The 56,031-nt window shown below is 56.1% G+C and carries 60 protein-coding genes (2 of these 60 only partly in view); 8 read left to right on the top strand and 52 right to left on the bottom strand.

What is annotated here, in order from left to right; all coding sequences use genetic code 11:
• From ACSQ3N_RS27110 to ACSQ3N_RS27055, 12 genes are all read right to left on the bottom strand, one after another.
• Positions 1-614 carry the 5' portion of a hypothetical protein gene (locus ACSQ3N_RS27110; protein ID WP_436137240.1) on the bottom strand. It extends 508 nt beyond the left edge of the window, so the window shows 614 of its 1,122 coding nt (coding positions 1-614); its start codon is at positions 612-614; the stop codon falls past the left edge of the window.
• Positions 615-875: 261 nt separating this feature from the next.
• Positions 876-1,076: a hypothetical protein gene (locus ACSQ3N_RS27105; RefSeq protein WP_436137239.1), complete on the bottom strand. Its 201-nt coding sequence runs from the start codon at positions 1,074-1,076 to the stop codon at positions 876-878.
• A 12-nt stretch (positions 1,077-1,088) separates the two neighbouring features.
• Positions 1,089-1,298, bottom strand: coding sequence for a hypothetical protein (locus ACSQ3N_RS27100; RefSeq protein WP_436137238.1), 210 nt, complete (start codon positions 1,296-1,298; stop codon positions 1,089-1,091).
• A gap of 13 nt (positions 1,299-1,311) precedes the next feature.
• The gene (locus ACSQ3N_RS27095) at positions 1,312-1,557 is read right to left on the bottom strand and encodes a hypothetical protein (protein WP_436137237.1); all 246 of its coding nucleotides are present in this window, start codon (positions 1,555-1,557) and stop codon (positions 1,312-1,314) included.
• Positions 1,558-1,570: 13 nt separating this feature from the next.
• Positions 1,571-1,774 (bottom strand): hypothetical protein, encoded by a 204-nt coding sequence (locus tag ACSQ3N_RS27090; protein WP_436137236.1) that lies wholly within the window; start codon positions 1,772-1,774, stop codon positions 1,571-1,573.
• A gap of 11 nt (positions 1,775-1,785) precedes the next feature.
• A complete protein-coding gene (locus ACSQ3N_RS27085; RefSeq protein ID WP_436137235.1) occupies positions 1,786-2,007 on the bottom strand; it encodes a hypothetical protein in 222 nt (73 codons plus the stop codon).
• A gap of 12 nt (positions 2,008-2,019) precedes the next feature.
• Entirely contained in the window at positions 2,020-2,355 is a 336-nt protein-coding gene (locus ACSQ3N_RS27080) for a hypothetical protein (RefSeq protein ID WP_436137234.1), read from the bottom strand.
• Positions 2,356-2,369: 14 nt separating this feature from the next.
• Positions 2,370-2,579 (bottom strand): hypothetical protein, encoded by a 210-nt coding sequence (locus ACSQ3N_RS27075; RefSeq protein WP_436148031.1) that lies wholly within the window; start codon positions 2,577-2,579, stop codon positions 2,370-2,372.
• Complete coding sequence (locus ACSQ3N_RS27070) at positions 2,576-2,770, bottom strand: hypothetical protein (RefSeq protein WP_436148030.1); 195 nt, start codon at positions 2,768-2,770, stop codon at positions 2,576-2,578. Before ACSQ3N_RS27070 ends, ACSQ3N_RS27075 begins: the two co-directional genes overlap by 4 nt.
• Before the next feature lie 209 nt (positions 2,771-2,979).
• Entirely contained in the window at positions 2,980-3,222 is a 243-nt protein-coding gene (locus ACSQ3N_RS27065) for a hypothetical protein (RefSeq protein WP_436137231.1), read from the bottom strand.
• A gap of 20 nt (positions 3,223-3,242) precedes the next feature.
• Complete coding sequence (locus ACSQ3N_RS27060; RefSeq protein ID WP_436137230.1) at positions 3,243-3,716, bottom strand: tyrosine-type recombinase/integrase; 474 nt, start codon at positions 3,714-3,716, stop codon at positions 3,243-3,245.
• A gap of 330 nt (positions 3,717-4,046) precedes the next feature.
• Positions 4,047-4,547: a hypothetical protein gene (locus tag ACSQ3N_RS27055; protein ID WP_436137229.1), complete on the bottom strand. Its 501-nt coding sequence runs from the start codon at positions 4,545-4,547 to the stop codon at positions 4,047-4,049.
• 316 nt (positions 4,548-4,863) lie between these two features.
• Between ACSQ3N_RS27055 and ACSQ3N_RS27050 the strand changes: the two genes are divergently transcribed.
• Positions 4,864-5,862, top strand: coding sequence for a hypothetical protein (locus ACSQ3N_RS27050; protein WP_436137228.1), 999 nt, complete (start codon positions 4,864-4,866; stop codon positions 5,860-5,862).
• A gap of 41 nt (positions 5,863-5,903) precedes the next feature.
• Positions 5,904-6,695 carry a competence protein CoiA family protein gene (locus tag ACSQ3N_RS27045; RefSeq protein WP_436137227.1) on the top strand — a complete coding sequence of 264 codons (792 nt, stop codon included), beginning with the start codon at positions 5,904-5,906 and terminating at the stop codon, positions 6,693-6,695.
• 128 nt (positions 6,696-6,823) lie between these two features.
• On the opposite strand, the gene ACSQ3N_RS27040 is transcribed toward ACSQ3N_RS27045, so the two are convergent.
• From ACSQ3N_RS27040 to ACSQ3N_RS26895, 30 genes are all read right to left on the bottom strand, one after another.
• Positions 6,824-7,240: a hypothetical protein gene (locus tag ACSQ3N_RS27040; RefSeq protein ID WP_436137226.1), complete on the bottom strand. Its 417-nt coding sequence runs from the start codon at positions 7,238-7,240 to the stop codon at positions 6,824-6,826.
• Entirely contained in the window at positions 7,237-8,187 is a 951-nt protein-coding gene (locus ACSQ3N_RS27035) for a hypothetical protein (protein WP_436137225.1), read from the bottom strand. The genes ACSQ3N_RS27040 and ACSQ3N_RS27035 overlap by 4 nt, the downstream gene beginning before the upstream one ends.
• A gap of 529 nt (positions 8,188-8,716) precedes the next feature.
• On the bottom strand, positions 8,717-9,037 hold the full coding sequence (locus ACSQ3N_RS27030; protein WP_436137224.1) for a hypothetical protein: 321 nt from the start codon (positions 9,035-9,037) through the stop codon (positions 8,717-8,719).
• A gap of 3 nt (positions 9,038-9,040) precedes the next feature.
• Entirely contained in the window at positions 9,041-9,340 is a 300-nt protein-coding gene (locus ACSQ3N_RS27025) for a hypothetical protein (RefSeq protein WP_436137223.1), read from the bottom strand.
• Between the two features lie 86 nt (positions 9,341-9,426).
• Positions 9,427-9,774 (bottom strand): hypothetical protein, encoded by a 348-nt coding sequence (locus ACSQ3N_RS27020; RefSeq protein WP_436137222.1) that lies wholly within the window; start codon positions 9,772-9,774, stop codon positions 9,427-9,429.
• 222 nt (positions 9,775-9,996) lie between these two features.
• The gene (locus tag ACSQ3N_RS27015) at positions 9,997-10,743 is read right to left on the bottom strand and encodes a hypothetical protein (protein WP_436137221.1); all 747 of its coding nucleotides are present in this window, start codon (positions 10,741-10,743) and stop codon (positions 9,997-9,999) included.
• 59 nt (positions 10,744-10,802) lie between these two features.
• Entirely contained in the window at positions 10,803-11,390 is a 588-nt protein-coding gene (locus ACSQ3N_RS27010) for a thymidine kinase (RefSeq protein WP_436137220.1), read from the bottom strand.
• The gene (locus ACSQ3N_RS27005; RefSeq protein WP_436137219.1) at positions 11,383-11,718 is read right to left on the bottom strand and encodes a hypothetical protein; all 336 of its coding nucleotides are present in this window, start codon (positions 11,716-11,718) and stop codon (positions 11,383-11,385) included. Before ACSQ3N_RS27005 ends, ACSQ3N_RS27010 begins: the two co-directional genes overlap by 8 nt.
• A gap of 223 nt (positions 11,719-11,941) precedes the next feature.
• Positions 11,942-12,898, bottom strand: coding sequence for a ParB/RepB/Spo0J family partition protein (locus ACSQ3N_RS27000; RefSeq protein ID WP_436137218.1), 957 nt, complete (start codon positions 12,896-12,898; stop codon positions 11,942-11,944).
• 578 nt (positions 12,899-13,476) lie between these two features.
• Positions 13,477-13,872 (bottom strand): hypothetical protein, encoded by a 396-nt coding sequence (locus tag ACSQ3N_RS26995; protein WP_436137217.1) that lies wholly within the window; start codon positions 13,870-13,872, stop codon positions 13,477-13,479.
• An 81-nt stretch (positions 13,873-13,953) separates the two neighbouring features.
• Positions 13,954-15,360 carry a DNA cytosine methyltransferase gene (locus ACSQ3N_RS26990; RefSeq protein ID WP_436137216.1) on the bottom strand — a complete coding sequence of 469 codons (1,407 nt, stop codon included), beginning with the start codon at positions 15,358-15,360 and terminating at the stop codon, positions 13,954-13,956.
• Positions 15,361-15,977: 617 nt separating this feature from the next.
• A complete protein-coding gene (locus tag ACSQ3N_RS26985; RefSeq protein ID WP_436137215.1) occupies positions 15,978-16,466 on the bottom strand; it encodes a hypothetical protein in 489 nt (162 codons plus the stop codon).
• Between the two features lie 11 nt (positions 16,467-16,477).
• On the bottom strand, positions 16,478-17,068 hold the full coding sequence (locus ACSQ3N_RS26980) for a hypothetical protein (protein WP_436137214.1): 591 nt from the start codon (positions 17,066-17,068) through the stop codon (positions 16,478-16,480).
• Between the two features lie 273 nt (positions 17,069-17,341).
• Complete coding sequence (locus ACSQ3N_RS26975; RefSeq protein ID WP_436137213.1) at positions 17,342-18,442, bottom strand: phosphoadenosine phosphosulfate reductase family protein; 1,101 nt, start codon at positions 18,440-18,442, stop codon at positions 17,342-17,344.
• Positions 18,443-18,504: 62 nt separating this feature from the next.
• Positions 18,505-18,966 (bottom strand): hypothetical protein, encoded by a 462-nt coding sequence (locus ACSQ3N_RS26970; RefSeq protein WP_436137212.1) that lies wholly within the window; start codon positions 18,964-18,966, stop codon positions 18,505-18,507.
• Between the two features lie 61 nt (positions 18,967-19,027).
• Positions 19,028-23,914, bottom strand: coding sequence for a DEAD/DEAH box helicase family protein (locus tag ACSQ3N_RS26965; RefSeq protein WP_436137211.1), 4,887 nt, complete (start codon positions 23,912-23,914; stop codon positions 19,028-19,030).
• Positions 23,915-24,143: 229 nt separating this feature from the next.
• On the bottom strand, positions 24,144-24,452 hold the full coding sequence (locus ACSQ3N_RS26960; protein ID WP_436137210.1) for a hypothetical protein: 309 nt from the start codon (positions 24,450-24,452) through the stop codon (positions 24,144-24,146).
• Positions 24,445-24,972, bottom strand: a complete 528-nt coding sequence (locus ACSQ3N_RS26955; RefSeq protein WP_436137209.1) for a hypothetical protein — start codon at positions 24,970-24,972, stop codon at positions 24,445-24,447. Before ACSQ3N_RS26955 ends, ACSQ3N_RS26960 begins: the two co-directional genes overlap by 8 nt.
• Positions 24,973-25,045: 73 nt before the next feature.
• A complete protein-coding gene (locus ACSQ3N_RS26950) occupies positions 25,046-25,366 on the bottom strand; it encodes a hypothetical protein (RefSeq protein WP_436137208.1) in 321 nt (106 codons plus the stop codon).
• A gap of 402 nt (positions 25,367-25,768) precedes the next feature.
• Positions 25,769-26,380, bottom strand: coding sequence for a hypothetical protein (locus tag ACSQ3N_RS26945; RefSeq protein ID WP_436137207.1), 612 nt, complete (start codon positions 26,378-26,380; stop codon positions 25,769-25,771).
• Between the two features lie 197 nt (positions 26,381-26,577).
• The gene (locus ACSQ3N_RS26940) at positions 26,578-26,736 is read right to left on the bottom strand and encodes a hypothetical protein (protein ID WP_436137206.1); all 159 of its coding nucleotides are present in this window, start codon (positions 26,734-26,736) and stop codon (positions 26,578-26,580) included.
• 102 nt (positions 26,737-26,838) lie between these two features.
• A complete protein-coding gene (locus ACSQ3N_RS26935) occupies positions 26,839-27,708 on the bottom strand; it encodes a hypothetical protein (RefSeq protein WP_436137205.1) in 870 nt (289 codons plus the stop codon).
• 272 nt (positions 27,709-27,980) lie between these two features.
• Entirely contained in the window at positions 27,981-28,403 is a 423-nt protein-coding gene (locus ACSQ3N_RS26930) for a hypothetical protein (RefSeq protein WP_436137204.1), read from the bottom strand.
• 240 nt (positions 28,404-28,643) lie between these two features.
• Positions 28,644-31,547, bottom strand: a complete 2,904-nt coding sequence (locus tag ACSQ3N_RS26925) for an adenosylcobalamin-dependent ribonucleoside-diphosphate reductase (protein WP_436137203.1) — start codon at positions 31,545-31,547, stop codon at positions 28,644-28,646.
• 294 nt (positions 31,548-31,841) lie between these two features.
• The gene (locus tag ACSQ3N_RS26920) at positions 31,842-32,123 is read right to left on the bottom strand and encodes a hypothetical protein (protein ID WP_436137202.1); all 282 of its coding nucleotides are present in this window, start codon (positions 32,121-32,123) and stop codon (positions 31,842-31,844) included.
• Positions 32,124-32,133: 10 nt separating this feature from the next.
• Positions 32,134-33,270 (bottom strand): DUF7146 domain-containing protein, encoded by a 1,137-nt coding sequence (locus ACSQ3N_RS26915; protein ID WP_436137201.1) that lies wholly within the window; start codon positions 33,268-33,270, stop codon positions 32,134-32,136.
• Positions 33,271-33,426: 156 nt separating this feature from the next.
• Positions 33,427-34,005: a single-stranded DNA-binding protein gene (ssb, locus tag ACSQ3N_RS26910; protein WP_436137200.1), complete on the bottom strand. Its 579-nt coding sequence runs from the start codon at positions 34,003-34,005 to the stop codon at positions 33,427-33,429.
• A 109-nt stretch (positions 34,006-34,114) separates the two neighbouring features.
• Complete coding sequence (locus tag ACSQ3N_RS26905; RefSeq protein WP_436137199.1) at positions 34,115-34,774, bottom strand: hypothetical protein; 660 nt, start codon at positions 34,772-34,774, stop codon at positions 34,115-34,117.
• A 204-nt stretch (positions 34,775-34,978) separates the two neighbouring features.
• Positions 34,979-36,238, bottom strand: coding sequence for a recombinase RecT (locus tag ACSQ3N_RS26900; protein ID WP_436137198.1), 1,260 nt, complete (start codon positions 36,236-36,238; stop codon positions 34,979-34,981).
• Positions 36,239-36,328: 90 nt separating this feature from the next.
• Entirely contained in the window at positions 36,329-37,234 is a 906-nt protein-coding gene (locus tag ACSQ3N_RS26895; RefSeq protein ID WP_436137197.1) for a PD-(D/E)XK nuclease-like domain-containing protein, read from the bottom strand.
• Positions 37,235-38,658: 1,424 nt separating this feature from the next.
• Between ACSQ3N_RS26895 and ACSQ3N_RS26890 the strand changes: the two genes are divergently transcribed.
• A complete protein-coding gene (locus tag ACSQ3N_RS26890; protein ID WP_436148029.1) occupies positions 38,659-39,663 on the top strand; it encodes a hypothetical protein in 1,005 nt (334 codons plus the stop codon).
• A 15-nt stretch (positions 39,664-39,678) separates the two neighbouring features.
• Positions 39,679-41,391, top strand: a complete 1,713-nt coding sequence (locus ACSQ3N_RS26885) for an ATP-dependent helicase (protein ID WP_436137195.1) — start codon at positions 39,679-39,681, stop codon at positions 41,389-41,391.
• 33 nt (positions 41,392-41,424) lie between these two features.
• On the opposite strand, the gene mobH is transcribed toward ACSQ3N_RS26885, so the two are convergent.
• Genes mobH through ACSQ3N_RS26870 form a run of 3 tightly spaced genes read right to left on the bottom strand, consistent with a single transcriptional unit; the run spans position 41,425 to position 44,811 of the window.
• Positions 41,425-44,082 (bottom strand): MobH family relaxase, encoded by a 2,658-nt coding sequence (mobH, locus tag ACSQ3N_RS26880; RefSeq protein WP_436137194.1) that lies wholly within the window; start codon positions 44,080-44,082, stop codon positions 41,425-41,427.
• Positions 44,083-44,088: 6 nt separating this feature from the next.
• Positions 44,089-44,547, bottom strand: a complete 459-nt coding sequence (locus tag ACSQ3N_RS26875) for a FlhC family transcriptional regulator (RefSeq protein WP_436148028.1) — start codon at positions 44,545-44,547, stop codon at positions 44,089-44,091.
• A 15-nt stretch (positions 44,548-44,562) separates the two neighbouring features.
• Positions 44,563-44,811, bottom strand: a complete 249-nt coding sequence (locus ACSQ3N_RS26870; RefSeq protein ID WP_436148027.1) for a hypothetical protein — start codon at positions 44,809-44,811, stop codon at positions 44,563-44,565.
• A 158-nt stretch (positions 44,812-44,969) separates the two neighbouring features.
• On the opposite strand from ACSQ3N_RS26870, the gene ACSQ3N_RS26865 reads away from it, so the two are divergent.
• Complete coding sequence (locus tag ACSQ3N_RS26865) at positions 44,970-45,488, top strand: helix-turn-helix domain-containing protein (protein WP_436137191.1); 519 nt, start codon at positions 44,970-44,972, stop codon at positions 45,486-45,488.
• Here ACSQ3N_RS26865 and ACSQ3N_RS26860 read toward each other — a convergent pair.
• From ACSQ3N_RS26860 to ACSQ3N_RS26850, 3 genes are read right to left on the bottom strand one after another with little or no spacing between them, the layout of a single operon-like run.
• A complete protein-coding gene (locus ACSQ3N_RS26860) occupies positions 45,485-48,685 on the bottom strand; it encodes a DEAD/DEAH box helicase (protein ID WP_436137190.1) in 3,201 nt (1,066 codons plus the stop codon). The genes ACSQ3N_RS26865 and ACSQ3N_RS26860 overlap by 4 nt on opposite strands.
• Position 48,686: 1 nt before the next feature.
• Entirely contained in the window at positions 48,687-49,580 is an 894-nt protein-coding gene (locus tag ACSQ3N_RS26855; protein WP_436137189.1) for a hypothetical protein, read from the bottom strand.
• A 3-nt stretch (positions 49,581-49,583) separates the two neighbouring features.
• Positions 49,584-50,036 carry a hypothetical protein gene (locus ACSQ3N_RS26850; RefSeq protein ID WP_436137188.1) on the bottom strand — a complete coding sequence of 151 codons (453 nt, stop codon included), beginning with the start codon at positions 50,034-50,036 and terminating at the stop codon, positions 49,584-49,586.
• Between the two features lie 195 nt (positions 50,037-50,231).
• On the opposite strand from ACSQ3N_RS26850, the gene ACSQ3N_RS26845 reads away from it, so the two are divergent.
• From ACSQ3N_RS26845 to ACSQ3N_RS26835, 3 genes are read left to right on the top strand one after another with little or no spacing between them, the layout of a single operon-like run.
• A complete protein-coding gene (locus tag ACSQ3N_RS26845) occupies positions 50,232-51,548 on the top strand; it encodes a GspE/PulE family protein (RefSeq protein ID WP_436137187.1) in 1,317 nt (438 codons plus the stop codon).
• Complete coding sequence (locus ACSQ3N_RS26840; protein WP_436137186.1) at positions 51,545-52,234, top strand: hypothetical protein; 690 nt, start codon at positions 51,545-51,547, stop codon at positions 52,232-52,234. The genes ACSQ3N_RS26845 and ACSQ3N_RS26840 overlap by 4 nt, the downstream gene beginning before the upstream one ends.
• Positions 52,224-53,195 (top strand): hypothetical protein, encoded by a 972-nt coding sequence (locus ACSQ3N_RS26835; protein WP_436137185.1) that lies wholly within the window; start codon positions 52,224-52,226, stop codon positions 53,193-53,195. The genes ACSQ3N_RS26840 and ACSQ3N_RS26835 overlap by 11 nt, the downstream gene beginning before the upstream one ends.
• Positions 53,196-53,255: 60 nt before the next feature.
• Here ACSQ3N_RS26835 and ACSQ3N_RS26830 read toward each other — a convergent pair whose 3' ends face one another.
• From ACSQ3N_RS26830 to ACSQ3N_RS26815, 4 genes are all read right to left on the bottom strand, one after another.
• A complete protein-coding gene (locus ACSQ3N_RS26830) occupies positions 53,256-53,597 on the bottom strand; it encodes a hypothetical protein (RefSeq protein WP_436148026.1) in 342 nt (113 codons plus the stop codon).
• Positions 53,598-53,738: 141 nt separating this feature from the next.
• Positions 53,739-54,548: a DsbC family protein gene (locus ACSQ3N_RS26825; RefSeq protein ID WP_436137183.1), complete on the bottom strand. Its 810-nt coding sequence runs from the start codon at positions 54,546-54,548 to the stop codon at positions 53,739-53,741.
• Positions 54,549-54,627: 79 nt separating this feature from the next.
• A complete protein-coding gene (locus ACSQ3N_RS26820; RefSeq protein WP_436137182.1) occupies positions 54,628-55,302 on the bottom strand; it encodes a hypothetical protein in 675 nt (224 codons plus the stop codon).
• A gap of 20 nt (positions 55,303-55,322) precedes the next feature.
• Positions 55,323-56,031 carry the end of a hypothetical protein gene (locus ACSQ3N_RS26815; protein ID WP_436137181.1) on the bottom strand. The gene runs 2,228 nt beyond the window's last position, so only the last 709 of its 2,937 coding nucleotides appear in the window; its start codon lies off the right edge, out of view — the gene reads right to left on this strand; it ends in the stop codon at positions 55,323-55,325.

Below are 56,031 nucleotides of genomic sequence, written 5' to 3'. Positions count from 1 at the left end.
AGCATCTGGTGGTTCTTCTCCAGAATGTCAGCAATCGCCTCATCCAAAGCCTGGGCGACGGACTTCTCGGGATCGTCGAGCATCACGTGTGCGCCTGTCATGCTCTCTCCCATCGGAAGCGACAGGAAATGAGACTGCCCGTACCCATGCGCCACCAAGTCCACCATCATCCTATCCCCGTGGCGCGCGATGTAAGCACCTTCGATGTTGAAACCATCGTCTACCAAGCCGGTGTCGGCTCCGAAGTGAAGGTAAAAGCTGCTGGCGGGAAAGACCAACTCCCCGCAAGGTATGTCCTCCGCGTCCGTATGCATAAGGGTCTGCGTGAGAACTTTGCTCACGTCAAAAATGACTTTGCCACCGCTGTAGTAGGAGCCAAACACTTGAACGTTGACGATTTCGGCTTGCAAAGGCCCAGGGCCTCGTTCTTGGCCCATTTTCGACACGCCAGCCTTGAGCAATTGAAGGAGCTTGCCGCCAACGAATTGCGTGCGTGCTGCATCGCCTTTCTGATATTCGGCCAGGTAAGCCTTGCCCAGTGAAACGGCATAGGGGCGAGTAGCCTCGTAACGGATTGGAGCGTAAGCGCTGCGCTTGTTGATCTTGACCTGCATGATTTCCTTTGACTCAACGAACAGGCACCTTGGAGCACTTCGCTTGAGGCTTGTACTCGCCGCCAAAAGGGCTGGAGACTAGTTCATTGATCTTCTTGGCCCCTTCAAGCTGCTGAGCTGATGGCTCAACGCACGTTTCTTCGTAAATCGGACCCCACGTCCCATACAAAGTTGTCGCAGCGACTCCCACCACGAAGATGACTAGCAAAGCACTCATGAGTCCAATACCCTTTTGAAACTTCAGTCGCATTGTTTGGCTTCCTACGTCATCAAGTAGTACACGGCAATGGCAGGGAACATCGCCGTTGCGCTTGCAAAGAAGATCCCGAACAGGCTCTGCATATCATTGTTCGCTATTCCAAATGCAAGTCCGGCGCAAGCTGCCAGTCCAGAGACGACCAAGCGCTTGACCCGAGCCTTGCGCTCGGTAGCGAGTTTCAGTTTTGTGAATTCGTATGCCACAGTGGTTCCCGATCAGTTCGTAGCTGTATCAGCGTAGGACACGTTATGCCCCTCGCGATGCAGTACGTGGAGGGTGTGAGCCACTGCGCGATAGAACTCGGCGGCGTCTGAGTTGAAACGCAGTGGCGCTTCGCAGTCCCGATAATCGCGATCACCTTGATCCTTACGCATCAGGGTGAGATTGCCACTCGGATGACGGGACACCTTCAGATCAATGAGCATGTTTGATTTCCTCTCATATATTCTTCGCTGCCTGGCGGATACGCTGAGCAGCCGCCTTCGACGTGTCGCCAACAGCCGACCAGTCGTGATGCCACCACTCAATCACAGCAGCCCCTGCTTTAACGGACCTGGAAGCGCAAACATCGCGCACTTCTTTGGTGACTGCCATCCACCAGTCGTCGCCCTCAGCGTCGCTCACTTTGGCGTCGATAGCCGCTCGGTAAACCTGCTTCGCCTGGTCAATACTCAGTTCGGCCATAAGTCGCTTTCCTTCAACTGCGGGTGACACCGCCAGGGTGACGCTCACGCACACTGTTTGCCCAAAACTGGATTGCTTCAGTCACCTCTTTCTCTTGGCCCGGCCAACGCATTGCCAAACGCGACTTCAAAGCAGCAAGACTTAGGCATTGAAATTCTCGCGCGACATTCACGGCATCACGCAAGATTTCGTAGGCGGTTTCGCTGAGGTTGATCACGATGCTTCCCTTCAGTTCGCGCTTGGCGGTGCAGACAATTGCACTTCGCGCCGTGCGCAACCCGACCGCGCCTCGGCCACTGTGTCAAAGCCCTTAACGCCACAGCCGCGGTCTTCACTACAAAATTCCCACTCGCGCTTGAGCGTGACGATTATCGAGTTGCCAATTCCACGCTCGTCATCGACTGCAGAAATCCACGACTGCTTGCGGATTGCATCGAGAGTCTTGCTCATCTGTCTTTCCTCTCAGGCCAAACGAACTTCACATACCTGGCTAACCAGATAGCCCAGTCCAGCGATCTTGTGCTCGTGCTTGGGCTCGAATGAGCGCAGGTGAGCCATAACCACCCGATTCAAGAGTGCCGGAGCCTCGGCGTCATCAAACCCCTTCCGGAAGACGATCTCGCCCTCGGGCAAGGCCTGGCCTGCAAACAAGTGATCGAGCAACTTTGTGTAGCTGTTGCCGCTCTTAAATTCATCCGGCACCACCTCGTAAGGCGGTAGCAGCTTGGTTGTTCCGAAGGCCAGCTCAACATCGGTGACGGCATTCAACGATTTCCGGCTCAGATTGAAATCAGGCATGCTTTCCTTTGGCCTCAAAGGCCGACAATTCGCTCAAGGTGACGCGGGATCACAACCGCATTGCCGCCCGTCTCCTTAGGGCGCAGTGTGATGCCCTTGCCGCACACTGGGCAGTTCAGCATGCCATGGTCATTTGGCTGACCACGACGTGGATAGCGTGTGTACTCCTTGCCGCTGGCATCGCAGCGGCTACGTCGGGCAAGTGGGATCGTGAAGCCGCTCATGCAGCACTCACATCGAAATCATCATCAACACGAATGCCGCGCCGACTCGGCTCGGTGTCCTCATCCTCGGGAATGCCAAATTTAGACAGCGCGGCGCAGCGCGCCAACTCTTCGCTTTCTTCACCCACCTGACCCAGATGCACCGAGCCCGTCATGAGGTGCACGCGCACGTTCCATGTCTTCATTGCCATGATTGAGACACCCTTTCAGTAATCGCCAGCGATCAGGCGCGCTGCCAAGCGCTGCGCGCATTCTGAGTGCCTCTGCCGAGCTCTCTTATCCATCTCGGGATTCATGAAAAGCCAGTCGCGTGCCAGGGCGCGCTGCTGGAGGGAAAGGCGGTATGCAAGTTCACTCATGATGGATTTATTGTAGTGTGCATGCACACCATGCGCAAGCCCTATTTTTGCAAAGGCCCAAAGACCTTCTCGGCATGAACTAGGAGTTCGGGCGCAAAGCCCCGGTAGCGAGTTGTGCCCGGTGCGCAGAAGTAACCCTTCCAAGTCGATTCGGAGAGTGGTCGCACCTTGATTTCGCGGTTGAAGAGAGCCAAGGCGGCTGGCTGGGTGAGGCTTGCGCCTGCAACGAGCAACCGCAGGCGCTCATTGTTCGGATTGGCGGAAGGTACATCATCAGTGTTCATGCACACCATTCTATCGAAGCCTAAACGGCGTCAGCAAACATTGCTTGGAGCGTGCCCTGATCCACGTCCACATAGCGCTGGGAACAGTCGATACTCGTGTGCCCAAGGAGATGCGCAACGGTCTCCATGTCCCCCGTGACTGCCAACACCTTGCCCGCGAACGTGCGGCGCCCAGAGTGGCTTGATCCGCCCTTGATGCCTGCGCGTTGGTACAGCTTCGTCACATGGGCCTGCAGGCTGTCGCAGGCTTTGTAGTCGCGCTGCTCACCTGTCTCCAGCACCCGCCTCTTGGTGTTCTGCGACATGCCGTCGCCCCGGCCGCTGTAGATCAGCGGTTGGTGTGGTAATAGCCCCCTGTATGGGCCTGACCCGAGCACGGTGCCGATACTGCGCTCGATCCGGTAATGTAGGTAGCTCTCCAGGGCCTGAATCGCGGGTTTGGATGCAAGGTATGCGCATCGCTGGCGACACCCCTTGGTGATCGCCTCGCGCATACTGATTTCGCTACGTAGCTTGCCCGTTGCATGCACAAAGTCAGCCGAGAAATCTCTGTGATTCGCATGGCGCAGTGATGCCCCAGCATGAGCACCAAGACATCACGATCCGGGTAGCGAGAGGTGGCCTGGGTGATTTTGATGAGGCGGGTAAATTGACCCTGGTGCAGGGTCTTGGCGCGGGTGATCTCGGTCATGTAGCTCTCTGTAATTCGATGGGATTGGCGAAATGCAGAGAGACAGCCACGCGGGCTCTTTTTCGATCATATCCCGCACCATTACTCAACATCAAGGAAAGTCGCATAGTGGGCACGGTCACACCCATAGTGCTCAATACTCGCGTGATACCGGATCAACGAATACGACACGAGTGCCGTGGCCCTTGCGTGCGATCCCCATCCCCTTCTTTGACGGCCAAACTTGCCAGTCCGGTAGTCCTGTCACTTCATTGCGGTGGCGCAGCATCATCAATTCGCCCCCATTGCGCACGGCAAGCCCCAACTCAATGCCGCACATCAGGGCGCACTCGTCAAGCAGCCTTCTCCGATTACCTGGTAGGCGGCAACGCCACGCAACGTAGAGTAACTTGGAACTGGCACTAAGCCTGCCGCCGAATGGCTTGCGTTGGATCGAAAGCAGCATGCAGTCGCCATCCCAGAACTGTATGTCCTTGGCTCCCTGCCCCATCACGTCGAAAACGACTCGCAGCTTTCGAAATGGCGTACACGGGAGCGCAGGTGGCGAAGCGCCCTCGGGCATGTTGACTACCATTGCGTCAACTATTTGGAGCAACTCGTCCGGCCACATCTGGACAATGGGTTCGGACAGCATTCGATGTGCGTTGGCTAAGAGCCCTCTGATGTGCGCCATCGCAACATTTAACCTCAAGACAGCCCCGCCCCAGCAACAACCAAGACACGCATTGAGCGTATGGGTTTGGGTTATATTGCAGCTAACGGTCCCACCACCCGTTGCGCTGGCACTGCACAGCAGACACGCAGAACTGTGAGGTGGATTTGGCGTTTGATGATCGTGGCTTACCTCTCTCAACCCGACCAACGCCCGCTTCGGCTGCAGGTGAACTACGCCAGCATGTTCTCCGCATCCGCAGCAGAAGTGAGCAGTGGTCGATTGGTTTGGAGCAGGCATGTTCGAGCCTTCCCGTTTCGTCCCCGCGTCCATTGACGCATTTCGGCGCGCTGCAAAAGACCTCCAGCGCGCATACGCCCTTCCTCTTCAGCTTAGCCAGGAAGCATTGGCCAGGATCTATGCTTACCCTGATCTCCATGCTGTTCAGGAACATCTCAAGCAAAGACCTGTGCCGGGGCCATTTGACGAGGACATCGACGCCCGAGATGCTGATCGTCGGGACTACATCGCAGACATCACGATTTCAGACTTTATTGGTCCTGGGATCGCCGGTACTGGGCACCTTAGCGCCTCCGATCTGAAGCTGTTCGCAAGGCCAGAAGCCAGACGCGCGCATATGGACTTTGAGCAGCAGCTTGAATCGGTTGTCCAAGGGCTGAGTTCCAAGATCGACGCTAGTCCGGTTACTGACTACATGACTTTCGAGGTCCGCAAGGCTTCTATCCTTTACGGGAGACCTGAAAAGGAGGGAGTGTTCCGGTTGACCCAAAAGGGCCTTGCAATGCGACGCATCGTGACTCACTTGGTCACAAGCGGTGAAGATGGACGCAGCTTTGAGGAACACACGCAAATCCTGATGAGCCTAATAAACCTGTCTTCGGCCTTTGAGAACGACCCTCTCTCAAAAGCTGAGCTGGCGCGGCTCGAACACGAAATGATGTTGGTCTTCGCGGAGCCCTCTAGCGAACCAGACGCCGACCTGGCCAAATCGGCACTGTTGAGGTGCAAGACCGTGAAAACGGCTTTGGAGTCACTGATGCCCAGCCGTTTCGTTGGCCTTATCGAACCCGCACTGGTGGGTGATGGGATTCAGAACGAACCTTACATGACTGTCCTTTCCGTTGGGACTGAATGCGCCTACTTGCTTGAGCAAGATCGGACAGCAAAGGCCTGGGGGCGCAAGTACCTACGGCTGCACCCTCGCGATTCCTTTGGTGTCCGTTTTATCTTTGAAAAAATGGGGATTGAGCATCCTTCCAGACCTTCGGATGAATAGCCCTGGAACGGCCCGGCATGGGCCTGTTGGACAATCCCCGAATGACCCTCATCGCTATCGTGGCGGCCACAGGCCTAGAAGTCGAGTCGTTCACCACGCCCTCAGATGTCTGGGCCCAGTGGCGTAAGCTCCCCATGGGCACGTTTGTCATCGGCCGCGACCGCACACCAGCCGTGCTCAAGCGCAGCGGGCGCGGTCTTCAGTTCTTTGCTGCGGCGCCAGGCATGGCTGGGGTTACAGCCCCTGAATCCATCGAGCACCAAATGGCCAAGATCAAGCTGGTGCTCGGGATGCGGGCCGCTGGCTACCAAGCCAGGGTCGAGCAGCCCGGAGCTGCGCCATCAGGCGAGCAATGGCAGGCAGACGTTTTGGTACAGACGGCACGCGGACCTCTTGCTGTCGAGGTGCAATTGGCCCAACAGCATGGGGACGAGTACCGGAGCAGGACAGCGCGCTACAGGGCCAGTGGCGTTTCAGTCTCGTGGCTGGTGCGCAGTTCTCACCTTATGGCGTTGACGAAAAGCAAGATGCGGCATCTCGCGGAACAAGGCTTGCCCTCAGAAGCCGCAATACACCAGGCCATGGATGACATGCCCTGCAGCCCCCTTGATGGGTCTGTAGGCGATGAGAGCGGACAGAGGGTGATCGTCTACCCCGCTGATCTCTCTAAGCCCTTCCTGAGGCTTCCTCTGGCGATTTTTGGGGCCGGCATTGCCTCTGGCGCTCTGCACATGGGAGAGAACAGGTATCTGGACGGCTCGCGATCATGGTCAGACTGGATGTGGGACACCTCGAAGGTGCCCCGGATACTGCTGCCACCTAGTTGGTCATGAGCTGGTTTGGGGCGGCGATTTCAGCAACCCAGGCCGCATGCCGCCTCGACATCAAGGAATATTGGGATCTACAGCACAAACGAAAAAGCCCCCAATCTTGCGATTGAGGGCTTTCGAAATATTGGTATTTACATGCCAGGAGGTTGTGAATCTCCATACGTTTGAGCCACCATTGCATCAAGCAGTCCAGCGTCACGATCAATAAAGACCGGTTCACTCAGCCACTGCTCCATAGCAAGGCGGCACTGATCAAGATCGCCCGCGCTCTGCCCTTCAAAGTCAGACACCGCACGAACATTCAAGTCATCGGCCATAAGTGGCTCGTAGTCTGGTGTGCAGAATAAATCTGCCATGCCATTTAACGGCGACACCCAAAATGCGTGCCCCTGTATGCCGACAGCCATGGTCCCCCGTGGCATTTGCATTAAGGTCTCTGCGATCAGGAAACCCACGATCTGCATGCGCTCGTAAGCAGCCTGTTCCTCTGTGTGGTTCGGGCTGTAATTGGTAATTTGCCGGTTAAGCGGCAGTTTAATTGCGGTCATTGGTTACAGTCGCTCCATTTCAGTTTCCCATCACCGCCGAGTAGCTCCCCGGCAGGCTCGCCAAGGACCGTCTCTGCAACCTGTGGGCCATTCAATTTCTCCACCTGGCCATCTGGCATGCACCCGAAAGCAGAGCCCGTTGCGTCTTCCGCATAGGCCTCGGCTAAAAGCCCTGTTTGAGGGGCAAATCGCACCGTGAAACCCAGCCGGTTGGATCGTTTTTCCTTGCCATCATTAATGACATTTTCCACATAGACCTCACGACTTCGCTCATGCCCTGCAGCGTAATACTCCCAGCCGCTAACACCCGCTACAGCCACGCCTTCACCAAAGTTGTAAGCCTCAAAAGCCCTCTCCGCCATAGCAGCTTGTTTCCGTCCTAGAAGCTCGGTGTCGCGCTCGACTTGAGCGGTCTGGTGCGTTTGCACGGCCTCGGTCAGCTTGTTCACTGCTACTGCGCGCTCCACGTTTCCCTGCAAATGCAGTCCCTTCGACTCAGCCTCAGACAAATTGCTGATGCCGAACTCGTCGACTGTCTGCCCGGAGTTGTAGGGAGCGCCAGCCGTGGCGTTCCATTGGATTAAGCCACCATCAGCATCTAGGCCAAGCACCTCACCATCCGCTAGGGATGGCTTGGTTTCTGCGGAAATGGCTTTCGCCGGGGGGGTGCTAGTTGACCCAATGCGGGTACGGTCAGCAGGGGTCATGAACACATCAGCCTGCTCAGGATCGAGGACAGTGTCGAGATACACAACCGAATCGCCTGGCAAGTCGTATTCAGCGTCAGCTGGAAGAGCTGCAAAGAACTCAGCATTGCCCTCCTCACCGGCCTCCCGCAGCACCAAGGAAGCAGCTCCGAAAGCACGTTGTCCGTCACAGGCGTCCACGTCTATTTCAAAGAAGTTTCCGTTTGCATGTGCGCCTAAGACGCGAAATTTCGTACTCATTAGTCACTCCGTTATAGAGAATGACGAGCACTGGCCCTACGGGCAGACATGTGCCCGTCGAGGGTTGAAAACACCGATTGCTCAGTGAAGTATGCTTTTTGTCATCGACAGGCAAGCAGGCCTATGACCATCAGCATTACGCTGGTGGATTCAATCTGGTTTTCTTGAGCCCCCTACCCTCACAAGACGCTCAAGAAAACCTCCACACGCAAACGTGTGGGGGTCAATGCCGTGATGGCAATTCAACAAGCGCGGGACTCAAGGGTCAGCGCCGCTGGATTCACTGGGAACCACCAGCAATCGTGGTCAAGGTAGACGAATCGTCCGTTCTCGACTGAATCGCAGTAGCCGGTCACCAGCCTGTTGAGGAAAACTACGCCGTACTCGTTGGTATGAGTCACGCGGTCGCCCAACTGAAAGAGGCACGCAACTGGGGGCGACTCCTTCGCATGAATAGTCCGAGGGTACTTAGCACCTTGGACCGTGTGTGGCATCGTTTTGAATGAAGACGACATAGCAGCGTCCCAGTTCAACACGTTGCAGGGGGTGAAACCCGTCCAAGAGTCGCCTGGTTGGCAACCCACGCACAAGATCGCACCTGGTGGTGCTCATCATCAAGTAGCCGCGAACGCGCTTCAATCTCGCAGATTTGCCAATGTTCGTTGGCAATCCTGCAGCGCCCCAAGCGATCAAGAGCGTCGAGATCCGGTGCTGACACTCGGCCCTGGCGGGCCAGCTGATCAATCAAGCGGTCTCGTGTCGCATAAAGGCGCTCGATGTGAGCTCGCTCATTGGGACGATGCTTGAGATCCGCTTCGATTTCACGGGGAGTAGGAGTCAACAGAGTCATGGTTCAGCCCTCCAGCGTCAATGTGGCGTTTGCTCCGACCAGGCCTGCGCTTTGCAGGTAATCGAGGAGTCCGTCAACATCGCGCGCATGGCGCATGTAGCCTATGTCTACCAACCACAGCACATCTGTGCTGCCATCTTCACACTCATTGCTGAATGAAAACACCGACTTCCCTGAGCTGGTTTCAACGTGAGCGCGGAAGCTCCCGCGTTCGTCCAGATCGACCACGAGGCGAAGCGCGTAAGGGTCAAGCTGGGGCTCAACAAGACCCGGCCCATTGGGCGTATCGAAATCTACTGACATGGCATTTCCTATGAGAAAGCCAGGACCAACCCAGCGGGTTAAGCCCCGGCAGGGTTAATTGAATCGAACCTGTTGCCGCTGAACAGTCAGCGCTCAGGACGTGAGAGGTCGTCCGTGAGCATGGAGACCAGCTCCGAATGATCAATGCGATATGCGGTCAGCACATCACAGAAACCGCTCTGGGAGACGGTCAACATCTCGCAGCTGGAGGGTGCGACTTGCATCATGACGATGAAACGCGTTGGGGACTCGACGAAAACAAAAACTTCTCCAGCACTCCATACGTTCGAGCTGCGCACCTTCTGCGCCAATGACTCGATAGTGGGGTAATAGAAGATGTGTTCCTCGCTGCAATGTTCGTCACACGAAGCGAGGGCTTTGACGACTTGATCTTTGGGTAACCGTGGATCGTTCGTCAGAGGTGTTGTGGTCATAGAAAATGGCTCCTGTGGAAACAGAGGCCAGCCCCTTAGGGTCAAGGCCCTAAGAGGTACGAAAACGACTTGCGTCGTGCATTGCTACTTTGTCCAGCTGGACACGGCGAGCACACCGTTCTGACCAACAGCATTACGCTGAGAGGTTGGAAATCGTTTTCTCAAATGCCCGCCGCGGGCACTTGAGGAAGCGCTGAGCCTTGCGGCTCAGTCTCCTATCGCTCAGAACAAAGCCGCTTGTTGCAACTCTGGCTCTGGGCTGTCTGTCTCGTCCCCGATTGTTTCCGGAGGCGTGACAAAGGTCAGGTTCGTCAGGTCGAACGAACTGGGCAAGAGGTACTCCTCGGTACGGCCTTCGTGTTTCCACAAAAGCATCGCAACCCTTTCATCATCACCTGCGTCATAGACAACCACCGGGTGACCGTTGAAGATCCCCCAGCTGACGTTGGCCTGGTCGTACTTCATAGAGCGCCATCCCCATTGCCGCTGGCCCATGTCAAACGAGACGGCAGCTGCGAGGGATATGGGTGCTACGGTCGGAACCGTCCGATTGAAGTGAACGGATTTTGCGCAGACCATCTCAACGCCGTTGACCTTCACAAGCAAGCCTGTGTAGTCCCCGCGCGCCCGTACCGACTCGTCGTAGTCCAACCAGTGAACGTTGGGTGTTATTGGCCCGCTGTAGACCCGACGAGGGATCAACTGCCAGGCTTCAACAAGATACACACCGGTATAGCCCCCGTAGCGGCAGGCAAAGACGGCGTGAAGGAATCCTGAATGTTCAAACGTGGGCACAGTCACTACGTCACCTGTTTTGGCTTCTGCCAAACGCGGTGCACAGTACGCTTTGGAAGCGACTTCCCACGTCTGTGCAGGCACGTCGATGATTTTTGGCTCAGGCCTCACTGGCAGGGTTTTGACCTCGTCGACTTGTTCTTGGTCGACTTCGTCCGCGAAATCTAAATACATGCCCTATCTCCTATGGAAGACGGGCACCAGCCCAGCGGGCGAATAGGTGCCCGCACGGGTTAAACAAGATGGAAATCAGTGACTGGTTGAGGTGAGTCTGGAGCGTAAAAGCAATGAGGACAGACGGGACGGTAACGGCTGTCGCCTCCAATCTCGACTTGCGGCCCTTTACGCACCACCTGCCCCTGAGAATCGATCCGTTGGTTCATCGTGGCTTTACGGCCGCAACGACACAGGGTGCTTATCTCGTGGAGTTGGTCGGCAAGGCTGAGCAGCGCAACAGCACCTTCAAAAGGCTCACCAATGAAATCCGTTCGGAGTCCGAAACACGAAACGCGCAAACTGATGCCTACGCTCAGATCTCGATGGATCTGATGCACCTGCTCCATCCTGAGGAACTGTGCCTCGTCGATGAACAGCTCGTGCACGTCAAGGAAGTCCCTCGCGCGGAAAACCGTCGTCTCATCAAACATTGCAGCATCACATTGCGGCCCCATGCGCGAGGTCACCTTGCCCAGGCCGTAGCGGTCATCGCAGTTGCTTGTGACAACAGCGACCCTCTTTCCGATGGAGAGCAGGTTGAAGCGGCGCTGCAAGAGCGCCGTACTTTTGCCACCTTGCATAGTCGAGTAGTAAAACTCAAGCATCGTTGGTGGCCTCCGAAGAACAGCGGTCGGAGGCTATAACTCGCACGCGGTCAGTCGGCTTGTAGAAGGTTGACCAGGTATCGTCGTTGGCATGAAGCCCCACCGTGCCGGCGCCATGAACCTCGCTGATCCGTTCGATACGGACATTGGACGCGGGATTCGAGAAACACAACACATCACCTTCGCGAACTTGCGAAGCAAAGCAATACTCTTTCATTTCTGACTCCAGAGAGACAGACACGAGCCCCAAATCGGGCGTGGTGCCCGTCAGGGTTGAGGTAGCAGAGGAAACTCTGCGAGAAATGGCCACGTTGAACTCGGTGGCCACGAGGATCAAGGATGTTGGATTACCCAGCATCGCTTAAAGCATCTTTGCAAGCACCCATAGAGTGAGGTCTTGCAAAGAGGCCTTACGGCATCTTTGACGGCATAGTTGCCGTTGAGGGTCTTCCTTTACAAGGACGATCCGGCCCGACGGGCGTGGCCCGTGCGGGATAGAAACTCTCTCCTCGCGCTCCAAGGAACGCGGGAGAGCCTTCATGACAAATTGGCTACTCAGAATCTGTTGCATCGTCTTTCGAAGCAGCTTCTTCTGTTTGGCCGCGCTTTTGACTCATTGCCTGGGCGGCTTTGAATTCACGGCACAGCGCCACCACCGCTGCAGCAGAGAGCTGCACCATTTTCCCCTGCAGCTTTTCGGGATTGAAGTCTGAATCCGGATCGAGAAGCTTGTTCAGCTCCGGATTCTTTGCGACAACATCGAACAAGGGATTGACCGATTTGTAGATCTTGAGCGCCATCTTGCGAGGTGGCGCCCAATCCTTGATGGCGGAGGCCTTGACGGTCGACTTCCCCTGTGCCTTCGCTTGAACAAGCTTGCCACTGAGAAATTCGCCGGCCTTTTCGCCGTGGGCTTTCACAGCCTCAATGGCTCCGCTTGCTGAGACCGACTCAGCTTTCACAAGCTCATGAACATCGGCGTTTGCAGTCGCAAGAACTAGCATCGACTCGACGTGGGTCACTGTTCGGTTCACGCGAGCAGCGATCTCTGAGTTCTTTTTGCCCATGCGATGCAGCTTGAGGTAGTTCAAAGCAATCCCAAGAGGCTTGAGCTTCAAGCCTCGCTCGGAAGTGAGTTGAACGACCACACGATCAACATCGTTCCCTCGAAAGGGGATGCAATCGAGGTGCTCGATTTCAAACCCCCTCTCGATTGCAAGGAGGGCGCCTTTTTGCCGCTGGTGGCCGTCCACCAGGTAGAACAGTCCAGTCAGGGGATCAATTCGCACAACCAACGGCGGCACGAACTCACCTGCCATGAAAGCTGCACAGAAGCCTTCAATCTGGGCGATTACATCGGGATCGTTGTAGTCTCGCTCGTTGAACCCAGGTTCGTGGAGCAGATCCTTGGGAGGTACACGGAAAATGTCCGTTTTCTTAACGCCAGTTTCTGCACCGTTTGCAGCTTTGGCCTTGAAAGAGGTATAGATCTTCGATTCATTCGACATGGTTTTTCCTTTGAGAAAAGCCCACTACAAATGCGTATCCATTACGGATAGCACCCGTAATGGATGGTTGATAACTCCATAGGGAGTAGCGGTTTCTGCTTGCTTTAACTCCTGCAGGTCGGAGCATCCATTCATGGCGTAGCCATGATGAGGGAATCAGGTTTCACAGATGCACCTTCAGAGATGCGTTTGGGGAACTGGACTCGCTCATGACGTGGCAGCGCATAGACCGCGCAATGGCCGTGTGGAGGGAATGAATCGCTTGAAGCGGGAGGGGGGGCGAGCGTCGCGTCGAGATACTTCGCAAACCACTCATCGGGGCCGAGCCCCAAGTCAGCAACCGAATTGGCTGACCGTCAGTCAAAACAGATCTGCGTCTGTGATCCAGGCCGCGTGGTGAACACGGCGATCTGGAGAACCCCCTGAGGGGTGGGCCGCCAGGAATTCACCTGATCGGCTGAAGCTTGGTTTTCCGAAACACACTCTGTGCGCTTTGGGAAACCCCCCACAACATGGTGGGAGTGTTTCGACAAGCTGGTACTACAAATTGTAGCCTCAACCCGCCTTTCATGGCGTGCCTATTGACTGATATCCACTGCGGGGTGAACCACTTCGTCTATCAGCGCTAGCACGCTCTCGGTGTCGCCCTCTGTCGCGACGAATGCCACTGAGGCCAGCAGCTGACGTGCAGCAACTAGAGCGGCGTGGGCCTTGGTTGCCCCGGTATCTTGAACACATCGGCCGTCATGGGCTTCGCGCGTTTCAAGCGGGTCATACCCCAGTGCCGCGATACGGTCCTGCTCAAGCCACTCATCCGCCATCTCCCCCAGATGAGGATTCGAGTGCGAATGGTCGTAGAGACGCAGCGCGTCGTACGCGTTGACCAGGCCGAATGAGAGCGACTCATCCTGGTAGCTGAGCCATTCGGCAACAACCGCCAGGTGCTCTCGTGCGTTGAAAAGTTCTTTGGACATGCGATTCTCCTGTGAAGGTGGATTGCATGGGGCCTACCCATGTGGGAGAGCCCCACGCGGGTTAGAACGAAATTCCAGCACTCACGCCGCGAAAAGCGGCAGGGGTTCTGGTTCGCAGGCAAAAGCCTGTTTGAAGCTGCGCAGGGTGGCCGCGATTGCCGTACCTACCGCCCGAAAGGGTTCGTAGCAGATGCTTTGGCCTAAAACCTCATGGCCAATCGTGAGTCCAAGATCAGCAACCAAATGCGGAGGCACTTGCTTGAGACGCGCATGCTCAGCAACCGTGAATTGCCGGAGCAGATCAGGGTTGGTTGGGTGTTGCAGCTTGGGCTCAGTGCTGCGAATGCGCGCATAGCCCTTCCCGATAACTGAGCTTTTGGTGCTGAAGGCGGTCACCACTTGCATCTTGAATCCCTTGCCCTCGCTTAGATCCCGTTTCTCCTTTTCTTTGAGCCCCTGCATAGAGGACCAAAGTTCAGAGTCGGCAGGAACATCGTCAAGGATCTCTGCAATTCGCCGCTCAGCCCTTTCGGGCCTCTTCAGCGAGGCAAAGTCGAATTCAAGACCTTCGGTAACAGCCACCACACACAGGCGAGAACGGCTTTCTATCGCGTTCCAGTCTTGAGACTCAAGATGCGTTTCATGAACTGCATACCCTAAGTCACGCAACTGATTGCGAAGAATGCACATCGACGCAGAGTTCTGCCAGGCCGGGACGTTTTCTAAGAGGGCCACTGCCGGCTGCACCTTTGCGAGGATCGCTAGGTATGCCAGGATCAGGTGGCCGACCTCCGGATGGGCTTCGGCATGGCCTGCGCCATTGCGTCCACGGCCAGCGACCGACGCGCCGCTGCATGGGATGCCAGCCTCCATGATTTCCACCTTTGGAAGGTGTTCCATGAGCCAGGAATCGAACGCTACCTCTTGCATTGGAGCCGCCAGAGGAATCGTGTTTTCACTCCAGGCATCGTTGTGCCCTTGAGCATGCTCCAGCAGCTCCGCCCGGATCTCATTTGCAAAGGCCAGCGTGGTCGACACACCGCCTTCATCCAAGCCCGTATGCAGCGCATGCGTAAGCACACCGCCGCCATGGGCTAGAGACCCGACACTCAGCGGCTCCCCTTTTGAGAGCTTATCGGTGACTCGTTCGAGTCGTTCGCGCTTGGCGATCTCGACGGCCATCGGAAGGATGACTATGCGAGAGCCTTGCACGATGACGCGGACACTGTTGAAGCCCTCAAAAATCGACAGCACCTCCGAGGAGTTGATATCGATGATGGGGATCTCCTTTTCACCCTTCAGCTTGCGAGAAACGATACGTTCACCGAACTTGTTGTGCTCCAAGATCAGCATGGTCCGCTCTTCATCCTTGCGGACGTTGAAGCGCGTACCGGGAAGGAATCCAGCAGCTAGTGCCTTAAAGCCTTCCAGCCAGATGCGTGGTCGACCCTTGTTCTCACCGATCTTGGTGGTTTCGTACGCTTTCATGTTGTGCTCCGGAAAAAACGAAGCACAGCCCGAGCGGGTCTAAGTGCCCCGCATGGGTTGAAGAAAAGCTGGTTGCCCAGCCATTGGGTTAGGTCTTGCGACCGGGTCTGCATTGTTGACTCCTGCAGCGGAGGTTCAGCGCCTGAATTACTCAGGTGGGCTAAATGCTTACCGGAGCCGCCAACTGGAGGCTTCGGAAAGCACCCCACCTCACGGTGGGAGCTTCTTGGTGATGGACATAACCTCCGTCAATCGGTCAAACGTTGTGTCCGAGGGATGAAGAGCTATGCCGTCATAGGCGTGCACGTTTGTCCGCTAGCGTTTGAAGGCATTCGGATGAAGTGCCTATTTAGCGGATGGTCCCATGACCATCTTCCTGGTGTTGTGCCCAGCTTCTCGACGCAAGCTTTCGCCTCGCTGAAAGTCTTTACTGGGGAAACCGTTCCAGCAACCTCTACGGTGAAGCAACCGGTCCTGCTGAAGCCAAGCCTCTTTGCGAGCGAGCTCGTGGGGAAGGCGTAGCCGATAACGTGCTGTGCTGTATTCATGAATTGAGAACTCCTGAAAAAGCGAGGCACTACCCCGACGGGGAGAGCCCCGCATGGGTTTAAGAAAAATTAGTTTGAACCGGGTCCTTCGACCAAAAACACATCCCAGTCGGAGCGGCCTTGGTTGTCAGGTTCTTCGCGAAGACTCAACGAGGCATCAATGGCCCCCCGAACGGTCATGCCTTCACACCGACGATGCGGCGTGAGAACTAGACCGTCCACAGCCAAAGCTCGGGCATCACTTGGGAGTGTCGTCACGATGATTGCTGAGTTAAGTGCCTTACGCGCCTTAGTGAGCCACTGGAAGTCCCTAAGGCATCCAGATGCCCCATTGGTCTTCCAATACATCTCGCTGGCCACCCAGGTCAACTGATGAGCCATCACGTCGTCGTAGGTACCCAGCACGGGGCTGGTCCACCGTTTCTCTCTCTTGCCGGCCCAGGTGTATGTGCGTGAATCTCCAGAGAGGAAACACAGAACGAATACATCCTGCTCGCGGCTCAGTGCATCTCCGAGGATGCGCACGGCGCGGAGTTCATAAAAAATCTGAACTGACATGCTGTGCCCCCTTATGCGAAGAGCTCAAGGTTGGAGCATGCCGCTCCGATCTCGACTGGTGCGCCGGTCTTGACGAGATAAAACTCGGAAGGCCCGCTTACTTGCGACAAAAATGTGAGGTTTTCTCGCGTGGTGATGGGAATCTCGAAGGCGACCGAATCGCCGTCCTTGAATACCTTCCATTGAGATTTGTCCCAATCGTGACCGTAGTAGCTGTCGATGTACGCCATCCCGTTTTCGTCCAGACGCTTGTGGGCGACTGCACGGAAGTGTCCAAGCTCAGAACTTTGTCTGACCGGCAGCTTGTGAAGTGCTGCCAGGTAGGCTTCAACAAGCACTTTTTTGCCGCGAAGAAGACGCTGTTCGCTGTGGATCTCCCATGCTGCCCCCTTCTTGAAGTCCCCATAAAGAGAGCGACCACAAAGGCCCCAGGTGCCGTCAATACGTCGCCACTGGGGTTCCCCGCCATGTGTTGTTTCCTTGGCAAAGGTGACGGTAGCGGCCCCAGCGTTGTCGAAATGGTATTTCAGCCAAGTGCTGGACGAGTCAACGACCGGCAATTCTGAAAAACCGAGTTTGATATGTTCAAGTTCATTGATCATGTGTGCTCCGATAGAAAACGAAGCACACAACCCTGCGGTCGATATGCCCCGCGTGGGTTGGTGGTGAACTGGTTGCCCAGTCCGTGATGGATCTACGATCCGGTGCTGCGTTTTAGACTCCTGCAGCGGAGGTTCAGCGCCTGAATTACTCAGGGGGGCTAAATGCTTGCCAAAGCCAGAGTTTCTGCGTTCATGATGATTCCTTTGAGTGAAAAGGAGGCACCAACCCCCGAGGGGGAATGATGCCCCCTAGGGTCGAAAAAACTAACTCGTTTACGTTGGCCCACAGCTGTCGCCGTAAGCCCCTGCGGGAAGTACCCAGTTGTCAGTGAAGATCGGGGCTGTGTAAGTGTGCTGATTTGCAATACCCACCCAGTAGGCGTTTGATGCCGCAGGATAGGGCGTGCCGGCAGCAGCCAGTTGCTCCACAGACAAGCTTCGATGAATCGTTACCTTGAACTCTCGTTCGTGGTTCGCAATCCTCGTGAACTGTCCTGGGGCGATCAGCTTTACGGTTGCCCACTGGTGCTTGTTGCCAAAAATGCAGGATCGGCAACTTGCCCTGCTCCAGCCAATCATGTATGCGACAAAAGGTACCACCCTCCAGCGCTTCATGATCGCCCAGACCTGTTCCTCTTTCCACTTGTGTACCGGGCGCCAGTGATCAACAAACCGTTTGACGCGTGCGCCGTTGCGGTTGTCTTTCCGATGGGGCTCAAACTCGTGGTAGTTGGAACGGGCCTTGGACTCTTCAGCACGCTCGCCGGTGATAACCAGGGTGCGGCCGTCAAGGAACTGAGGGTCATTTGAGATCCACGCATCGGATGCGGAGATTTTCAAACTACTCGAACACCACCTTTGACTCAGCGATGCTGTCACTTGAGGAAATTTCCTGCGTGTGTTGGGCTTGCCTTCCCCCCCTACCTCCATGCGTTTTCCATCCACGAGGAAAGGGATCGATACAGGGGCCGTGGGTTGGTTCTCTCTCAACATTTCCCGTTCGAATCCGCCGATGCGCCAGCTCTGCGAAAAGCGCACACCAAAGGCATGTGCGAACTTTCTGCAGTAATCCGCGGTCACCGGCCAATCCATCAGGCCATCCTTGCCCGTCTCTTCTCCATCAACGTTGTGGTGATGGATCTCGATCAGGTCTTTAGGAACGCCGTTCTCCAGCAAGTGCAGAAACGACGCTACCCCGTCCTTCCCCCCGCTGAACATCACTACATACCGGTCGTACGAAAGTACATCGATGGGATCGGTGTGCGCCTTTGACTGAGGCAGTGTGGCCAGCTGGGTGTCGTACTCGTCCCGGAACATGTCCCCCTGAGTGAGAGATGTTCCAGCGTCCGCTGATCCGCTTGTGTCTTTCAACATTTGTACCTCCGACTTGGAGCAGGACTGAGCCCCGAAGGGTCCAGCCCCGCGAGGTTTTAAGGTCAAGCTGCCAGCGCAGGAATGAAGCTGCGCAGCGCCGAATCGATGTGGGTGTCATCGAGGTAGCTGTACAGGTTTAGATCCCCATCCATCCCAGCGCCGTCGCCAATCCGAAGACGGCTCATGTAGAGCAAATCCCAGCGATATCGCATATCGCGGTTTTTGCAAAGCTCAGCGCGGGGAAAATTGCCTGCGGCATAGGCCGCGCGCCGCTCAACTGTGTCGAATGGCTGCACCGCGTTGCGCAGCGCAAGCAGATCTTCTTGGCGAATTTTCATAGTCATGGTGTGCTCCAGAAAATGCAGACGGAGCACCCCACTGCGGGAATGCTCTTCCCGCAGGTTGATGAAACCGGTGAACCGGTTGGGTTTGCTGAATACCCGGTTGGGTGAGGTCAGCGCCTCTTTCGCTGCCAGCATTACGCGGGACAGTAAAAATCGATTTTCTGAAGCGCCCTCCTCCATCAGGACGCTTGAAAAAACCGCCTTCCCAGGCACCCGAAGGTGCGTGGAAAGGGGTCATGGTTCAGGCTGCAGCGGTTTCCTCGGATTGCTCCGTCTCGTCCATTGCTGCCATGTCGCCGGTCGTGATCTCCAGCTCAGCCTCGATCTCGAATTGCCGCTTGCGCAGCGCAACGAATCGTTCTTGCTGGTCGAACGGCTTTGTAACTTCCACTTGAAGGTCGACCAATTGCTTTTTGAAGTACGCAACACGGGCGATCTTTGACTCCAGCGTTGCCGCCAGGTCATCAACGACGTGTTGAGCATGCGTAAGCACGGCTTGCGGTTTCGATGCACCTGCTGCATCGTAGGTGTGTGATCCTTGGAGCCTGACGCTGTAGTTGTCCTCGCCAGATCTCTGAATCGACACACTGAGCCCCATGAACGAGCCAATCACCGACCAACCGATAGGCGCGTTGATCATGGCTGCACCGACTGCATGTACCGCGTCGGAGACGCATTGCTGCGCTTTTCCGAATACCTTCATGCCTGTGCCTCCAGCGAACTCGTAGTTCTTCACCATCGCCATGTCGGCTTTGATGTTGCTCACCGCGTCGCTTGCACTCTTGATCCAATCCGGCAGGGCTTTGATTTCCCGCGCATTGGACATTTGCTGCCTTTCCCAAGACTGCCTTAAAACGGCCAGCTTGGTCAGTTCAGCGTCAACCCCTGCCCGTTCGAGCACCAGGGGGTTACCAGAGGCAATCGCCACCATTTCCGCATACGACAAGGTTGCTGCCTCTACGTCTTCCATCGTGCGAATCTCGTCATTGCCAACCATCACTTGCGCGATGAATTTAGCCTTGGTCACCAACAGCTGCGCGATGTACGCGTCGAAGCTGGCAGACGTGAGATACGTGAAGATGAAAACCTTCGAGAACATGTTGCCCTGACGCACGATCCGGCCGACTCTCTGCTCCATGTCGCTGGTCCTCCATGGGAGGTCCAGGTGATGAAGAGCAATCAATCGGTCCTGCACGTTCGTTCCCATCCCCAACTTGGATGTGCTTCCCATCAGAACCCGAATGGTCCCGAGACGCACCGCCTGAAACAGTTCCTCCTTGCGGACGTCAGTTTCGTAGTCATGGATGAAAGCGATCTCATCGGCTGGCACACCCAGCTCGATCAGCTCAGACCTCACTTCGTTGTAGGCGGTGAAACCACCCGTCGCGCTCGGCGTTGACAGATCACAGAAGATGATCTGAGCGGCCTTGCTTTCAGCGTATTGCTCCCAGATTGAATGCACCTTGCGTGCGCATTCGTAGAGCTTTCCGCTTTTGTCGGCTGGCGCCGGCAGACCCACCAATCGCACATCCAGTGCGGCCCTTCGGCCATCACCGGTCACCTTGAGCATGTTGTCATCCGAAGGCTTTACACCACCGTTTCGGATCTTCTCCGCGCGCTTCACAAGCACCGCAACATAGTCGCGAAGGTCTTGTGAGGGCTCCACAGACACCGTCTCCATCACTGGAGTTGGCACCGGCAGATCCAGCATCTCGGAAGTCCGGACGTCCGCAACAAGGCGGAACATTGACATCAGCTCAGGCACGTTGATGTAACGGCTGAATCTGCTCATCATGCGATACCCAGCCCCGTCTGGCGCCAATTCAAGCGCAGTGACTGTCTCGCCAAAGTTTGCTGCCCACGAGTCGAAGTGTTGCACTCCAAACTCTTCGAGCATCTGCGGCTGCATGAACCGCATCATGGTCCAAATTTCCGCCGTGGAATTGCTGATCGGCGTTGCCGTTGCTCCGATAAGCCCCTTGCCATCGCCACGCTTTCGCATGACGTACTGAGTTTTGACGAAAACATCGAACGCGCGCTGTGAGTTGCTGTTTGGCAACCCGGCAATGCGGTCCATCTTCGTGAACTTGTATAAATTTTTGGCTACGTGTATCTCATCATATGCAAGCTGATCAATTCCCAGATCTTCGAAGGTCAGCATATCGTCTTTTTCAGACTGTTTGCTTTTCTTCTCCAACCTTACTTTCCACGCCTTCTTCGCCCGCGCCAATTCCTTGACGATAGAGCCCCGTCCGCTGCTACCAAACTCACGAATAGCTGTCTCGATGACATCAAGTTCCTCTTCAATAAACGACTTCATGTAGTCATCGCTTATCTTGATTCCCTCAAAGGTCGAGTGCGTCACGATCACGGCATCCCAGTCATGAACTGCGATGCGCGACAGCATCAGCCTGCGCTTGTCACCCGACAGATCGTCTTTCGACGCTGCCAGAACCTTCGCGTGCGGATATGCCTTCAGGAAATCCCCAGCGAACTGGAGCAGCATGTGGTTAGGTACTACATACATCGTCTTCTTGGCCAGGCCAAGCCGCTTCAGCTCCATACCGGCGCAGATCATCTCCAGAGTCTTTCCCGCACCAACCGCATGGGCTAGCAACGTGTTGTACCGACTGGAAATTACCCGCCACACAGCATCTCGCTGATGCGATCTCAAGGTATATGCATTGGACATGCCCGGCAGCACCAGGTGCTTGCCGTCGAACTTGCGCACTACTACCGAGCGGTAAAGCAGGTTGTATTGCGCAGCGAGTGTTTCCGCCCGCTTTTCTTCGCTCCATAGCCAATGAACAAAAGCCTCCTTCAGCTGATGCTGCTTCTCGCGCGCCACCACCGTCTCTCGGGGGTTGACTACTCTTGAACCATCAATGGTCTTGTCGTAGATCGTCGGCTTGCGTTGGTTGAGCTCAAGCTCCAGAAGGGTTGCTGCGTCCACGCGGCTGGTGCCGAATGTCTGCGTTGCAAGCACCCCGTAGCTCATGCTATGACTGGCTTTCACCGTCCAGGCCCCTACGCGCTCATCAAACTGCACCTCGTTGTGCGAACACTTGAAGGTTTCATCCATGAATTGCACATAGAACCTGGCTGGAATCCACGTCGAGCCCAACCGCGCATTGATTTCTCCGCGTTCAAGCTGACGAGGCATCACGCTTTGCAGCGCTTTGACGTTTCGCTCGTACTCGTCACCAGCCAGTTCCGCCAGCTGCAGCTTTCGCCGCACGTTGCCGGACAGGTAGCTGTCAGCCGAATCCCAGTTCATCGTTTCCGGGTCGAGGTACACCAGCTCCAACGCCGCCAGTTCCTGCATCGCCACTTGCTCATCCTTGCGGACAAGCTCAGCGATTCGGGTGGGCACTACGCGGCCAGATTCACCAAGGACGACTTGCAGGGCTTCCTCGACGCTTTCGCACCGGTCTACCCGCTTAGTCACCCCCATGGTGTTGCGCTCGAAAATCGGCGCTTTGGTTGCCGTCTCCGTCTCAGCATTCCAATCCTCTATCGACAGCAACAACGGCAAGTCAGGGTCCACGCTGAAGGCGCGGCGATTTGCAGTTGCATTGACAGGCCCAAAGGCCAGTACGTGCTTGTCGTAGGTGATGTTCAAGCTGATTCGCAACCTGGCCAACACATCTTCGTTGTGAGTCGCTGTCTGAGCGGCTATGAGGCTGCGCAAACTGTCTCGCACTTCGATCATGCTGACCAAGCGGTCCAGAGACTTGCCGGCTTTGCCATATGGCTTAGCCTTGTCGCCATCTACCTCGTACACCTTGCCATCAATGATGACCAGGCCTGGGCGACGGCGCTCTTCCAGCGTGATTTCAGCTACCTTCTTCCCCTGGTTCGCAGCTTTCACTGCGCGGGGCTTGTAGATACCTTCTGGCAGCTCATTGACACGTTCCATCAGTGCTGCCTTGAGATCCCCAGTGAAGTCGCAAACGACGGACATCCCGTGTTGGCTTGTGACCCCCTTGAGCTTCCCGATGACAGACCGCGGATGTGCTGCAAAGTACCCATTGACGCTGATGCGGTTGTTCCAGTCGCCGCAGATGGGCGAGGATCGCTCCAGCACCCTGCTTTCGAGCCACTGAGGCTCGTTGGCATCCGGCGCCTTGCAGACACGCTTTTGAAAAATCAACAGGTCCGTCGTGACCGACGTGCTTGCGATCTCCTTGAACGTGTCGCGTGGCAGGCGGATGGCTTCCACCAGCTTCGCTTCGCTGCTCAAGTAGGCGCGATGCCCACTGGTCCACGAGTCCATAGTTCCCGTGGACGTGACGACCGCCACCAGCCCCCCTGGCCGCACAAGCTCCAGTGATTTCGCAATGAAGTAGTTGTGCAGGCTGTAGTTGGCGAACGGGACGTTGCGCAGTTCTGCTGACTTCTCTGCTCCGAATGGGATATTGCCGATAACGAGGTCATACCCTCCTGCGGGCAGGTTTGCTTTTTCAACTTCACTCTCAATTACCCTCACGCCGTACTGCGAGTACATGGCCTTCGCCATACGCGCCGACAGGCTGTCGACTTCAACGGCGGTGATGCGGCTCTTGCGTGCCAGCTCCTGCGGCATTGCGCCGAGGAAGTAGCCCACACCAGTGCAAGGATCGAGGACGTTGCCGCCGTCGAAACCCAGACGCTGGACAGCTGACCACATAGCCTCCACCACCATCACTGGTGTGTAGTAGGCATTGAGGCTGCTGAGAGATGCCGACTCGAACTCGGCCGGTGTCAGCAATGATTTGACTTCTTCGTGTCGAGCGGCCCATGCCGTATCGCTTGTAGCGCCGTCCAGTGCCTTCACCAAACCACCCCAACCCGTGTACAGATTGAGGAGGCCTTGCTCTTGCTCGTCGGCGCCCCGCCCTTCTGTCTCCAGCTTGCGCAGGAGACGAATGGCGGCGATGTTTGCGTCGTACTTCGGGACACTGGTCGTGACCGATGCATGATGCGTTGCCTCAAGCACAGGCCACAGAGTGGCTGGCACAGGCTTTGTGGAGTCTTGCTGGGCTGCTTCCATTGCGGAAGACAGAGGCCCAAGGACCACTAACGGATCTTCTTCTGGGGCGAACCCAGGCAACCACATGCACACTTGTGCGATGGCATTGATCTTCATAACTGCCTCCGGGAAAAACCCCGAGGCGCACCGATCCTCCATACGGAGGGGCGCTCCGCAGGGAGGTTGGTAAAAGTCGCTTGTAAGGGCGACAAGGTTTGCTGAATTTGCTCCGTCAGCTCGGAGTTTTGAACCTATGCACTACGCATGGGTGTCGAAAATCGTTTGTCAAAACCCTCTTGTGAGAGCTTTGAGAAACGCCCGCGCAAAGCACGGGGTTTCGTTCGTTCTATCGCCAGCTGATAGAAGCCCCCAGCAGCGAATCGGGACGTCGATTGACTATCCGTTTTGCTGCCTCGTGGGCCTCATCAATGCTGCCGAAGACGGCGGGTTCGGTTGAGAGTCGATCCTGCGTGGAGAGAATGACTCCGTTGGGACCCAGCGCTCGGTCATCGGCGTTGCCACCAAATGCGCGATCACCATCACCCCAATACTCGACCACGATCATCGATACCGGCGAGACACCTTGGGATTGCCACTGCGCCTTGTGACGCTCGACATATTCGGGGTGCTCAAGTCCATGGCGGCCACTACTCATGAGTGCCACTTCCAGACGCGTTCCTGATCACACCGTCAAGAATGTCGGGTACAGCGCTGACGAACGGAGCCAGCAAGCGCAGACTCAGTTCAATAGCGCGAGATCGCTCTTCTAGCGATAGTTCCCGGTAGTCCTTAAAGAGCCCCAGATCCGGGTGCTCTGCGAGAGCTTCAAGGAAGGCGTTCTCCTTCTTCATCCGCACGAACTCAGCCTCCAATAAAGGACAGTTTTCAGGAGCGGCGACACGGAGTTTTGCTTTTTGGCAGGCCAGGTACGTTTCGTTGAGGAACGTGGCCTGGTCTTCAGCGCTGAGCAGATAGGTTTGTCGTCGATCCAGAACCACACGATCAATCCCGTGAACCGCATATCGCGGATCAGTTCTGAGCTGCAGCCGATCAAGAATCTCCTGCTCATACGCGACAACTACTGGTCGAATCGTTTCTTCCAGTGCCATTGCGACGAACAGCTCCTCGGCGGCATCGACCATTGTTTTCGTGTAGCCGTTGGGGAATTTCGACATGGGTATCTCCTAAGGAAAAAGGGAGACACCCCCGCCTGGGAGTTGTCCCCCAGGGGTTGAAATTGAAAGCGGCTTACACCATCAACGCCTTGAAGGCGGAGCTGAGGTAGTGGCCGAGGTGATTGCCGTGTGCGTCATACACGCTGAATACCGACTCACGTCGACGTGAGGAGAAATTCATGGTGCTTGCTGAGAAACGAACACCGACCACCGAGCACTCACCGAGCACGTCCGGAACCTGCAGCCCGGCATCAAGCAGGAGCTGCACATCCAGCACGCCCGTCTTGAACTGGTTGGCCAGGTCATGAGAGCTACTGTTCGGGTGATCGTGGAAACGCTTTTCAAGGTCCGCACGGGACAAGAGGAAGCGGCCTACTGGCTGAGTGATTTGCATGAAGATGCTCCAAAAAAAATGGGGCACCTTCCCCATCCGGAGTTAAGTGCCCCGGTGGGTGAAATCAAAACGCCGTCAATGTCCAACATCCAGCCAATACGGCAGGGTTGGGCTATGACGACACGACTGTCGCGGGCTCAATCAGCAGATCGAGGCCCCAGGTTCATAAAACCAATGGCTCCTTGTTGGGGCCATTTACCCATCAGGACAGAGCCCTGGTGGGTGAGAAAAATCACGAGTTGCCTCGCGATTCATTTACTGCGTTTTTAGACTCCCGAGTACGGAGTTAAGTGACGCAAGCATAGCTGGCATCGACAAATTCTTGGGGTGGTGGCTCTCGGTTGAAAGCCCCACACCAAAAACTCGTTTGATCGTTCTCACCTCGCTCTCACCGGCGCCCAATTAGAGCTCCAGGTCGAGTTCGGCAATGATGGTGTCGAGCACTGGCATTTTATGTCCGAAGCGGCCATGAAGATAGCACCGCGTTACTGCGATTTTGTAGTCAGCTCCCGCGCCAACATAGACCGCCCCCTTGTTGTCCTTGGCCTTCGCCAACACGGTCCCATCGGCCAGACAGTCAAACGATGGTCTGATAGCGTCGATCAGCACGCCGGCACTTTCCCACCTGGTGGTTGGTGACCAGTCAGACAACAATCCAAAGAGCATTTGGCTTTTGGCAACGTTCGCCTCCAGCTCAGTTTCAAAGAACTCTGTGACCCGGTTTCGGAGACGCTTGCCCGTGTGGTCGATGTAGGTGATGGACGGCAGCGCTGCCCCGGTGGTGCCGTCCACTCCATAGCGGACCACCTTGATCGGATAGACGTTCACACGCTGGTTATCTTCGTCAGACTCGTTGACGGTATCCCAGAGAGTCAAGGGGAGGACTCGCTCCCGCATCTTGCTGTCAGACATGTTGACAGGCTCGCGCAACGGCATCCCCTGCGATACAGCAGAAGCCCAATCAAGCGCAGCAAGGGGGGCATCAGAAATCGGGATGGTTATCAACTTGGCCATTGGGATTCTCCACTCACACAAAACGCAGACAACTCATCCTCCGCCATCGTATCGGCTTGACATCAGAGCTCACCAAAAGCCGCACAAAAAGTGCACCATTCCATTTGGCTTTGGGGTTGTCCCTTATAGAGGGACAACTCCAAAACCACCTGCTCCATCGCGAACCCACCGTTAGCAAACGGTGGGGTCGGATGAGGTCAGGAGTTCAAGGGGTTTTGGCGCGTCAGAACACGCTCAAAAATGCGTGCCACACGCTGGCCGAACGGCACTCGCGGCGTGACATAAACATGCAACCCATTTGGAAGCGGGTTAACGTAGGTCAATCCGGCTTCGCGTTTTTTTTGAAAAGAGATCATGGTGTTTCAAGAAAAAAACCAAGTCACCGCCCACCGGGCCGTGACCCGGAGGGTTTAAGTAAGTGAGCAACGTTCAAGGAACGCCGCCCTTTCACATGTGGCTTACGCAGTAGCTGGCTCCGCAGCAACCTTTGCAGCTTGCGGAAAGCCTGCCTTGAGGATGCGATCAGCCGCCGAGAAGATGCGCCCCGCACTCTTCTTCAGAACATCACGTGATCCAGCGTGGCCAAGCCAGTGCTGAACATAGCCCCGAGATTCATCAAGGCCAGGCAAGGACAACGCCGCGCTGCAAAGAAACGCGACTGACTCCGCCTCCACCTCTTTCACGGCTCTGTCCAAATCGACCCCGCAAACAAACTCCTCGTCCTCTCCATGCATAACCACATGCGCAATTTCGTGCAGCAGGGTCTTCAATGGATGTGCAGCGACAGGAGAAATGGCGACGGCCTTGCGCTTGGGTTGCGCATAGCCTTGCATGTTCCCGTCGACCTGCCGATAGGGAATCATGCTGATGCCCAATGTCTCAAGGGCCAGCGTCTGATTCCACAAGGGCTGAGTTTCCGTTTCTTCATCAGATCCGGCTTCAGTCTGCTCTTCAGCGCGGGGGTCAACCTGAGTCTGCGAATATGCAAACCAGTTGTTGCGCATGACAAAGATGCGGCGAGGCATTCCGTCTTCGACAACAGTGGCTTTCTCATCCGCAGATGACTTCCCACTAAGGGTAATGGGCATCCACAGGCCAATTGCCTTCTGTCCCTTCATTACCGAGCGACCCTTTTTTTTCCACGCGTTGAATGAGGCGATTGGACCAATATCCACCTCACGTTCGCACAACTGGGCCACAGCCAGCGCCTGGTTGCCCAAGCTGTACTTGTGAAAAGCCCAGTAATAGTCCCCTAGTTTACCCGGTTGAGTGAGAATCGTTTCTAGCAGCATCAACCAGTCGGGTCGGGTGACTTCTTTCTTTTCCATGATGACTCCACAAAAAGCGAAGACACCCTTCCAGCGGAAGTAGTGTCCCGCTGGACTAAAAAAACACTGACGAGACGTCAGTGCGGTGTTGCTGCGTTGTCTTTCGACGAGTGCAGCGGCCTCTTTTTACCGGCCATTACGGCGAGGGTGAAAAACTGTCTTTATCGATGGGCGCTGGATCAACGCACATGGAAAAAGCCCCTGCAAAGCCGAAGCTTCACAAGGGGCAGTCAACTGAAAGCTAAGCTCATGCGGAAGCATGAACATCGATATCAGTGGACGGGCTCAAAACCTCCAGAAACAGGGGGGAGTCCTTCGAATCCCATACCTGGAGTCGAAGGCAGATCTACCGGTACAGCTGGGGGCTTGGCGGCAGGAACCTTGCGCGTTGCGCGAGGCTTGGAGGACTCAACGGCTGTCAGTCGAGCGGACATGTCTGCTACGACTTTAGACAGCTTTTGGATTTCCTCGTTTTGAGTGCTGAGAAGGTCGATCAACTGTTTCGTTTGATCATCGACTTTCTTCGCACTCTCAAGCGACGGTTCCTGTTTGGAACCAGTCTCATTTTTGGGTTTCGGTGCTGCTGCCGGTGTGCCTCGCATCTTTTCAGAGATGAAGCCCATCAGCTTGAGGCCGCGGTCGAACACATAACCAATCGAACCAACCAGCGCCAAGAAAAACAAAAACTTGTCCATGATGCACTCCAAAAAAAAGGAGGCACCGTTCCCGTGTGGGTAGATGCCCCCACAGGGTAAAAAACGCCAACATGAGCTGACGTGACTAACGCTGATTCACCTTTCGGCGAGGAACAGCAACCTCTTAAAGCCACACCATTACGGCGAGGGCTAAAAAAGCAGACTTTTCTAAAGACCCACATGGATTCTTAGAAAAGCCCCCGCCACTGTTGCAGCGGAGGGTTCCGGATCACGGGTTATTCAACCGCATGATCCTGTATAGCCACAGCTCGCACACTGATCGCATCCGTTGTATTTTGCAACAGAGTTCAGCATACATTCCGGACATTTTTTGCCACTCATCGGCTTCACTGCAAAGCGCATTGCCGCTTGATGAGCTTCCCCTTCGGGAATCGAGTCAGTCGCGCCCAAGAGTTTGCCGCTTTCCGGCAAGATACCCAGCCGTTGGAAGCGATACATCAGGAGATGCGCGACATAGGCGATGGTGGACGGATAAGAGGCTTGCTTTGTGCTGCCAGGCACCTTTGCCAGAAAGTCTCCCTTCGGCTCTTTGTACGTAAGCAGTTTTTGCAGCTTCATTCCAATCCATGCAGGGTCGGTGATTCGCATGTCGATGGACAGGAGCTTGCAGAGCCCGTCGAAGGCAGCAGGATAGTCACCTGCAAACCACACGCTGTAAGGACGGTTCGATCCGTTGGGCATCTCCAGCTCCTTGACGAACAACACGAAGTCATCGCCTGTCGCTGGGTTCTTGACGTCCACCGTCCAGGAAAGCGTCCCCTCTGGACCCGCCTTGGGTTCCTTGCGGAACATCATCGAGTCGATCAAATCGCTGGTGCTTTCGCTGTCGAGCCACCCGATCTTCTCCGTGTGGTACTGCACAATCTGTGCGAAGGCAGAGACCACACCCGGCACGTCGCGCTTCTCCCCGGTGGGAGGCATGGACATACCAAACGGTTCGCCCACGCAAGAGCGCAGAGTCTCCAGTTTGAGCCTCAACCACGCTGAATCGAAGGATCGCATGTCCATCGAGAGAGTCTTGGCGATAGCTCCAAGGCCGCGTGGGGCCTCGGCACCGTTGACCCAAGTCTCAAAAGGGTGGATGTAGTCCGCCTCATGGTGCCCGACCATTACAGCGAAGTCACCCTGAGGGTTCTCCACCATGTAGGTATATGCCGGGTTCCCATCCGGCATGTGAGGCCGGTCCAACCAGCGAAGTGCGTTCATAACCTTTGCAGGCAGAGACGCAATGCGCAGGCGACGGTCAGGGTCCACTTCCTCCGGTTCAGCTGGCTCTGCTGCCGGCTGGCCAGGGGCGGTGTCGGTCGACACAAGGATCTGCCCTACTTCGCTGTTCGGCCGGTAGGTTGTGAGGCCCTTGAGCCCCGCAATCCATGCATCCATGTAGAGCGACTCGAAGTCCTCAAACGGGTAGTCTGCGGGCAGATTGACCGTTTTGCTGATCGCAGCATCTACGTATGGGGCCAGGGTCTTGACCATTTCAAGGTGGGCCGTCACATCGAGTGTCTGCGCCGTCTCAAAGTAGTCTGGAAGCGGCCCACTGGAGCCATTGAGCATGCGGTACAGCAAGTACGCCGGATTTGCCCACTCGATTTCCTTGTGGGAGCCGTCGGCCTGCAGCACCTTGCGTTGATAAGTCATACTGAAAACTGGCTCGCAGCCGGAGCTGCAATTGTTACCAAAGCTCAGCGAGCCCGTGCCAGTCGGCGCAAGCGCCAGCAGATGACTATTGCGGATGCCGATCTTGCGGATCTGCATCTTGAGGCTTTCAGGGAGTCGGCTCGCGAAAGTGCCCTCTCCCTTGATTGAGACGCCCTCCAGGTACTTGTCCGGATCGAACAGTGGGAAAGCCCCACGTTCGAGTGCCAGCTCCACAGAGGCCTCGTACACGGTATCGCGCAGGGTACGCATCATTCTTTCGGCGAAATCGCGGCCCTCGGGTGATGAGTACCGCAGTCCCATCATGATGAGAGTGTCTGCCAATGCAGTAATGCCAACCCCGATGCGACGCTTGTTCATTGCCTCCTGCTGCTGCTCAGGCAATGGCCAGGGAGTCAGATCCAGGACGTTGTCCAACATACGGACAACGACGGGTGCGATTCTCTGGAACCCTTCCCAGTCAAAATCCGGCGTCCCTTCCCATACCGAAGTCCGGACGAAACGCGAAAGCACCAGGTGGCCCAGATCGCAGCATCCGTAAGGCGGTAACGGCTCTTCGCCGCAAGGGTTCGTAGCCTCGATCTGCTCGCAGTAGCGAAGGTTGTTGTCTGAATTGATGTGATCGATGAAGACCACACCAGGCTCCGCGCGTGCGTAGGTCGCACGCATGATGCTTTCATACAGCTCCTTTGCTCGGATGGTGCGGTACACCCACTGGCCGTCACTGCGTTGGGTTGCCCCTGCAGCAATCTGGGTGGGCGACGGCTTGGCGCTATGCACCAGTTCGAACTGCTCGTCATGGCAGACGGCGTTCATCAATTCATCAGTTACTGCAACCGAAAGGTTGAAGTTCTTGAACGGTTTGCGATCCGCGGCCATGCCGGGATCATCAACGCGCTTGCAAACGATGAAGTCCAAAATGTCCGGATGGTCACACCTAAGGATGCCCATCTGTGCGCCTCGGCGCGCACCAGCAGAAATGACCGTCGCGCACATGGCGTTGAACACTTCCATGTAGCTCAGCGGACCGCTGGCATAGCTCTTGGTCTTTTCGATCCACGAGCCTTTCGGACGGATCTTGCTGAAGTCATATCCAACACCACCGCCGAGACGCATGGTTTCTGATGCCTGCGCCGCAGCTTTCATGATGCTGGGTTGTCCCTCGTGGGATTCATTCAGCGAGTCGTATACGGGCTGCACAAAGCAGTTGGCCCAGGTAGTTTTCAGACCCTTCACACCCGCAGACGCATTGATGCGCCCGCCAAGTACGGTGTAGTCGAGTGCTTCACGAAAAACGGGTTCCAGCGAGTCCGGCTCAACCTCGTTTTCCGCGAGCGCTTTCGCAACTCTGTCCAGCACCTGTTCCGGAGTGGATTCGTTGTCTCTCGCGTACTTTTCAAGAAGGATTGCACGCGAGCAATCTTGCAATTCAACACCCATGCGGGTGACAGTTTCCATTTCCATGATTGACTCCATCTTGTGTGTGAGGCTGAGAACAAACCCATTCAGGGCTTCCCAAAGCCACCCGCAATGAGGGGCTTGGGGAAACCCTGAAAGGGCCAAAGAGTTCCAACCCACACACGGAGTCGTCAGTGCTGCAAGCAACACAGGCCAGCCGGGGTGAACCGCTGGCTACGGCTGGTGTTTATTTCTCCAGCAAAGAACTTGAATCCCGGTCATAGACGCGAGATAGCAAAAACTTTCCGCATCACACGACAACCATGTGATCTGGAAAGCCCGCCCCGGAGGGGGCGAGTTTCATTCATCGGAATCTCCCCGAATAGGTGAGCTAAGCCGTCTGAGCACTGACCAGGCCAACCTCATCGCTGAGCCCGCATAGGGACCAACGAATTCGGGTGGCTGGAGTGCTGGCAAACGACGAGCTACACAGGCGACATGCTGTCGTACGCCCGGATCAATCGCAAGCTGCCCCACCATGAATTTCCGGTATTCGCCGGTAAATCCTTTAGGTGGAGAGAAAGCGCCACCGGCACCCGGCGTGGTATCGACCAGGTTGAGGTTGACGCGACCGTATTTCATGTCGCATTCCTCACGCGGCTTTCAGCATGGCAAGGCGTACGGATGGGAGGCTTGGAAAGCCGCCTGCGCCGTGGACTCGAAGCACATCCATCCAATCAAGTGATTTCTCACCTTGAGGAATCTCACCTTGCGGTGTGATGGCCATTGCCTTGATGTTCTTCTCCCAAGCTCGCTGAACAAGCTTGCGAGCTGCTTCTTGGCCATGCCCTTTCGGATGCTGCGTGGTAGGCAGGTCCTTGTCCGAAAACACGATCAGTGTCTCAACACAGCTTGGTATCTCCAGAGACTCCATCAGGGTGGCATTTACCGTTGCCCACACTGGAAATCCTGAACCCTCCATAGCTGCTAGAGCCGTCTCGATGCCCTCAGCGACTCCGAGCACCTTGCCAGGTTTGGCAAGACGAATGGCGGCACCGTGGATGTTTCTGTCATCCGGATACCCCATCAGTTTCTTGACGCAATCCACATCTGCCTTGTTGCCGCTCTCATCGAGATAAGTGCGGTGCAAGGTGACGGGTTTACCGGTCGGGGACAACACTGGAGCAACGATCCCGGGGTGATACCCGGTAATCTCTGTGCCATTGTGGTATGCCAACCTTGGGTGGAAGAAAAGTCCGCCTGTCATGGGCCGCTTGAGCCCCCGGCGGGCCAGGTACAGCCTGCCAGGTTCAGCACTGCGATGCGTCAGGGGCACACATCCTTCCATCACTCTGTTGAGTGACCTCACAAGGGCTTCATTGTCCTTCGCAGGGGCCGAAAAGTTGGGCGGCATTTGAGCGATTCGAGGTAGTAGAACGCCACCGGATTTATCACCCGTCAGCAATTTCATGACCTCTTCCATCGTCTCGCGAGCAGTCCAGCCGTTGACCCACATCAGCGTCGCAAAGCCGTCCCCGTGATTACCACAGGTGTTGCAGAGCGAGCGTCCGTCCTTGACGTAGGAAGGCATCATTCGATACCCGTCAGTTCCGCCATGGACAGGGCAGCTTACGTGCCCTTTTGAGCGCTTTTCAAGCGCAGGGGTGAGCAAGGGTGCGAGGGACTGGAACACGAAATCCCAGCGCCCCTCAGCAGTCTCCTTGGCCTTTCGCCAGCGCTCATCCCAGTACGCTTGCCATTCGGCCGGCGATCTTTCTCTGGTTCTCATTCGACTCTCCTTAGTACGCCCAAGCGGGGCATACCCAAATGCCCGAGAGGACACTTGGGAATGCCCCGACAAGGGAATGGGGTGAACCAACCGAGAACCCCCAACCGGGGATTCCCGGAAGGGACTGAGTGAAGCGGCTAGACCGGAGGGTCTAGTTCAGAAGCGCAGTGGAGCCCCGTTGAGCGCATCGTCGTTGTCGAACTGCGATTCTGGGTATCCACGGTTCGACCCTTGCGTATTGCTCTGGGTAACGTGCGCGTGCCGCTGGGTGTTGGCGCTAGCTGCTGGAGCTTGGCGCGAAGGTGAGGGCCGACGTTGAGCTGCCAGGTCAGGTGCAGGCGCAGGGGCGGCGGGTTTTTCAGAACCGCTGTCCTTCGTGCGTGAACTATCACCCAACTTTGGGAAGACGGTCACCTTCGTCGCATGCACCTCAGTGAAGATTCGGTCTTGCGTACCGGGAGAGCTAGCGGGCACCTTGCGGGTCCGCATTGCTCCCTCGACATAGCAAGGACTGCCCTTCTCTGCGTATTTCTCAAGATACTCAACCGATCCTTTCTCGCGCACTACCACGCGATGCCATTCGGTGTGTTCTCGCAGTTCCGTAGTTTGACGATCACGCCATTTGTCGGTGGTTCCGATGCTTAACGTGGCGATGCGGTCGCCACTTGGAAAGGTTCGGATCTCTGGCTCGCTGCCCAAATATCCGAGCACTCGCATTTCATTGACGAACAACATGCTTTCTCCTGGTTGCGCAACTTTCCACCCAGCGGGTGTTGAGTCGCTGGGATTGACGTGTATTGCGCACTACGCGCGATCACCGTCGGAAAGGGGGCGGTCAGCCCCATCAAACAATGCGCTCAAGGCGCCGTACCTTCTGAGGAATCATCACAGTCTGTTCGACCATCATGAATTCGTTGAGAAGTTGAATGAACGCGAGGCGCGTCGTATCGCAAGCCTCATCGAAACTTCGAACCAGATCGAGTCGGTTGCGAAGCTTGTCCATCGACCAGTCAAGCATTTCCTCGCGGCTGACGCCGTGATCAATGCCTGAACCCAGTGTGCGGGACCAGAGAAGTGGCTTTTTCAGATTCGTTCTCGGGGCTCGACACACGCCGCACAGGCAGGCACTTGAGGTGACAGCCTGGTAATTCAGCTGACCGCAACGCGTGCAAGTGCTTTTGTAGCCGGGGTCATAAACCTCTGCTTCAAAGAGCACCAAATGCCCATGTTGACGGCCCTGTGGGAGGATCTGGTACGCGCCGTTCATGTCTTTCTGGAACGACCTCAGGGGAATGTTCAATTCGTCCCAGTAGTCATCAACACTCATGATTGACTCGGCTTTGTCGCACTCAGTGCGGGTAAGGCCAAGACGATGCAGCTTCACGTTGTGTGAATAAGTGGTGATGGTATTGATGGATGAATTGGTCGAATAACGTGGGTGTCCCGACAGAAAAGCGGCAATGCCTTCTTTCGTATTTGGTACAGCCTTTTGGGTGAAATACATGCGGATCTCCTATGAATGAGGAGGCATGCATCCCCACGGGAGTGCAAGCCCCCAGTGGGTTGATATAAGTGCCAAGTGTCTTGAGGTGGCGTCCTCTTTTACTTTCAGTCATTACGACTGGAAGATAAAACTGTGCTTTTCGCTGAGCACTTTTCAGTGCTCACTGAAAAACACACCCAGCCGAGGCTGGGGTGTTTAAAAGCTTCAAATCAACCGGTTGGAATCTTCGAAGCGCCGCAGAGCGGTCTCGTACCAGAAGTTCAACTCGTCGATGTCGCGGCCTGAACAGAGCTTCTGCCCTTCCAGATACAACTCGTTGAGTTCCTTCTCTTGCTTAGCCTTTTCCATCTTGGACTTCACTTCTTGCAAAGGCGACGGTGCCTTTTGCTGTTTCGTGGCAGTCCTCGGTGCTGGGGCTGGAGCTGGAGCTGGCGGTGAAGACTTCGCTTGCACAGGTGCCGGCGACTCCTCAGGTGCGGTCGCTTGCTCGGCGGGATCACGGCCTTGAACCGGTGCTTGAGCTTGCCTAGCCGATGGGCGTGGAACAAAGCTTGGGCGCGGTCCTGCAGCCTGTCTGGCCTGGGCTGGAGCAGCTGCTGGTGGACCAGCCTCGCTTCTTGCAGCCATCTGCTGACTTTCGTAAGCAGCTTGGAACGGCGGTGGCTCGTAAGCCCCGTCAGCGGCCTGACTCAGCGTCAACCCCTGGCTGACGCCAAGGTTTGCAGCCGTGTCCAATGCCAATGCTGTGTGCATGTCACTGGACATGGGGAGCTTCCCGCAAAGTGAGCGAAGTGCCGTTTTAAGGCCCATGGCTACATACTGGTCGATCCATGGGGTCGCTTTGCCTTTGGCGAGTGCAGATTGGTACCCACGGCTTTCATTCCGGATCTTGTTGATCTGGTGAATGCTCATGGCGACAAATGTGCGCAAGCCTGTCGGCAACACTGCTACCGCGTAGAACCCGATCACCTCACCCCGTTCATCATCGGTGGCGGGAAACCCGCCGTCGTGACAAAGAGGCTCATGGATCAGTTCCCGATTCAGTCCAAAAGACATTTTGAACAGATCGGATTGACGCACTTCCTGGGCATAAATGTCCTGGACGTATCCAGACTGACGAACCAGTTTCATCAAGCCTTTGTAGCCTGGGATCAACTGGCATTCTTCGCCGTAGGGGACCAAGAATGCTTCGCCGTTCTGCCCGATTTCAAGCCCCAACTGGGAGGCCTGGATCACGGAAGCCAGCAAGCTCAGGGGCGTACACCCTTCCAACGCCGGATTTCTCCGAAATGCTGTGAGAGCGATACGCATGATGCGTTCGACACCCAGATGCTTGGGAAGAGCCTTGAGCACTGCCTCACGGCTTTGCTCCAGCAGGTCGGGAAAGGGGATGTTGTTGAGTGCTGCCAAGGGCTGGGACGCCTGGGCTGCGTTTCTGCGGATGTGCAAAAGTGTTTGGCTCATGGTGAAACTCCTGTTTGACGCGGAGACACCTTCCCATTACGGGGGTGGTCCCCCGCTTGGGTTTAAATTATCAAAAAATGCCGCTCATCGTCAGGCTGTCAAACCGATCTGACTTTGAGCTTGTCGAATATTCCATTCGCTAAGGTCGATCTCCTCTTCCTCACCGAAAGGTTGATATCCTGGCCAACTATCATTTTCCCGACACCACTGCAGCAATTGCAGGGCCATTCGGTACTTGGTACGGCCTACCTCAATGCTCTTTTGGCCCATCCTGTAGAGAGCTACACCATGAGGTGCGGCCGACTCGACACAGAGGAAGTAAAAGGGCACTGAGCGTCCAATTGCACGCTCAACTGCATCCGAATAGAAAGCAGCCTGTACGTCATATCCGTACGTTCCAATAGAGCGCTTGAACTCATCTTTTGACGCGTCCGTCGTGGTCTTCAAATCCACGATGGCAACTATTCTTCCGTCCTCATCAATAACGATGAGATCGCAACGAATGCGGCACATGATGCCCGTTTCATCGTCCGTCCAGAAGTAGCTTTTTTCCGTGACCGCTTTGATCTTCAGGGATGCAGCTCTTGCATGAAGGTTGAGCTTTGACAAGATGGCATTGACAGCCGCCATGTCCTCCGCGTCGATCAACTCGCAGCCAGTGTCGGCCATGAGTTTTTCCCATTCCTCAGCTTCCACTTTGCCTTGCTTGGTGCGCCGGTCGAGTTTCGGAGCCACTTTGTAGTGGGTAGAAAATCGCTCAGGCTCAAGGTATGCGCAATGTAGTGCTGTGCCGAACTTGAGGGTCGGCGTGGGATTGAAGGGTGCGGTTGTGTAGTGCTTGAAGTGTTCTGGCGAACGCAGAATTCGCAGCAAGGCAGAGTGCCCCACTACATCTGGGTCCGAATGGTATTCCGTAGCTGGAATATCAATGAACACCTCAACCTCTTTCATCGATTCCTGAGCAGGAAGAGCGATGAAGTTTTCCAGATCTTTCATTGGGATCTCCTTTTACGGAGACACCATTCCCCCAGAGGGCGTGGTGCCCCTTGAGGGTTGAAAAAATCACTTTCGTGATTGCGAATGCTTTTTGCCTTGCGGCGGGGCAGCTAACCACTTTGACATCGCTCGATTACCGAGGGATGGACAAATCTTTTAGATGACCTCAACCAGAGGGCATTTAGAAGATTCCCGCCACTGCACTGAGGCAGCGGCGGGTTGATCCTACGCAGCTTTTTTCTGAACCATTCCGGCCGCTCGCAGAGCGTCCTGCACTTGCTTACGCGTTTGCGGGGAAACGGTGTTTCCCTGCTCACGCAAAGTGTTGTGCAGAGTGCCTGCATCGCGGAAAGAGACGGCATTGAAGATTCGCTGCAAAGTGTGTTGGTAACCCATAATTCGATTGCTCCTTAACCCCAGACCCTGCGCTTCGTAGCGATAACGGGCTTGGCGATGACGAGAGCAGCAAACACACACATGGAAAAAATAGCTACAGACATGAAGACTCCTCGAAGGTTGATGAACCCACGAGTGCTACATGACAAAAATTTGTCAGTGGCACCCCGCAGGCCACAGAGCTTTCAAAAGGAAAACTCTCTGGCCTACGGGGTGACCACAAAATGGAAAACCACTCCCCAACCGAAGTTAGGGAATGGCTTTCAATTTGATTAACTGATCATGTCAGCAATTGCTGTCACGAAACCAGTTTTGTACAACACACCACCAATAGCACAGCAAGCAGCAACAACGATCATGATGAACTCCAAAGGAAAACCCTTGAGCACACCAATCCCCTTGGGATTGATGTATCCCAAGGATGTTGAAAACCTCACATAGTGAGGACTTGCACTGCACAACCAGGATGGTTGAACAATGTTCTGCACACGCGACAAAACTCAGACTCCAATACGGCGTCAGTTTTTATCGAGTGTGAAAATACCGGCCTGCATCACGCAGGGCGGGAAGAGAAGCCCTTCTGGGGTCAACTCTTCAGTTAGGTAGATGCCAAAGAGGCACAGATTGCAGCGTGTAGCCCAGCTCAATCCCAACGGGAGAGAGTTCAGGTCTTATACGGCGCCCAATCCAACTGCAATTTCCCGCAGTGTGGGGGTTGGGAGCCTCGCTCCAAAAAGATGCTTTTGCATCAAGGAACGCGCGGGGCGTTCAAGTTTATGAATTCACAGACAGCTTGAAGCCGACTGGTTGAGCACGAAGCACAACTACTGGGTATGTTGATGAAGACCAGCTCTGCATTGAAGAGGAAGGCATTACGCGCATCACTCTAAGGAGCCTCGATATTACCGAGACCGCTGAGCGCAAGTCAAGCAGCACAACATCGTTTTTTTCAAAAAGTTTGCAGGGGTTCGAAAGGTGCCGATTTTGCGTGCTTTTCGAGGGTGTTTCGCTAGTACGCGATGGCTACCATGAATTCACCGTTGTCCCACACTTTTTTGGAGGTATTTATGGCGGCTATGCCCAACGATATTGCTGCATCACAAGCGGATGCATTGAACCCATCACTCGCAGTCGCCGACGGCGCAGCCCCCGTTGCGGAGGCAGCGAAGCCTCAGGCGAAGAAACCCAAGGCCAAGAAAGAGGGCGCACCTGCCACTGGCGAGGCATCTGTCGCAGCGGCCGAGCCCGCCGTGCAAGAAGTCAAAAAAGCTCCTGCTCAAAAACCCGCAGAAGCCAATGCGCCGAAGAAGGAAAGAACGCCGTGGTACATCGAGCGTTCTGAGCGCCAGCTTCGTCAACGCGACAACCAGTCGATTGTCTTCATGACCAAGAAGCTTGTGCTGCAAAGCCATCATGCACAAGACGTGCTGGAACGCACCGGCAAGAACTGGTCCGAAGCGATGATCACGCTGTCCGAGACCATGCGCAACTTCAAACCGGAAGATCAGTGCGTGGTCGTAGATGCCGAGGTTGACCGCCTCATGGAGGAATGCCTGAAGTCCATCAAGGCCACGTCTGTCCGCCTCAATGCCACCGCTGATTTGCACGGCATTGACATGGACAGCGTGGAGATCGAGTACACGAAGCCCAAGGAATTTCTGCTGAAAATCCTGTCTCCGCGCGAATACCGCTTCCATGCGCTGCTTACCGAGCTGGACAGCCTGTGCGCACTCCTCGACAAGCTGTGGCTCATGAAGTTGGTTCCTGATCGCTCGCGCAGCCAAGTGCCTTTCGAGACTAAGCGCCAAATCATGCGCCTGGTCAACCGTGTGCGCACCCTGGTTTACCGCGCGCAGGCATCTTCTCAACGTGCCGGGGCTCGCGACGCGACCGACCCACGCGTGGGCACCGTGCTCGACCCTAACGTTGCGAACGCCCCTTCAACTTCTACTCTGGAAACGACGGACGGCGCCGGCGAAACCCAAGCGGTTCAAGCCGATAGCACGGAACACGTCGCGACTGAAGCCGCATAAAGATTTGCAGATCCGTTGGAACTCAATCCGTTTCAATCGCGGGCCGTCACAACTCCGGGGCACCTTACAGTTCTGGCCTGTCCTGGCTCTGGCAAAACCCGCGTTCTCTCCACCCGTGCTGCACACCTGATCAACTCGAACGAGATTGGTCGGCTGTGCGCCGTCACTTTCACGCGCGATGCTGCCAATGAGCTCCGCAGTCGCATCGTTCAGTCCTGCGGCCAAGAGCACGCCCGCCGACTGGCCATTGGAACTTTCCACTCCCTCGCCCTTGAGCAAGAGCGCCGCGTCAACCATGGGAAGATGCCACGGCTAATCAATGAGGGCGAGCGACACGCAATCCTCAAAGGCTGCTGGAAGTCATTTGCCGCCAAGACCACCTATGAGGAGCTTCTCAAGGAAATCGACATAGCCAAGACTGTGATCGACGGTCACGTCTTCGAGAACCACGGCATAGAGTTGGCGTTCCGTGCCTACGAGCAGGCGCTGGCTGCTGACAACATGATGGACTTCTCAGACATTCTGCTGCGCTCGGCGCGTGGAATGCGTGATGGACACATTCCCCCACTTCCATGCAAATGGCTCCTGGTGGACGAAAGCCAGGATATGGATCTGATCCAGAAGGAATGGATTCTTTCCCACGCCGGCAACGGCACCGAAGTTACCCTCGTCGGGGATGATGACCAGAGCCTTTATTCATTTCGCATGGCGCTCGGATACAAGGGATTGGTCGCTGTTTCAACTGCACTCAATTCGGTCGAACTGACGCTGCCAGTCAACTACCGTTGCGCACCAAATATCCTGGACCACGCGGCAAAGCTCATCCGTCACAACCAGGATCGCGCCAACAAGAACATCAAGGCCCACAAAGAGGTCAACGGTGAAATCATCGTATGCCGCCTTGCAACCCGTCATGATGAAACCAAGTCCATTGGCGAGAAGCTCAACGCTTACGAGGTCCGAGGGCAGTGGGCAGTGCTTGCCCGCACCAACACGATGCTTGACTCAGTTGAAATGAGCCTCAACAGCGTCGGCATCCCGACCAAGCGCAGCGGAGGTAAGAGCTTCTGGGAACACGGTATCGGGGCAGTCGTTCTTGCCCTACTCCGATCCCTCAACGCGAATTCGTGGACAGGAGCCAGCCAGTGCTTGGCTCACTGCGGCCTTTCAATCTCTTGGCTGAGCACTTTCAATACCCAGCGTGGCGATTGCATGCACAAGCTCGGCCTGGCACTTGACTCCGCTCCTGACGACCACGCCAGGAAGAAGATACACGCGCTCCGAGAAGGCATAATTTCTTGGCGTTACCAGGCTGACATGGGTCGAGTGAATCTCGCGATATGTGGCGTCATCGACTTTGTGCGCGACAACTCCCGAGAGGGGCTTAAGAACATGCTCGACGCGGTGAAAGCCAACCTCACAGAACGCGGCGTCAAGGGCTCCCTAGCGCAGCGCCTAGAGCGCCTGCAGCGCGCTCAGGGCAAGGAAGAAGAGCAAGATCCGGAGACCGTGCACCTCATCACTCTCCACTCCTCCAAGGGGCTGGAATTCGACAACGTGTGGATCGTCGGCTGCGAAGAAGGGAATTTGCCTCACACGGACGCAACGGAAGAGGAAGAGCGCCGCCTGATGTACGTTGGGATGACTCGCGCACGGTCCCGCCTCGTCATCTCCAGCGCCATGGAAGAAGGAATGGAGTCACGCTTCATTGAGGAGGCAGGGCTTTAGATCGCCCGCCGAAGTCGTCCAATCCAATTCCTCTCAGGTAGCGATCTGGTAGCGCAAGGTTGAACCTTTGACCTGCAATGTCTTGGCGTTTTCCTCAATCAGCAAATTCAGGTCTTTGCGGTCCTTTGCGGCACCTGTCTCCAACGCGATCCTTTTGAGGTCTCCGCGATCCACGTAGCGCCAGCCTTCTTCCATTTTTATTTGTGGGCACGAAGCCAAAGCACTGAGCAACGCAGCCACCCGGCCGTCGGTGCCGGCATCCACTGTGGTTGTCGGTTGAGGACTCGCTGCTGCGGTTTTTTCAACCTCAACCGCAACGTCGCCTTTGGCCTTGACCCTTGTTTCCGCAGCGCTATCCTGTCTTGCCCTGCCGGTCCGTTCTTTGGCGTGCTTGCTAGATGTGTCAAGCTCAGCCCCTTGCGGTTTCGCGACCTTCGATTGACTTCCTAAATCTGCTCGCTTTGCATGCCCTTCCTGAGGAGCTTTCTCCTTTGATCGAATGGAGGCTTTCTCTTGCTCTGCTGCTTCGGAATGTGGCTTCAATACAGGTTCAGGATCGGCATACTCGGCCTCCTTTGAGGGTGGAGCAACCATCTTCACTGCCGGTCCACCGTGCACATCAGGCTTGTATCTCGCATGAAATAGAAGTGCGTCACCAGGCTCGGGCATTAACCTCAGCGCCTTGCAGTCCTCACCGCCAAACGTGGAGTCCACCAGCCTTACGGCCGGAGTGTCCCGGTCTACCCAGATCCATTCGTTCTTGGTGCATTCGTCCAGGATATTTTTGCCCGATAACCCATAGTTGGCAAAAGACGCAGGCCAGCGCAGCAAGACCATCTCCTCGTCGTCCACCCGGACGTCAAGACCCCACTTCTTGACCCCAGTCTTGAGATCATCGGCCAGCGCGAGGAACAACTCACCAACAGAGCCCGTGAATTTAAGCTCGGGCTCCTTCGAGTAATCCTTCTTCTTGCGAGCCTTCTTTGGCCTCGGAGCCCCGACTGGTCCAGCGTCTTCAATTGGCAATGCCGGGGTTTCCAGTTTCGGGGCAGGTCCCGCACCCTCATCCGCAGCTGTTCCCGCAGTCAACTTGATCTTGAGCCCCGAGGGCTTGGAAATCGCCAGCTTCGCTTCGGAAACTTCGCCTGCCGGCAGCTCGCGCAGACTGGGCTGTTTTTTTGCTGTCGGGTCACCAGGCTTGATGCCGAGGATCTCGCCAGTTGCCTGATCAACAATAAATTCTGCGAGCGCTGGCTTCACGATCCGCGCTGCCTCTGATTCAAGAGCCCCCTGCGACTGATGAGCCGAGATAATTGCTTCCGCAGATCCTGAGGTGTGCTGCGCCAGAGCTTCTGCATCTGGACTCGCCTGGATCTGCGGTGCACCAGCTGCAGTCTCCGCGGCTACCTGCACCTGGACAGGCGCCAGCAAATTCAGCGCGCCTCGTCCCGTCGAAGCATCCTCTTCAACAGGAGCCTCATCTTCACCGTTTCGAAGTTTGCCCGCGACCACCGGAATAGGAACCGATGAAATCAGCGTGTCGTCGCGCAGCCGAATGCAATGCAACGCGATGTTTGGAATTTTTGCCTCAAGCACTGCTGGGGCAATCTTCCAGAAGCGGTCGCCCTCCCCCTCGCGTATGAAAGCAAGCCCACGCTCCCGCAGCATGTCGAGAATGCCGTCGTGGGTGCGCGGGAACCCTGGCACGCCGTCCTCACGAACCTTGCGCGCTATCTCTTCGCCTGCTGCAGGCCACACGAGGTAGATCCCGCCCTCAATGTTCCAGACTCGCGCGCTGGGCTCATTGATCTGCCAGACGCCTTCTTTAATGAGGCGCCGCATTATGTCTGTCAGATGGCGCTCGACGGGCACCCCGACCTCATAGCCAGCCATTGCAACGCCCATCGACTTCAAGTCCCGCTCAACACTGGATTGGTCAGCTCGGATCACCAGGTCATACAGCGGGTTGGCAGCTCCCGGACTTCCGTTGAGTGCTTCCATCAGCCAAACCACCAGGTCGGTCCCGCCCTCCTCGATCCACTGCAAGGACTCTGGGCCAATGATCCTCTCAGCGATCAGGTTCGAAAGCGCAATGTGCTGCTTGCCGCGCCCAGCCTTCCAGTCGATGAAGTAAGAGTTGATCTTGGCCTGCTTGGCCCAGACGTACAGATCCTCGGTGAGCGGCTTCCAGGTCCGGTTGCGGTCACTGTTGATGATCGTTATATCGGTGGCAGGTTTGCCAACGTCATGGCACAGCCCAGCGAGAAATGCTGTGAGCTGCCAACGGGGTTCAATGGCGCGGCGTTGTGCGGGTGTCTTGCCGACATTGAGCAACATCTTGTCGGCGCCTTGTAGAGCCCCAAGAGCCACCTCCATAGAGTGTCGGAGCAGGCCCCCTGCCCCCCGGTGGTGATGGGCCTGGGAAGCTGGCACCAAATGAGCGTAGGAGGCGAAGCGGCGCAGCGCTCCCATGTAGTGCTTTTCGTACTGCTCGGCGTCGACAATGACGCTTCGCTTGTACTGGGCAAGGATCTCAGCTTGGGAAGCGAGCAGCTTTTCTGGCTCCACTACCGGCAGGCCCTTCATGAAAGGGGGGTAGCGTGGAACCTCTATTTCAAAGGCTGCGGAAAGAGGTATGGCCGCACTCGACGTGGGCGCCTTGGGAGCAAAGAGGTTTTTGATCCATTGCATGAAGCATCACTCGCCTTTGCAGTATGGGCAGCGTGACGTCAGGCTGAGTTCACGGTCGTAGATGTAACTGACTTCGCATCTGCTACATTGCATGACGGTCAGCATATTTGAGCGCACGTCTCTCAAGACGTAATAGGCGGCATTTATGTCGATGGGACCAAGCAGTGCCACGTGCGTGTTCCAGGTCGCAAGCAAAGTAGTGGGCGTTAACTCTTTGGTCTTGTGCAGCTTTTGGTGAAGCAAAACTATCGCTGACAGGTTAGACACCATCTGCACGTTGTTCACGAAGGACAATGCAGACTCAGGCAACTTGCCATTTGGTGATCTTTCCCCGTGGAGTTCTTTCCACATCTTTCGCAGTGGCTCTTGGGTGACACCAGTCAAAGCAGCGACTATCGACAGTCTGAGCTTTGCTTGAATCAAGTCCCGAGCCAGGAGCATCTGCTCCAGTTTTGCGATCACCATGACTATTGGGAAAGTTCAGCGGCCGGAGAGGGCCAGATGCGTGACACTCAGAGCCCCGGCGAGAGCCGTGGGGGCATTGAAGACCTGTTCCATCGAAGATTCATCCAGGCGCATCGTGAAAACCGTGATTGGCAATACGGATGAGAGCTTGTCGATCTCCTCCAGGCTCATTACGGCAATTCTCTTGAGCATCGGCTCTTTAAGACCAGTCACCATAGAGGCCAGGGCCTCGCTGCCGTTGCGGGCAAGATTCTGGGCATTCATGAGGAACATTCTGTTGATGGCAGCTACGTCTTTTGTTGTCACAATGGAACCTCTTCTTTTTACAACCTGTTGCGGCTAGTGTACCGTAAAGCGCTGGAAATCAACACTTTTTGCACTCTTGCAACAAAAGAACATTGCAAATAGGTACGATTGACCTTGTGGAAAACCCTAAACTAGTAACAAAAGCCATCGGAGAACGCTTACGTGAGTGGCGCCGCAGCTTGGAAAAAACGCAGGCAGAGATGGCCTCGTTGCTGGGTGTCAACATCGGTGTTCTTCGCAAGTACGAGATCGGCTTGAACGCACCAGGCGGGCTGATCCTTACCGTGGCTTGCGAAAAGGGGCTCAACGTGAGCTGGTTGCTCACAGGCAAAGGGCCGATGCTAGTGAGTCTCGTTCCTGAGCAGCGCTACAGCACCAGCGATGGCGTATTGGAAAAGCTTTGCGAATCTCTCGAAGCCCTACGTCATCTCGACCCCGAGAAGTATCTGGTTCTGTCGCGCGGCTTCATCCTGCGGAGCGTCGAAGCCGGAGAGCATGCAGCCCTAAAGCGTGCGGCAGTCATGCGGGAAGAGCTTTCCCGCGCTACCGACTTCCAAGATATTCTGACTGCGCCGATGGAGCTCGATGATGAGCTTCCCGCCCCTCCGAGCCCCGAACTGGGCTCAAAGACCTAAACAGCCTCCATCGCCTCTGTCGGCAGCATTTCAGCCATCACAGAGAAGTGATTCTGTTTGCGCCACAGGTCTACGTCCCCAATGACGTACAGGCGCTTTTTCCCACGCGATACAGCTACGTTCAGCAAGTTAGGCTTTGACGCGGCCCATGCCTTCGCCCCGTCCGACCTCGGGTCGCCGCCAAGCACCAGGATGACAACGTCGGCTTCTTTGCCCTGCGCTGTATGGATGGTCCCGACCTTGCCTTGGTCGACTTCGTAGACTCGTGCGATCCGGCGCAGTCGGGCAGCACAGTCGCGAAATGGGGAAATCATCGCAATTTGGTCACGACCTACGCCTAGGTCAAGCAATTGAGCCAGCAGGCTTTGCAAGCGCTCCCCCTCTGCATCGACCCAGTGTCCTTCGCTAGTACCGGCCTTTACATCCAGCCATGCTGTTCGGGGCCACGGTAGATCCTGATCGCCCTTCCCCGCGTACACCATCAGCCCCCCGTAAGCGACCGAATTGCTGATGTTGAACATGGTCGGTGCGCAACGACGATGTAGTCGCAGTGGGCTCCCGATCCACAGGCGGTCGCCCTCTTGCCCGAGCATTGTTCCCAACTTCGCGGAACGATCCGCCAGCGCTTGCGCCGAGTGCCAACTTGGCATCCAGTCTTCTTTGACGGCGAAGTGGCGCGCAAGCTCGGACTCCACAGCAGATTGCAGCGTGAACACGGGCTCCAACTGCAGCGGGTCACCCACGATCACAGTGCGACGCGCACGCCATATGGCGCACGCCGCATGAGGGCTCTGGGCCTGGCCCGCCTCGTCTATTAGCAAATACCCAATGGCTTCACGCTGCGCATTGGCAAACATGCGGGGGATCGAGGCAAACGTGGCTGACACCACTGGCACGACAATGCAAAGCGAATCGAGGGCAAGCGTTACCAGCTCGGAAGGGACACGCTTACCGCCCAACCAATCGCATGCGAGAGCGAGATTGGCAGTCATCTGCGCTGGGTTTGCTTCGATAAAGGCGCGATGCACGTCGAGCGCCGCCAAGAACACACCCTCACGAGAAGCCAGCCATTCATCATCACCCCAAGGGACGATATGCTCGCGCTCGCTGCTGTCCGCTTCTATGTCCAGCCAGGCCTTCCCGAACTCTTGGATGCACTCATCAAGATCATCTTCGAGGGTCTGACATTCTGCACGCTGCTGAGCGATCAGCCGATCCTGCGTTGCCTGCTTGAGGGTGTGAATGTTCTGGGTGATCCTGGACTGCGCAACTCGCACCTCCATTGCGCTCAGGTCCGATTGCTGGCGGCAACAATCCACACCTGATGCATGAAGGACAGAGGTATGGATTTGAGCTGTTGCTTGCCAGGCCACGCCCTTTTTGCCCATGCTCCACAGATTGGTTAGCAGCGACGGCTTCTCCGCATGGGCGCGGTCATATGCGTCCTGAGCCACTTGCTTGCGCTCCAGCGCTTTATCGAACTCCGAACGCATATTGTTGAGCGCGGCTTCGGCGAAAGAAAGCTCTTTCGCGGAATGCGCGAGGTCTCTGTCGAGCCCCGCTTTGGTCACTTTGGTGGCTTGGATCTGCAAGGTGGAGTCTGCAATCCGCCCTGGCAGAGCAGCGCATGCCTCGACACGCTTACGTTGGGCGCTTTCAACCTTAACGGCCATCTTGAATTTGGCGACTGCATTGACCCACCGAGTGCCTGCTGCAGCATCTCCCAGTTGGTGCTTGAGGTGATCGCGCATCGCCGGCACTGCACTCTTGGTGGCCGTCGCTTTCTCGCCCCACCAGAACCGAGATACAAAGTCTGTTCTATTGCGACGGTTACCCAGCGGCGCGGCTATCAAGCCCCATGCGTCTTTACCTGAGACAGCCTTCGCAATCTCGGGAAAGTACGTTTTCTGCGCAGCAACGCGGGTCGGAACTGCCTCGATACCTGGCAGTTCTCTGGTGACGTTTTCGACGGCACCGTTTCCCGCCGAGCTGACCACTATCGAGAATCCGTGCAGCTTAGGGTTGAGGGGGTAGAAAGGAACAGCCGTATCGCCCAGCTTGACGACAGATTTCGCACCGAATGCTTTATCACCAAGCTCGATCAGCACCATTGCTCGTCTGACGACTACCGATGCCACCACATCCCGCAACAGCGTCGTTTTTCCCGTCCCCGGAGGCCCGTTCACTGCAAAGATCCCAGCACCGTTTCCCAGCTCTGCAAACACTTCGTTCACTGCCAACTGCTGACTGAACGCAAGAGCATGGTCCGAAGGCCAGCGCCCTCGTGGCATCCTGCTTGGGGAGAGCGCTTTTGCAAGGTAGGGATTGTTTGCTGAATCGCGTACATCCACTCGCGACGGGGCCACGGTACTCTGCCCCGCGCTCATGAACTGTCGCATGCCATCGCCAATATCTCCACGCTTTATCGCAGCAGCAATCATCTTCAGGTCGGATGCGTAGAAGCTTCCGAGGCCTTCGACAAACTGGCCTTTCTCGTTGGCATTTTTGGCCCTCACCCGCGAGCCCCGGATGCGAACAAAAGCGCGGCTATCGAAAAGCTCAAGCGGAAGATGAGCTACGCCTGCAACCAGATCGACAAGCTCCCTCAGCCAAGCTACTGTCGGGCGGGTACCGGCTTCAACAAATTGCGCGACCTCATCAGCTATCCATTGGACGAGCCCCATGGAAACCCGATCAAACACGTCGAAGCCGCTTTGAGGGCACGCCGCATCGGAACCCGGCTCCGGCAGCTGAGTCTCGGACCAAGTTCCACCAGCAAGGAGGGCTTCAACATCGCCCCCATGAGCGATCAGCTGGCCGGACGCCCAGGCAGACAGAGACAAAGAGAATGATTGCGGCAAGGGCATGCCGCTTGCATCGAAGCGTATGTCGAAGACACGGGACGTTCCGCCTCTGTTTTCATCATCGTGGGTGCGCACATTGCCCATTGCCTTAAGAACGCATAGGCCTAGCTCATGCGCCTCATGGACACCGCACTGGGCTTCGTACACCCATACCGAATCCTGATCGATGGGCTTTCCGAGGTGCTTCTCATTTTCCCAGGGGAACTTTGCAAACGAGTCTGAGTTGACTCCGTAAACTGGGTTGGCCAAGTCGCTTGAGTTGACCCGGAACGCATCTTGCGGAGTCAGTGCTTCCACCGCTTGCCAGAATTCCAGCACTTTGCTTTCCTGCATGCTATTTCCCCTCGCCGTTGGACCTTTGGCGTGACGGTCTGTGGTTGCGTGCGCTCACGATCTTCTGCCCGACGACGTAGCGCTGCTCTACAAGAATCGGTGTGTATGGGCTTACGCGCAATACCGTCAATGTGTCGTAGCCAATCGGGGCCTTGCGCAAAACGAGCACTGCGCCTGCATCCTGAAAAAGGAGATACGAGCATTTCGAGCCGTACTTGGACAAGAATTGTTGTTGCTTCTCTGGAAGCAAATCAGCGGTACGCAGGTCCTTGTGTTGCAAGACATTTGTAAACCACACCCATGCGGCAGTCCACCGTGAATCAGGCAGCTTCGAAAGATCGTTTTCTGCATAGCGATCAAGTCCCTCGCTGATGCGCCCGACATATCGGTTCATTGCATGTCGACTGACAAACACTTCGTCGCCGAGGAAGTCGCAACGGAGATGGATCTTGGGGAATTGAGGTCCCAGGTGGACCGACACTTCATCTTCCACCGCGCGGGGCTCCTCATCACGCCAGCGCCCAACCTCGAAGCTGGCTTCAAAGTATTTGGTGGCTAGGAACGTCGCGCACTGAGCAACATGGGGCTTCACGGTTTTCCCGGTACCACTGACCTTGAGAGAGCCTTTCAGCAATGCTTTACGGATGGAGCCTGCAGTCACCTCAACCGTGATGCCATTGCCCATGCGATTCGACCCCTGAACATTGCGCACCTCAAGCAAGTGGTAGAGGGCCTGAAGTTCGGCGAGAGCATCCCGGTCTTCCCGGTGAGCGGAATCTACGGTCACTCGAATGGTGCCGACCAGGGGCCGCGCCGTGGCCTGCTGCTTCCAGCTCCACTTCGTGAGAAACGAACCATCCTCTTGCTCTTTCGTGAGCACTGCGAGTACCGACATTGACTATCCCTTGTTGGATTGAAATCGTTTGATCCAGTTGGTGAGGATGGCCACTGGTGAGCTTCTTGGTTTTTCAGCCTCACGGCCCTGAGCATGCGAACTCTGCATGCTGAGCGCAATCACATGCATCTTCGCATTGGCCTCACGCAGCTTTTCGAGTTCTAAGCGAACGGTGGCCAGCGTCTCCTGCGCTGACTCAGCCTCCATGGCGCCGTGTTGCGCGTCGCAGGCCGCCACGTGCTCTTGTCGAACCAGGCCGACCAGCTCCGCAAAGGAAGCCCGTTCGTCCTCGCCCATCGCTGGCAGAAGGTTGCATAGACGGGTCGTCAACTCGCGAACACGCGTTGCGCGCTGGACCCGCTCCAGGCGGCTGAGCTGTGCCACTCCAAGTATCTGGCTGAGAACGCTCGACTCCGCTGGGCCGTCGGCACCGGAGCCGTATTTTGGTTGGTCCATTTCATCTCCTGCCACTGGGGCTCAAGCCTCCGAACTGATGATTCGATTGTAATTGCATTAATTGCAATTAGCAATTGCACAGTTGCAATTATTCTTGCGTTGTCTCTACGAAACACCCTGATACTTACAGTTCAGTTTATTGACTTGACTTGAGTCTGCAAAGACAATAGGAGGGTAATTACGGAGTCAATTCCCATGTCATTCGATAACAGAGTTCTGGCTATGCGCGAGGTTTCCTCCTCGGGCGGTGCGCAGCATGTCTCCAATGAGCCTCTGAAATTCATCTCCACTGGTGGCAACGACAGAGCAGCTGTGGAGTACCTAAACAACCTGTTCTTGCGTGCAGCGCGAGAAGGCGTGAGCGACGTTCACTTCGAGGACACCGGCGCTGACTGCTTGATCCGTTTTCGCAACCGTGGAGAACTCTCGCTGATCGACGTTGTGAGCAAGACCATGTCGGACCAATTCAACGGGAAAATCCGAATGAAGTGCCGCATGTCGCTGGTTGAGCGCATGTCTTCACTCGACGGCAAGTTCTCCTTCGAAGTTGATGACCGCGTTATTGATCTCCGCGTGAGTCTTTTGCCTCTGGGTACGGGTGAATCCATCGTGTGCCGGCTCTTGGATCAGTCGGCTCACCTCATGAAGCTCGACGATCTCAAGATGCCGGAGGACATTCGTGCCGCTATCCGACACATCATCGCCCAGCCGATGGGGCTCTTTCTCGTGACCGGACCCACCGGCTCGGGCAAAACCACGACTCTGTACGGAATCTTGCAGCAGCTGCATACCGAGCAGGTCAAGATCATCACCATTGAAGATCCCATCGAATTCCGCATTCAGGGGATCGTCCAGGCTGCTACCAATCGCCAACTGACGTTCGCCAAAGCGCTCAAGTCGATGCTTCGGCAAGACCCGGACGTGATCTTGGTTGGCGAGATCCGGGACGCCGAGACCGCTGGCCTGGCCACACAAGCCGCTCTCACTGGGCACATTGTGCTGTCCACGCTGCATGCCAATTCCGCCACGATCACGCTCAATCGATTGCTCGACCTCGACGTCGATCCCAACGCGCTATCAGCTGCGCTGGCCGGATTCCTTGCTCAGCGCCTAGTGCGAACGGTCTGCCCACACTGCCGCATTCCCCAGCCAATAGACAGCTACGTCAGCAAGCAGATTCATTCCTGCGGCATGAGCCCGGAAGAAGTCAGTGCCATCGGGACGATCTACACCCACAACCCGGACGGATGCTCCAAATGCCGCGACGGTTGGTCTGGCCGAACCCCCGTTTTTGAAATCGTTGTCGCATCGCCTGAAGTTCGTCTTGCCGTAGAGCGAAGCGACTTGAAGGGACTGCGGGCAGCTGCAGCTTTGCAACCCCAATACCGAACCCTGACGCACGACGCCTACAGGCTGGTCGCTCAGGGCGTTACAACCGTTGGTGAGGCCATGGCCGTCACCGGCTCCGCAATGGTTCATTCCGTTGACGAAACTGAAGAGGAATCCCAATGAAACGCCGTCTCGCGCTCTCCCTTTTGGCGTCTGTAGCAGCGCCAAGCTTTGCGCAAGCGCTCAAGCCAAACAATGGCCCTGCCAATCCCGACGCCAAGCCGTACGACGTCCTGGAGAACCCTATCCCCGAGGACGGCAAGAAGGTCCGACTTCTTTTCACCTACGACTGCCCGTTCTGCCTGCGATATCACAACGGCCTGATCGGCTGGGGTGCCACCCTGCCCGCCTCTTTATCGTTTGAGGCATTCCCGGTCATCACCAACGGCGACAACCCCAAGCTGATCGCCGCGGTCATGGGCCGAATGATTGGCCAGGCTGTGGCTCCGAAAGCCCTCCCCGCCTTCGACTACTCCATGTACATGGCCATTCAAGGCGATGCAGAGAATGCCCTGCCGCCTCGGGCCAACCTGGACATGGATTACGTCCTGCGCGCTCTGGTTGAGGCTGGAGCCAATGCAAAGGACATTCAACAGTACGTGCGTACAAAGGGCAAGAGTATCGAAGCCCGGCTCCCTGCTCATGCCAACGTGGTCAAAAACTACAAACTCACAGCGACGCCTTCGGTCGCAATCGCTGGTCGCTACGTGATCAACCCAGACCATGTGCAGGGCAATCCCCAACACATGCTGTTGCTCATGAACGGCATCACCAGCCGCATCATTCAAGGGGATCGCCATGCGCTCTAAAACTTTCGCTGCCACCCTGTTCGCTTCCTTCCTAGCTTTCAATGTGGGCATGGCGAACGCCGGCAACATCAGTGATTTTTTCAGTGGGCCGAACGGCAAGGCCCCGAAGATCACCGCTCCAGCACCTGAAGCTTTGCCCGAATGGCTCAAGGATTCGCGCAGGCTGCAGGAGCTGCTGGGCAGCGACCCGAAGGTAAGGATCGAAAACCCCAAGGTCATCCACAAGGTTGCAAACGCCTTCCCTGGGCTCGACGCCTACGTGGTTGAGGGCACCGAGTACAACGACGACTTCCCTGACGGAAAGAAGACCCTTTACTTCTTCTATTCCGACCCGGCCCAGCAATATCTGTTCATCGGCATGGCCATTGACATGAAGCGCGGCCGAGACGTGAGCATGGACCTTGAACGGTACCTGCGCGGCCAGCTTGAAGACACCCCGGCCAAAGCCCTGCGCCCTCAAGAAATGCACAGCATCGAGCTGGCTGGAGGCAAAACCAAGGCGTCCCCCTTGACCTTTGTCGTTGACCTGGGCCCGCAGGCAGGCAAAGACAGCTTCCTGAACGTGGTTCAGCTGCACCGCTCCCTGAAGGCCGCGGGCGAGAACCCGAGGACCATCAATTTCGTCTTTGTGAGCAACGCAAAGAGCGAAACGGCAGGCGCAGCGATGGCTATCGCCTACGGCTCCCACGCTGCCAGCAAGGACGGCATCGAGCGGGCCATTGAATACGCGCGTAACGCCGAGAAAACCGCGTGGCTGCAGCCACGAAAGCTGACCGCTGACGCTGCGACCAAGCAAATGCTCGGGACCGGCATCTTCAAACTCGACAACAACAGCACGCAGGCGCTGCTGGCCAAGCTCGATACCCTGCCCCTGCTCTATGAGGGCGCCGGTGGCAAGATGACCAACGCCATGCTGCCGCTAGGCGCGTCTGAGTGGAAGAAGATGCTGCTAGCGAAGTAGTTCTTCCAGACCAAAAAAAAGCCTCATTTCCATGAGGCTTTTTTATGGGTTGACGATGGATTAGGCATGGCCGGGAGCATGGATGAACTGGATCTCTCCCCAGTGGCCCGTGGCCACGAGACTCATGGCCTCCTCTTTGACTGGATCTGGTGCGCCACCGTTGAGGCGATGGACGATGTACCAGTAGTTGATGAGCTTGGCCACGTTTTCAGGACCACTGTTGCGAATCAGCTCTGCGTTAATGGCAGAGGCTTCGCACAGGCGCTCAATGGGAAACCAGTCAAAGTGGATGATCCCACCCCCATGCCATCGCAGGTGGAGATCAGCGAAAGACACATCAGTTGGGACCGAAAAGGTCAGTTCATCACATGCGGCTAAAGACGTATTAGTAGCCGATTTCATATGTGACATTTTTGCATACGATCAAACAATTTGTATATAAGCAGTTCTACATAGCGTAATTTTTACCGCCCAAAAAAAACCGCCCCCAAGGAGCGGCAAGCCTCTTGCGAGGCGGAGGGAGTCTAAAAAAAGGGCAGCTGCTTACTTTGCCTGGAGGGTAGCGAGCAGCTCTTTGGCGGGCATGTATCCGGACATGGACTTGCCGGAATCGGTCACGATGTGCGGGGTACCCTTGAGGCCAACCTGATTGGCGACCTTGGAGACCAGAACCAACTCTTGGGCACCCTTGCAGTCACCACCAGAGGAGTTTTTGTTGGGGCTCGCCATGAACGATTCCATGGATGATTTTGGATCGTCAGCACAGAGAACCTCCTGCATCTGACGATTCGTCAGCGTGCCGTTCCCAGACCGTGCGTAAGGAGCGTACTGCACCGTCACCCCCAGCTCATTGAGAGCGGGAATCTCGGCATGCAGGCGCTGGCAGAAGGGGCACGATGGATCGGTGAAAACGGTGATCGTGTGCTTGGACTTTCCCTTCGCTGGGTAGACCACAAGAGCAGCTTTTGAGATCGAAGCCAGGGCTTGCGCGCGGCCTACAGTCAGCGCTTCTTCGCTGATGTTGCGCCGATCCTGCACGTTGAAGAGCGTGCCCTGGATCATGTACACCCCATCGGCCGTGAAATAGGCAACGTCCCCACCGGAAACCAACTCCCACAGGCCAGGTATTGGCGCGGGCCGGATAGCGTCGATCACCAGGCCAGGCATTGCTTTGCGCAATTTGGCTGCAAGGGCTTCGGTTTCGGCCTTCCGTTCGACGCTCAGCGCCTTCTCTGCGGGGGGCGCGGCTGACGCACCTCCGCTCACAAAGAGCGTACTGGCTGCTGCAAGGGCGACGAAACAGCTCAATGCTGCGGTGCGAATTTTGATCATGTTGATGGAAAACAATTGCATTTTGATTTGCTCAGAAGGTTGCTTTAGTAATTGTATGACCGATTGCGGTGTATTTGCAATTCACGTCAATTAATTGAGTTCAGGAAACAGAGTTTTTCAGGTATGGCAAGAGCATCTTTACGGTGCCGTCCATGGTCCGAAGCTTTTTGAGAAGCTCTTTCGTCGTAAAGGTCACCGTCAGGAAAGTGCCGTGTTGCGGCACCTGGGCTTCGACAACGAAACGGCCAATGTCGAAAAGCATGGTTTTGTCGGAGGCCTCGGAATCGCCATCTCGGACAGTTACGGGTGGAGTGATGCTTGCGTACCGGCTGGTCAGGCTGTCCAGCAACGGGGCCTCGTTCTTGTTTGCCCAGCCGCGGTCCACGGTCAATGCGACAAGCTGAGCTTTGCGAGAACCTTCAAAGTCCAGCGTGACCATGTTGCAGCCCGCCACTCCCATCAGTCCGAACTTGCTGGATGAGGCAAGGTTGATGAAGGCTCCACCGGTTTCAACCGAAGTGCCATCGGTGACCATGACATAGCCTCTGTGGGAAGCTATCAGCTGCTGTATAGGTGCCCTCACCTGGGTGATGGTGGTCTCACCCAGCGACAGCCAAGGCAAGACTGGCAAGGCTGTGATCATTTGCTTCTGCAGCTCAGTCATCCCGCCCTTAGGCTGGGCCGGAGCGGCGACGGAAAGCATTGAAGCAGGAGCGAGCGACAGGCCTGCAAGGCAGCTGAGTGTGGCGCGGCGCGAAACGTTCATATCGGGCATGTGGTTGATCCCAGCTCGTGCTACTTCAACTCTTCGGCAAAACCGATGCCGGAGCCACCATCCATCTTCACGCCGAAGCGGCCGATGGACGATGCTTCAAGGCCGGACTGGGCCGGTGAGCCGTCATAGAGGATGGACAAGTTATTGACCGTGATCGCGGCCCGATCAACCACAAAAGGAATTTCATATGTTCGCGATGCGTTGATAACAACTCCCGCCGAGTCGAGCGTTGCACGCATCACGTGAGCTCCGTCCACCAGACCTGCGGGCAGCGGGAAAGTGAATCGCCGGTACTTTGGGTTTTGCCCTGCAAGAAGGATTTCCGAAGCTTCCAAAGCGTCTATCCGGCCAACACCAGCAAGACCCAGCAGGCATTCCCAGCTCTCCACCAAGCCGTTGATCGCCGACATGCTCGCGTCCATGGAGGCACCAATCAAACGCGCAGCGCGGCAAGCAGGGACGAAGCCTGTGTCAGACACATCAGCCTGGCTCATTACGTTGTTGATCAGCGTCTTCACGCTATAGCTGTAAGTGGTGCCGCGAACCGGTGGGACGTCGACCACTTCCAGAGCGGTGATGCCGCTGCTCGGTGTGATCTCTGTGGCATCACGGAACACCCGGTAGCGGATAGTGCTGCCCGTAGCGATGGCTGGCCAAGTTACCTGAACGTCGTTCTCCCGCGTGCCATCTGTTGCGACGACCGACAAGGGCGACTGCACAGGCAACACA

This window comes from Acidovorax sp. LjRoot194 (assembly GCF_964253015.1).
In the GTDB taxonomy this organism is placed as follows: Bacteria; Pseudomonadota; Gammaproteobacteria; order Burkholderiales; family Burkholderiaceae_C; genus Acidovorax.
This window is presented reverse-complemented; position numbering and strand designations above follow the sequence as displayed.

Coding starts and splice junctions, on each gene's coding strand:
- ACSQ3N_RS27100 (WP_436137238.1), bottom strand. CDS start 1,298: ATGCTCATTGATCTGAAGGTGTCCCGTCATCCGAGTGGCAATCTCACC.
- ACSQ3N_RS27095 (WP_436137237.1), bottom strand. CDS start 1,557: ATGGCCGAACTGAGTATTGACCAGGCGAAGCAGGTTTACCGAGCGGCT.
- ACSQ3N_RS27085 (WP_436137235.1), bottom strand. CDS start 2,007: ATGAGCAAGACTCTCGATGCAATCCGCAAGCAGTCGTGGATTTCTGCA.
- ACSQ3N_RS27080 (WP_436137234.1), bottom strand. CDS start 2,355: ATGCCTGATTTCAATCTGAGCCGGAAATCGTTGAATGCCGTCACCGAT.
- ACSQ3N_RS27075 (WP_436148031.1), bottom strand. CDS start 2,579: ATGAGCGGCTTCACGATCCCACTTGCCCGACGTAGCCGCTGCGATGCC.
- ACSQ3N_RS27070 (WP_436148030.1), bottom strand. CDS start 2,770: ATGGCAATGAAGACATGGAACGTGCGCGTGCACCTCATGACGGGCTCG.
- ACSQ3N_RS27065 (WP_436137231.1), bottom strand. CDS start 3,222: ATGAACACTGATGATGTACCTTCCGCCAATCCGAACAATGAGCGCCTG.
- ACSQ3N_RS27060 (WP_436137230.1), bottom strand. CDS start 3,716: ATGCGCGAGGCGATCACCAAGGGGTGTCGCCAGCGATGCGCATACCTT.
- ACSQ3N_RS27055 (WP_436137229.1), bottom strand. CDS start 4,547: ATGCTGTCCGAACCCATTGTCCAGATGTGGCCGGACGAGTTGCTCCAA.
- ACSQ3N_RS27050 (WP_436137228.1), top strand. CDS start 4,864: ATGTTCGAGCCTTCCCGTTTCGTCCCCGCGTCCATTGACGCATTTCGG.
- ACSQ3N_RS27045 (WP_436137227.1), top strand. CDS start 5,904: ATGACCCTCATCGCTATCGTGGCGGCCACAGGCCTAGAAGTCGAGTCG.
- ACSQ3N_RS27040 (WP_436137226.1), bottom strand. CDS start 7,240: ATGACCGCAATTAAACTGCCGCTTAACCGGCAAATTACCAATTACAGC.
- ACSQ3N_RS27035 (WP_436137225.1), bottom strand. CDS start 8,187: ATGAGTACGAAATTTCGCGTCTTAGGCGCACATGCAAACGGAAACTTC.
- ACSQ3N_RS27030 (WP_436137224.1), bottom strand. CDS start 9,037: ATGACTCTGTTGACTCCTACTCCCCGTGAAATCGAAGCGGATCTCAAG.
- ACSQ3N_RS27025 (WP_436137223.1), bottom strand. CDS start 9,340: ATGTCAGTAGATTTCGATACGCCCAATGGGCCGGGTCTTGTTGAGCCC.
- ACSQ3N_RS27020 (WP_436137222.1), bottom strand. CDS start 9,774: ATGACCACAACACCTCTGACGAACGATCCACGGTTACCCAAAGATCAA.
- ACSQ3N_RS27015 (WP_436137221.1), bottom strand. CDS start 10,743: ATGTATTTAGATTTCGCGGACGAAGTCGACCAAGAACAAGTCGACGAG.
- ACSQ3N_RS27010 (WP_436137220.1), bottom strand. CDS start 11,390: ATGCTTGAGTTTTACTACTCGACTATGCAAGGTGGCAAAAGTACGGCG.
- ACSQ3N_RS27000 (WP_436137218.1), bottom strand. CDS start 12,898: ATGTCGAATGAATCGAAGATCTATACCTCTTTCAAGGCCAAAGCTGCA.
- ACSQ3N_RS26995 (WP_436137217.1), bottom strand. CDS start 13,872: ATGTCCAAAGAACTTTTCAACGCACGAGAGCACCTGGCGGTTGTTGCC.
- ACSQ3N_RS26990 (WP_436137216.1), bottom strand. CDS start 15,360: ATGAAAGCGTACGAAACCACCAAGATCGGTGAGAACAAGGGTCGACCA.
- ACSQ3N_RS26985 (WP_436137215.1), bottom strand. CDS start 16,466: ATGTCAGTTCAGATTTTTTATGAACTCCGCGCCGTGCGCATCCTCGGA.
- ACSQ3N_RS26980 (WP_436137214.1), bottom strand. CDS start 17,068: ATGATCAATGAACTTGAACATATCAAACTCGGTTTTTCAGAATTGCCG.
- ACSQ3N_RS26975 (WP_436137213.1), bottom strand. CDS start 18,442: ATGTTGAAAGACACAAGCGGATCAGCGGACGCTGGAACATCTCTCACT.
- ACSQ3N_RS26970 (WP_436137212.1), bottom strand. CDS start 18,966: ATGGAGGAGGGCGCTTCAGAAAATCGATTTTTACTGTCCCGCGTAATG.
- ACSQ3N_RS26965 (WP_436137211.1), bottom strand. CDS start 23,914: ATGAAGATCAATGCCATCGCACAAGTGTGCATGTGGTTGCCTGGGTTC.
- ACSQ3N_RS26960 (WP_436137210.1), bottom strand. CDS start 24,452: ATGAGTAGTGGCCGCCATGGACTTGAGCACCCCGAATATGTCGAGCGT.
- ACSQ3N_RS26955 (WP_436137209.1), bottom strand. CDS start 24,972: ATGTCGAAATTCCCCAACGGCTACACGAAAACAATGGTCGATGCCGCC.
- ACSQ3N_RS26950 (WP_436137208.1), bottom strand. CDS start 25,366: ATGCAAATCACTCAGCCAGTAGGCCGCTTCCTCTTGTCCCGTGCGGAC.
- ACSQ3N_RS26945 (WP_436137207.1), bottom strand. CDS start 26,380: ATGGCCAAGTTGATAACCATCCCGATTTCTGATGCCCCCCTTGCTGCG.
- ACSQ3N_RS26940 (WP_436137206.1), bottom strand. CDS start 26,736: ATGATCTCTTTTCAAAAAAAACGCGAAGCCGGATTGACCTACGTTAAC.
- ACSQ3N_RS26935 (WP_436137205.1), bottom strand. CDS start 27,708: ATGGAAAAGAAAGAAGTCACCCGACCCGACTGGTTGATGCTGCTAGAA.
- ACSQ3N_RS26930 (WP_436137204.1), bottom strand. CDS start 28,403: ATGGACAAGTTTTTGTTTTTCTTGGCGCTGGTTGGTTCGATTGGTTAT.
- ACSQ3N_RS26925 (WP_436137203.1), bottom strand. CDS start 31,547: ATGGAAATGGAAACTGTCACCCGCATGGGTGTTGAATTGCAAGATTGC.
- ACSQ3N_RS26920 (WP_436137202.1), bottom strand. CDS start 32,123: ATGAAATACGGTCGCGTCAACCTCAACCTGGTCGATACCACGCCGGGT.
- ACSQ3N_RS26915 (WP_436137201.1), bottom strand. CDS start 33,270: ATGAGAACCAGAGAAAGATCGCCGGCCGAATGGCAAGCGTACTGGGAT.
- ssb (WP_436137200.1), bottom strand. CDS start 34,005: ATGTTGTTCGTCAATGAAATGCGAGTGCTCGGATATTTGGGCAGCGAG.
- ACSQ3N_RS26905 (WP_436137199.1), bottom strand. CDS start 34,774: ATGTATTTCACCCAAAAGGCTGTACCAAATACGAAAGAAGGCATTGCC.
- ACSQ3N_RS26900 (WP_436137198.1), bottom strand. CDS start 36,238: ATGAGCCAAACACTTTTGCACATCCGCAGAAACGCAGCCCAGGCGTCC.
- ACSQ3N_RS26895 (WP_436137197.1), bottom strand. CDS start 37,234: ATGAAAGATCTGGAAAACTTCATCGCTCTTCCTGCTCAGGAATCGATG.
- ACSQ3N_RS26890 (WP_436148029.1), top strand. CDS start 38,659: ATGAATTCACCGTTGTCCCACACTTTTTTGGAGGTATTTATGGCGGCT.
- mobH (WP_436137194.1), bottom strand. CDS start 44,082: ATGCAATGGATCAAAAACCTCTTTGCTCCCAAGGCGCCCACGTCGAGT.
- ACSQ3N_RS26875 (WP_436148028.1), bottom strand. CDS start 44,547: ATGGTGATCGCAAAACTGGAGCAGATGCTCCTGGCTCGGGACTTGATT.
- ACSQ3N_RS26870 (WP_436148027.1), bottom strand. CDS start 44,811: ATGAATGCCCAGAATCTTGCCCGCAACGGCAGCGAGGCCCTGGCCTCT.
- ACSQ3N_RS26860 (WP_436137190.1), bottom strand. CDS start 48,685: ATGCAGGAAAGCAAAGTGCTGGAATTCTGGCAAGCGGTGGAAGCACTG.
- ACSQ3N_RS26855 (WP_436137189.1), bottom strand. CDS start 49,580: ATGTCGGTACTCGCAGTGCTCACGAAAGAGCAAGAGGATGGTTCGTTT.
- ACSQ3N_RS26850 (WP_436137188.1), bottom strand. CDS start 50,036: ATGGACCAACCAAAATACGGCTCCGGTGCCGACGGCCCAGCGGAGTCG.
- ACSQ3N_RS26845 (WP_436137187.1), top strand. CDS start 50,232: ATGTCATTCGATAACAGAGTTCTGGCTATGCGCGAGGTTTCCTCCTCG.
- ACSQ3N_RS26840 (WP_436137186.1), top strand. CDS start 51,545: ATGAAACGCCGTCTCGCGCTCTCCCTTTTGGCGTCTGTAGCAGCGCCA.
- ACSQ3N_RS26835 (WP_436137185.1), top strand. CDS start 52,224: ATGCGCTCTAAAACTTTCGCTGCCACCCTGTTCGCTTCCTTCCTAGCT.
- ACSQ3N_RS26830 (WP_436148026.1), bottom strand. CDS start 53,597: ATGAAATCGGCTACTAATACGTCTTTAGCCGCATGTGATGAACTGACC.
- ACSQ3N_RS26825 (WP_436137183.1), bottom strand. CDS start 54,548: ATGCAATTGTTTTCCATCAACATGATCAAAATTCGCACCGCAGCATTG.
- ACSQ3N_RS26820 (WP_436137182.1), bottom strand. CDS start 55,302: ATGCCCGATATGAACGTTTCGCGCCGCGCCACACTCAGCTGCCTTGCA.